This is a genomic window from Pseudoalteromonas ostreae (genome assembly GCF_018069805.1).
Taxonomy (GTDB): Bacteria; Pseudomonadota; Gammaproteobacteria; order Enterobacterales; family Alteromonadaceae; genus Pseudoalteromonas; species Pseudoalteromonas ostreae.
The window spans coordinates 57672-115342 of sequence record NZ_JAGPYN010000015.1; the positions used below are offsets into that span (position 1 = coordinate 57672).

General features: G+C 40.2%; 46 protein-coding genes (2 of these 46 cut by a window edge). 12 read left to right on the top strand and 34 right to left on the bottom strand.

All coding sequences use genetic code 11. The features are described from left to right. Window positions 1-480, top strand: partial view of a M28 family metallopeptidase gene (locus tag J7338_RS13365; protein WP_210797513.1) — the end only. It extends 1146 nt beyond the left edge of the window; the window shows 480 of its 1626 coding nt (coding positions 1147-1626); the start codon falls outside the window, past its left edge; the stop codon is at window positions 478-480. A 69-nt stretch (window positions 481-549) separates the two neighbouring features. After that, a complete protein-coding gene (locus J7338_RS13370) occupies window positions 550-1722 on the top strand; it encodes a putative manganese transporter (protein WP_210797514.1) in 1173 nt (390 codons plus the stop codon). A gap of 66 nt (window positions 1723-1788) precedes the next feature. Here J7338_RS13370 and J7338_RS13375 read toward each other — a convergent pair whose 3' ends face one another. The 6 genes from J7338_RS13375 to seqA all read right to left on the bottom strand — a co-directional run bounded on the left by J7338_RS13375 (window position 1789) and on the right by seqA (window position 9193). Beyond that, window positions 1789-3363 carry a dihydrolipoyllysine-residue acetyltransferase gene (locus J7338_RS13375; RefSeq protein WP_210797515.1) on the bottom strand — a complete coding sequence of 525 codons (1575 nt, stop codon included), beginning with the start codon at window positions 3361-3363 and terminating at the stop codon, window positions 1789-1791. 8 nt (window positions 3364-3371) lie between these two features. Further along, complete coding sequence (locus J7338_RS13380) at window positions 3372-4349, bottom strand: alpha-ketoacid dehydrogenase subunit beta (protein WP_210797516.1); 978 nt, start codon at window positions 4347-4349, stop codon at window positions 3372-3374. Next, entirely contained in the window at window positions 4349-5563 is a 1215-nt protein-coding gene (locus J7338_RS13385) for a thiamine pyrophosphate-dependent dehydrogenase E1 component subunit alpha (RefSeq protein ID WP_210797517.1), read from the bottom strand. Before J7338_RS13385 ends, J7338_RS13380 begins: the two co-directional genes overlap by 1 nt. 260 nt (window positions 5564-5823) lie before the next feature. Then, the gene (gene astE / locus J7338_RS13390; RefSeq protein WP_210797518.1) at window positions 5824-6876 is read right to left on the bottom strand and encodes a succinylglutamate desuccinylase; all 1053 of its coding nucleotides are present in this window, start codon (window positions 6874-6876) and stop codon (window positions 5824-5826) included. A gap of 84 nt (window positions 6877-6960) precedes the next feature. Continuing rightward, complete coding sequence (gene pgm, locus J7338_RS13395) at window positions 6961-8598, bottom strand: phosphoglucomutase (alpha-D-glucose-1,6-bisphosphate-dependent) (RefSeq protein ID WP_210797519.1); 1638 nt, start codon at window positions 8596-8598, stop codon at window positions 6961-6963. 10 nt (window positions 8599-8608) lie between these two features. Next, window positions 8609-9193, bottom strand: coding sequence for a replication initiation negative regulator SeqA (gene seqA, locus J7338_RS13400; protein WP_210797520.1), 585 nt, complete (start codon window positions 9191-9193; stop codon window positions 8609-8611). 140 nt (window positions 9194-9333) lie between these two features. Here seqA and J7338_RS13405 point away from each other — a divergent pair, with 140 nt between their 5' ends. From J7338_RS13405 to fur, 5 genes are all read left to right on the top strand, one after another. Next, window positions 9334-10098 carry an alpha/beta fold hydrolase gene (locus J7338_RS13405; protein WP_210797521.1) on the top strand — a complete coding sequence of 255 codons (765 nt, stop codon included), beginning with the start codon at window positions 9334-9336 and terminating at the stop codon, window positions 10096-10098. Between the two features lie 99 nt (window positions 10099-10197). Next, complete coding sequence (locus J7338_RS13410) at window positions 10198-10419, top strand: DUF2788 domain-containing protein (RefSeq protein WP_054204660.1); 222 nt, start codon at window positions 10198-10200, stop codon at window positions 10417-10419. Window positions 10420-10421: 2 nt separating this feature from the next. Next, a complete protein-coding gene (gene ybfE / locus J7338_RS13415; protein WP_016709654.1) occupies window positions 10422-10700 on the top strand; it encodes a LexA regulated protein in 279 nt (92 codons plus the stop codon). A gap of 14 nt (window positions 10701-10714) precedes the next feature. Beyond that, the gene (gene fldA / locus J7338_RS13420; protein ID WP_210797522.1) at window positions 10715-11242 is read left to right on the top strand and encodes a flavodoxin FldA; all 528 of its coding nucleotides are present in this window, start codon (window positions 10715-10717) and stop codon (window positions 11240-11242) included. A 186-nt stretch (window positions 11243-11428) separates the two neighbouring features. Further along, a complete protein-coding gene (fur, locus tag J7338_RS13425) occupies window positions 11429-11869 on the top strand; it encodes a ferric iron uptake transcriptional regulator (RefSeq protein WP_145233880.1) in 441 nt (146 codons plus the stop codon). 91 nt (window positions 11870-11960) lie between these two features. On the opposite strand, the gene glnS is transcribed toward fur, so the two are convergent. Further along, complete coding sequence (gene glnS, locus J7338_RS13430) at window positions 11961-13622, bottom strand: glutamine--tRNA ligase (RefSeq protein WP_210797523.1); 1662 nt, start codon at window positions 13620-13622, stop codon at window positions 11961-11963. Between the two features lie 414 nt (window positions 13623-14036). Between glnS and J7338_RS13435 the strand changes: the two genes are divergently transcribed. Further along, window positions 14037-15107, top strand: coding sequence for a DUF3083 family protein (locus J7338_RS13435; RefSeq protein ID WP_210797524.1), 1071 nt, complete (start codon window positions 14037-14039; stop codon window positions 15105-15107). A 42-nt stretch (window positions 15108-15149) separates the two neighbouring features. On the opposite strand, the gene J7338_RS13440 is transcribed toward J7338_RS13435, so the two are convergent. The 9 genes from J7338_RS13440 to sdhC all read right to left on the bottom strand — a co-directional run bounded on the left by J7338_RS13440 (window position 15150) and on the right by sdhC (window position 27073). After that, the gene (locus tag J7338_RS13440; RefSeq protein WP_210797525.1) at window positions 15150-16994 is read right to left on the bottom strand and encodes a GGDEF domain-containing protein; all 1845 of its coding nucleotides are present in this window, start codon (window positions 16992-16994) and stop codon (window positions 15150-15152) included. A gap of 214 nt (window positions 16995-17208) precedes the next feature. Next, window positions 17209-18081, bottom strand: a complete 873-nt coding sequence (gene sucD / locus J7338_RS13445; protein ID WP_145233870.1) for a succinate--CoA ligase subunit alpha — start codon at window positions 18079-18081, stop codon at window positions 17209-17211. Next, complete coding sequence (sucC, locus tag J7338_RS13450) at window positions 18081-19247, bottom strand: ADP-forming succinate--CoA ligase subunit beta (RefSeq protein WP_210797526.1); 1167 nt, start codon at window positions 19245-19247, stop codon at window positions 18081-18083. Before sucC ends, sucD begins: the two co-directional genes overlap by 1 nt. Before the next feature lie 177 nt (window positions 19248-19424). Beyond that, window positions 19425-20948 (bottom strand): 2-oxoglutarate dehydrogenase complex dihydrolipoyllysine-residue succinyltransferase, encoded by a 1524-nt coding sequence (gene odhB, locus J7338_RS13455; protein WP_210797527.1) that lies wholly within the window; start codon window positions 20946-20948, stop codon window positions 19425-19427. A 3-nt stretch (window positions 20949-20951) separates the two neighbouring features. Next, window positions 20952-23771: a 2-oxoglutarate dehydrogenase E1 component gene (locus J7338_RS13460; RefSeq protein ID WP_210797528.1), complete on the bottom strand. Its 2820-nt coding sequence runs from the start codon at window positions 23769-23771 to the stop codon at window positions 20952-20954. An 86-nt stretch (window positions 23772-23857) separates the two neighbouring features. Beyond that, the gene (locus J7338_RS13465; protein WP_210797529.1) at window positions 23858-24574 is read right to left on the bottom strand and encodes a succinate dehydrogenase iron-sulfur subunit; all 717 of its coding nucleotides are present in this window, start codon (window positions 24572-24574) and stop codon (window positions 23858-23860) included. 10 nt (window positions 24575-24584) lie between these two features. Further along, the gene (gene sdhA / locus J7338_RS13470) at window positions 24585-26357 is read right to left on the bottom strand and encodes a succinate dehydrogenase flavoprotein subunit (RefSeq protein ID WP_210797530.1); all 1773 of its coding nucleotides are present in this window, start codon (window positions 26355-26357) and stop codon (window positions 24585-24587) included. After that, window positions 26358-26705 carry a succinate dehydrogenase, hydrophobic membrane anchor protein gene (sdhD, locus tag J7338_RS13475; RefSeq protein WP_210797531.1) on the bottom strand — a complete coding sequence of 116 codons (348 nt, stop codon included), beginning with the start codon at window positions 26703-26705 and terminating at the stop codon, window positions 26358-26360. It abuts the gene before it with no gap. Further along, on the bottom strand, window positions 26696-27073 hold the full coding sequence (gene sdhC / locus J7338_RS13480) for a succinate dehydrogenase, cytochrome b556 subunit (RefSeq protein ID WP_210797532.1): 378 nt from the start codon (window positions 27071-27073) through the stop codon (window positions 26696-26698). The genes sdhD and sdhC overlap by 10 nt, the downstream gene beginning before the upstream one ends. A gap of 409 nt (window positions 27074-27482) precedes the next feature. Here sdhC and J7338_RS13485 point away from each other — a divergent pair, with 409 nt between their 5' ends. The 3 genes from J7338_RS13485 (at window position 27483) to J7338_RS13495 (ending at window position 30520) form a co-directional block, all read left to right on the top strand. After that, entirely contained in the window at window positions 27483-28769 is a 1287-nt protein-coding gene (locus tag J7338_RS13485; RefSeq protein ID WP_210797533.1) for a citrate synthase, read from the top strand. 109 nt (window positions 28770-28878) lie between these two features. Further along, window positions 28879-30093, top strand: a complete 1215-nt coding sequence (locus J7338_RS13490; protein ID WP_210797534.1) for an aminotransferase class V-fold PLP-dependent enzyme — start codon at window positions 28879-28881, stop codon at window positions 30091-30093. A gap of 13 nt (window positions 30094-30106) precedes the next feature. After that, on the top strand, window positions 30107-30520 hold the full coding sequence (locus J7338_RS13495; protein WP_210797535.1) for a SufE family protein: 414 nt from the start codon (window positions 30107-30109) through the stop codon (window positions 30518-30520). Here J7338_RS13495 and tcdA read toward each other — a convergent pair. The 7 genes from tcdA to J7338_RS13530 are packed head-to-tail and all read right to left on the bottom strand — an operon-like array spanning window position 30517 to window position 37990. Beyond that, complete coding sequence (gene tcdA / locus J7338_RS13500; RefSeq protein WP_210797536.1) at window positions 30517-31317, bottom strand: tRNA cyclic N6-threonylcarbamoyladenosine(37) synthase TcdA; 801 nt, start codon at window positions 31315-31317, stop codon at window positions 30517-30519. The two genes, J7338_RS13495 and tcdA, sit on opposite strands and share 4 nt — an antisense overlap. After that, window positions 31318-31989, bottom strand: a complete 672-nt coding sequence (locus tag J7338_RS13505) for a TIGR01621 family pseudouridine synthase (protein WP_210797537.1) — start codon at window positions 31987-31989, stop codon at window positions 31318-31320. It abuts the gene before it with no gap. Next, on the bottom strand, window positions 31982-32755 hold the full coding sequence (gene kdsB / locus J7338_RS13510; RefSeq protein WP_210797538.1) for a 3-deoxy-manno-octulosonate cytidylyltransferase: 774 nt from the start codon (window positions 32753-32755) through the stop codon (window positions 31982-31984). Before kdsB ends, J7338_RS13505 begins: the two co-directional genes overlap by 8 nt. Next, a complete protein-coding gene (locus J7338_RS13515) occupies window positions 32743-32940 on the bottom strand; it encodes a Trm112 family protein (protein WP_064666143.1) in 198 nt (65 codons plus the stop codon). The genes kdsB and J7338_RS13515 overlap by 13 nt, the downstream gene beginning before the upstream one ends. Further along, the gene (gene lpxK, locus J7338_RS13520) at window positions 32930-33910 is read right to left on the bottom strand and encodes a tetraacyldisaccharide 4'-kinase (RefSeq protein WP_210797539.1); all 981 of its coding nucleotides are present in this window, start codon (window positions 33908-33910) and stop codon (window positions 32930-32932) included. The genes J7338_RS13515 and lpxK overlap by 11 nt, the downstream gene beginning before the upstream one ends. Continuing rightward, the gene (msbA, locus tag J7338_RS13525; RefSeq protein ID WP_210797540.1) at window positions 33907-35652 is read right to left on the bottom strand and encodes a lipid A export permease/ATP-binding protein MsbA; all 1746 of its coding nucleotides are present in this window, start codon (window positions 35650-35652) and stop codon (window positions 33907-33909) included. The genes lpxK and msbA overlap by 4 nt, the downstream gene beginning before the upstream one ends. A gap of 58 nt (window positions 35653-35710) precedes the next feature. Continuing rightward, window positions 35711-37990 carry a DNA internalization-related competence protein ComEC/Rec2 gene (locus J7338_RS13530; RefSeq protein WP_210797541.1) on the bottom strand — a complete coding sequence of 760 codons (2280 nt, stop codon included), beginning with the start codon at window positions 37988-37990 and terminating at the stop codon, window positions 35711-35713. On the opposite strand from J7338_RS13530, the gene J7338_RS13535 reads away from it, so the two are divergent. Next, window positions 37970-38479 carry a DUF2062 domain-containing protein gene (locus J7338_RS13535; protein ID WP_210797542.1) on the top strand — a complete coding sequence of 170 codons (510 nt, stop codon included), beginning with the start codon at window positions 37970-37972 and terminating at the stop codon, window positions 38477-38479. The genes J7338_RS13530 and J7338_RS13535 overlap by 21 nt on opposite strands. A gap of 120 nt (window positions 38480-38599) precedes the next feature. On the opposite strand, the gene J7338_RS13540 is transcribed toward J7338_RS13535, so the two are convergent. From J7338_RS13540 to J7338_RS13590, 11 genes are all read right to left on the bottom strand, one after another. Further along, a complete protein-coding gene (locus tag J7338_RS13540; protein WP_210797543.1) occupies window positions 38600-40333 on the bottom strand; it encodes a DUF3466 family protein in 1734 nt (577 codons plus the stop codon). A gap of 11 nt (window positions 40334-40344) precedes the next feature. Further along, on the bottom strand, window positions 40345-42264 hold the full coding sequence (gene uup / locus J7338_RS13545) for an ATP-binding cassette ATPase Uup (RefSeq protein ID WP_210797544.1): 1920 nt from the start codon (window positions 42262-42264) through the stop codon (window positions 40345-40347). A 15-nt stretch (window positions 42265-42279) separates the two neighbouring features. Beyond that, the gene (locus tag J7338_RS13550; RefSeq protein ID WP_210797545.1) at window positions 42280-42516 is read right to left on the bottom strand and encodes a glutaredoxin family protein; all 237 of its coding nucleotides are present in this window, start codon (window positions 42514-42516) and stop codon (window positions 42280-42282) included. Beyond that, window positions 42509-44626, bottom strand: a complete 2118-nt coding sequence (gene rlmKL, locus J7338_RS13555; RefSeq protein WP_210797546.1) for a bifunctional 23S rRNA (guanine(2069)-N(7))-methyltransferase RlmK/23S rRNA (guanine(2445)-N(2))-methyltransferase RlmL — start codon at window positions 44624-44626, stop codon at window positions 42509-42511. The genes J7338_RS13550 and rlmKL overlap by 8 nt, the downstream gene beginning before the upstream one ends. Before the next feature lie 90 nt (window positions 44627-44716). Continuing rightward, complete coding sequence (locus tag J7338_RS13560) at window positions 44717-45247, bottom strand: cell division protein ZapC domain-containing protein (protein WP_210797547.1); 531 nt, start codon at window positions 45245-45247, stop codon at window positions 44717-44719. Between the two features lie 120 nt (window positions 45248-45367). Beyond that, window positions 45368-46378 carry a quinone-dependent dihydroorotate dehydrogenase gene (gene pyrD, locus J7338_RS13565; protein ID WP_210797548.1) on the bottom strand — a complete coding sequence of 337 codons (1011 nt, stop codon included), beginning with the start codon at window positions 46376-46378 and terminating at the stop codon, window positions 45368-45370. Between the two features lie 114 nt (window positions 46379-46492). Then, complete coding sequence (locus J7338_RS13570) at window positions 46493-51334, bottom strand: NAD-glutamate dehydrogenase (protein WP_210797549.1); 4842 nt, start codon at window positions 51332-51334, stop codon at window positions 46493-46495. 210 nt (window positions 51335-51544) lie between these two features. Then, entirely contained in the window at window positions 51545-53869 is a 2325-nt protein-coding gene (locus J7338_RS13575) for an efflux RND transporter permease subunit (protein WP_210797550.1), read from the bottom strand. Further along, complete coding sequence (locus J7338_RS13580) at window positions 53869-54870, bottom strand: YCF48-related protein (protein ID WP_210797551.1); 1002 nt, start codon at window positions 54868-54870, stop codon at window positions 53869-53871. The genes J7338_RS13575 and J7338_RS13580 overlap by 1 nt, the downstream gene beginning before the upstream one ends. A gap of 151 nt (window positions 54871-55021) precedes the next feature. Next, window positions 55022-56386 carry a DUF1329 domain-containing protein gene (locus J7338_RS13585; RefSeq protein WP_210797568.1) on the bottom strand — a complete coding sequence of 455 codons (1365 nt, stop codon included), beginning with the start codon at window positions 56384-56386 and terminating at the stop codon, window positions 55022-55024. A gap of 10 nt (window positions 56387-56396) precedes the next feature. Continuing rightward, window positions 56397-57671: the 3' portion of a DUF1302 domain-containing protein gene (locus J7338_RS13590; protein ID WP_210797552.1), read on the bottom strand. 822 nt of this gene lie beyond the right edge of the window; only the last 1275 of its 2097 coding nucleotides appear in the window; the start codon falls outside the window, past its right edge; its stop codon occupies window positions 56397-56399.

Sequence of the window (57671 nt, forward strand, 5' to 3'; positions counted from 1 at the left end):
TACTATGCTGCACACCCAGTGATAGCAGCAAATAAGACAGTCGCTAATATTAATATGGATAGCTTGAACTTGTTAGGCAAAGTAAAAGATATCAGTGTGGTTGGTATTGGTAAATCAGAAATGGACTCGCTATTAGCACAGGCAGCTAATGCACAAGGGCGCACGGTCTCCGGCGATCCTAAACCATCTTCAGGCGGGTACTATCGCTCTGATCATTTTGCTTTCGCCAACATGGGTATTCCAGCGATGTATGCGGGTGGTGGCAGTGAAGCACTTGACGAAGATACGGCTAATTATCGTAAACGCATGAGCTTAGTGCTACGTGGTTGTTACCATCAACCATGTGACAGATACCGTGATGAATGGGATCTATCGGGAGCTGTACAAGACTTACAACTGTTTTATCAAGTAGGTTTTGACATTTCTGAGCAACCACAATGGCCAAAATGGAATGCGAACTCAGAATTCCAAAGAAAATAATGTAAATGATATTGATTTTCATTTAATTTGAATCTAAAGTGCAACTTAGATAGTTTTTAGGTTGCACTTATGTTTTCACTTTCACTGCCCAAAATTAGTTTTCCAACGTCCACACATTTTATTACCAGTAATAAACGGCTGTTATTACCGCTATTGTTATTGTGTTGTTTAGCTTATGCTCCTTTGCGAGCAATGACATTAACGGCAATGAGTGACGCGTTTTTTCAAGTTAGTATATTTGTTGCCGCCACTTTATTTATCTATTACTACGCCATTGACCGGCTACCTCACTTAGAGCTTGGCTATTTAAGTCAAAAATCCCCCTTGTTAGAAATTAGTTTTGCTTCATTACTCGGTGCTTTGCCAGGTTGCGGAGGCGCTATTATTGTAGTGACACAATTTACCAAAGGGCAAGCAAGCTTTGGCTCTATCGTTGCAGTATTAACAGCGACCATGGGGGATGCTGCATTTTTACTATTAGCAACAAAGCCGTTTGAAGGCTTACTAATTATGATTATTGGCCTGAGCGTTGGTATTATCAGCGGCAGCTTAGTCAATGCTTTTCATAAGCACAATTATCTTCGCCCAGCAAAAAATGATTATGCTGATGAGTGCTTAAGTCAGCCTAGTAAGGCAGTTATAGTTAGTAAATCAATTTGGCAAATTATTATGATACCCAGCCTTATTGTGGCAATAATGATTGCTTTCAATACTGACTTTTCAGCCTTTGATGCTCTACTTGCTGAGTCAATTACCTTATTTGGCGCTATTATGGCGCTATTGGCTGTGACCACTTGGGCGCTATCGTCGAAGGGTCAAAGCTATCAACAAGTAACTTCAGAAGAAGAGACTATAACGCCCCCATCAAAGCTATATAAAGTTTTGCAAGACACCCATTTTGTTACGGCATGGGTAGTTGCCTCATTTATGCTATTTGAGTTATTGGTAACATTTGCCGGTGTGGATTTAAAAGCCTGGTTTACTCACTATGCATACTTAGCGCCTTTAATTGCCGTTTTGATTGGTTTTTTACCTGGCTGTGGACCACAAATAGTGGTAACTACATTGTATATTCAAGGCATCATTCCCTTTAGTGCCTTAGCTGCGAATGCAATATCAAATGACGGCGATGCCCTTTTCCCTGCAATCGCAATGGCACCACGTGCCGCATTTGTGGCAACAATATATTCGGCAATTCCCGCTTTACTCGTTGGCTATGGCTTATATTTCTTTGGGGTGTAAGTCACTGACATTAAAAAAGCTCAGCGACTGCTGAGCTTTGATAAAATGAATAATTAAGAGCTACGCTTAACTCATTGCCATCATCATTTTGGCTGGGTTTTCTAAATACGCTTTCCACAAGTTATTGAATCGCGCTATCGTGGCCCCATCAATCACGCGGTGATCGCCTGACCAACTAACTTGCATAATTGCAGCAGACACCACTTGCCCTTTGGCATCAAAACGCGGTAGATGTTGTAATTTACCCAATGCCACAATCGCCACTTCTGGCTTGTTGATTATTGGCGTCGCAATTGTGCCGCCAATTGCGCCAATATTAGAAATGCTAATTGTGCCGCCTTTGAGATCGTCAGGGCTAACACGTCCTTCACGGGCAGCATCCGTCAACCGCGTTACTTCATTGGCTACATCAACAATGCTCTTTGTTTGACATTGTTTGATATTTGGCACTAACAAACCAATTTTAGAGTCAACGGCCATACCGATATTGTGATCATCAAAATAACTAAGCTCAGTGCATTCATCATTTATTTTCGAGTTTAAAACCGGAAATTCTTTCATCGCCAGCGATAAGGCCTTGATGAAAAACGGCATCATGGTCAATTTAACGCCTTGTTGCTTATATTGCTCTTTTAAATCACTGCGCAGAGCAATCAAAGTTGTTAAATCAATCTCATCACAAAATGTAAAATGTGGGATCGTCGTTACCGAAGCAACCATTTGTTTAGCCATTGCTGCTTTGATGCCTTTAATTGGCTCAACGCGCGTGCCGCCAATATCGCTAGCTGTGGTTTTTGTAACGTTAGGCTTAGTTTGCAGCGGTGATGTATCAATACTATTTGGCACTTCCCCCTTCACAAACTGTTCAATATCCTCTTTGTAAATACGGCCATTCTTACCACTGCCAGGGACTGTAGTTAGATCAACATCTAGTTCACGAGCTTTACGTCTTACTGCTGGTGATGCGACCGCCTTTTTATTAATTACAGCTGCTGTCACTGACTTTTCAACTACTGCTGGTTTTGTTGGCTCTACCGCTTTGGTTTGTGCTTTCACTAATGCATCATTGATATCGACAACGTTCGCTTGAGTGCCTGCAATCGACATTTGAAAAAGTGGGCTGTGTACTTGTGCAATATCCCCTTTAGCATAATAAAGTTTTACCACAGTGCCTGTATATTTAGCAGGAATTTGCACCAGTGCTTTATCTGTCATTACATCACAAACGGCTTGATCTTCTTCTATCAAATCGCCTTCACTGACTAACCACTCAACAATTTCACACTCAACAATCCCTTCACCTATGTCAGGAAGGATAAAATCTTCTAATAGTTCGGTGTTGTTGCTGACAGTTGCTGACTCACTAGGTGTTGTTGGTTGTTCAAGCTCTGCACTCACCTCACCTGCAACGTGCATTGCAAACAGCGGCGCATGCACTAAGGCAATATCCCCTTTGGCATAATAGAGTTTGCTGATCACACCATCATGAACCGCAGGAATTTGCACCAATGCTTTGTCTGTCATTACATCACAAATAGGTTGATCTTCAGCTACAGTATCGCCTTCAGTTACTAACCATTCAACCACTTCACATTCAACGATGCCTTCACCGATATCCGGTAAAATAAAATCTTTTGCCATGATGACTCCTAAAATTCGACCGATTGCTTGATTGCGGCGAGCACTTTCAACGCATCAGGTACATATTCTTTTTCAAGCGCTAATGGATACGGAGTATCTAAGCCACAAACACGTAAAATAGGTGATTCTAAATGTAAGAAGCATGCTTGTTGAATTGTCGCTACGATTTCCGCACCAAAGCCGTTGGTAATGGGTGCTTCATGACTGACAACTAAGCGGCCTGTTTTGGTTACAGACTTGGCAATAGTCTCCATATCCCAGGGTAAAATACTGCGCAGGTCTATCACTTCGCAACTGATACCTTGCTCATTGGCACGTTTTGCAGCATCTTCGATGATTTCCATCTGAGCGCCCCACGCTAGTAATGTCACATCTGCACCTTCACTAACAACTTCAGCTTTACCCAGTTCAATACTGTAATCTTGTTCAGGTACTTCACCTGTGGAGGCACGATATAGACGTTTAGGCTCAAAGAAAATAACCGGATTATCATCTTTTATCGCAGCACGTAATAACCCTTTTGCTTGATACGGATTACGCGGAACAACAATTTTAAGTCCTGGTGTATGTGCAAAATACGCTTCTGGTGATTGCGAATGATATAAACCACCGGCAATACCGCCACCGTAAGGAGTACGTATAGTCAAATTACCAACATTAAACTCATTACCACTACGATAGCGAAACTTGGCTGATTCATTCACTATTTGATCAAACGCAGGGAAAATATAATCAGCAAATTGAATTTCAGCAAGTGCTGGGGCGCCAAACGCGGCTAAGCCATTAGCAAAACCCATTATTCCTTGTTCAGTTAATGGTGTATTAAATACTCGGTGCTGACCATATTTCTCTTGTAGCCCAGAGGTTGCGCGAAATACGCCGCCAAAATAGCCAACATCTTCGCCAAAAATACACGCTTGCGGATGTTCAGCCATGGTTATATCAAGGGCTGAATTAATCGCGTGCAACATATTCATTTTAGCCATTACTTAATTCTCCCTGCGGTCACTGGGTAAGCATCGGGGTGTTGCTTAATATGCGTTTTCAATTGCTCGTATTGACGTTGTAAAGAAGGGATCGGTGTATCATATACATCTGATACCAACTCTTCTAACGCCGGTTTTGCAATCACTTCAGCACGTTTAAGTGCGGCTAATATATCTTCACGAATTTGCTCTTTGGCTTTGTCGTCTTCTTCTTCATTAAGCCAGTTTTGCTTAATTAACCATTTGCGAAAACGTTCGATTGGACAAGACTGATAATTTGCTTCTTCGTCTTTTGAGCGGTAGCCACTAGGATCATCTGATGTCGAATGTGCGCCAAGTCGATATGCAATTGATTCAATTAAAATCGGCTCACCCGTTTTAGTGGCAAGTTCACGAGCTTTTTTGGTTGCAGCATAGACAGCCAGTGCATCAGCACCATCCACACGAATTGTTTTAATCCCGTAGCCAACACCACGAGAAGCAATACCATCGCCCTTAAATTGTTCATCAGCAGGGGTTGAAATCGCATAACCATTATTGCGAGCAAAAAAGATAACCGGTGACTTATGTACTGCGGCCATATTTAAACCAGCATGAAAGTCCCCCTCTGAGGCGGCCCCTTCGCCAAAGTAACAAATAGTGATGTTATCGATGGTTGAGCTTAGCTCACCAGATTTTGCATCTATGTGTTTAATTTTTTGACCGTACGCGTAACCTGTCGCTTGTGGTATTTGCGTACCAAGCGGAGAGGAAATTGTCATATAATTAAGTGCAGCGCTACCATAGTGAATTGGCATTTGTCGCCCTTTGCCTAAATCCAACTCATTTGAAAACATTTGATTCATAAATTGGTCAAGCGTGAAGCCACGGTAATGAAGTGCTGCCTGTTCGCGGTATTGCGCCATGATCATATCATCTTGATCAAGCGCCGCAGCTGATGCTGTCACAGCGGCCTCTTCACCTAAACATTGCATGTAAAAGCTTACCCTGCCTTGGCGTTGAGCAGCTTGCATACGCTCATCAAGCGCACGAATGAAACGCATTGTTTCATATAAGCGCAAAGCAGTACTCTCATCAATATCGGGGGCTGTTGCACCGTCGTGGATATCGCCATCCTCGTTTAAAATACTCAAGGTCGGAATATTTAAAGCATGACCATCAATAAATGCAAGATCATGACTAATATTCAGCGATACGTTATTTGGATTGCTCATAACCTACCTTCTTTTGTTGTCGTAAACAGTACAAGTCAGTTGTTATTATTGGCTGTTCTCTGCTGGATAAACTTTGCAGAAACTGTACTGTATTTAAATTAAAGCTGCTAACACTTTACGTTAACGTAAAGTGTTATTCAACTAATCATAGACGAAACAAAGTTAATTGGCGAGGGTGAGATTGGAAAGTTAACTATACAAGAGTATAACGTATATACATCATATAGTTAACAATTTGATCTAGTTTTCAAAGAGAAAAATTAAATAATATTATCAGTTAGTTGTAATGGTATTACCGTTAATAATGCTCGTTGTCCAAGAGCAACATCTGCATTAGGAAATATAATTGCTTCACCTTCAACATCTGCGTAATAACAGGTCTGACCATCCGTTGCGAGCAAATCACCTTTGCTAAAGCCGGTGAAATTCTCGGCATTATCGGAAAAAGGGAACGAAAAATCGTGTTCCGTGCGATTGATTGATCGGTGCACAGCAAATAACTCAAAGTCACTTGCATCAAATTCTTTATATATCACTTCTTTTTGGCTAATTAATGCGCTCAAGGTCGCCTTGGTTTTCGCAAAACGACTCATATCATTTTCACCAAACGGTTTTACTTGACCAAGCTCTACGGTAAATGAATCAGCATCATGAACAAAAGAAGAATAATAGCTAAAAGTGGTGGCTGGCGATTTCATCATTAGCACCGTATTCACTCCACAGCTTAATAAAAATTGTAGTTGCGATTTTTTCCACGGCTTGCCATGTAAAAATGGATAGACAGCAAATTTGTCATTTTTAGAGCCACGAATTGCGGTATGTAAATCGTAATGACAACGCTCTCGGTGTTGCCCGCCACGTTGATAAAAGTCACTAACATATTGCTCGAGCCTGGCTGCTCGTGTGCGTTCATTATTCATCTGCACACCTTCGATAGTGTGATGACCATTAAATAAACGATTTAGATTCTCTTCTACAAAACGCTTGCCAATATTAATTGATTGCGGATTACCAAAAATAAACAGTACACGTTGTGCCAGTTGTAAATCACCTAAGATAATGCGCTTAATTAATTCATCACAAATTTCAATAGGTGCTGTTTCATTACCATGGATCGCACTTGAAAGTACCACATCGATTGTGGTGTCGCATGTTGGTTGAAACTCAATAACGCCAGTGTCATGAATAGTTACAGCAGTGCCATTGCTTAAAGTAAAAACACTTGGTGCTAAGTGCCATTCATTATTACGGCTGAGAGTTAAAAAATCGCCATGTTGTTGTAATTCGTTTAAATACTTTGAGTTGGCTGTCATAATCCAAATGCCTTCATATTATTATGCAAATAAGATACAAAAACGGCTGAATAAATCAGCCGTTATCAAATAGTCTAAGCGTTATTAACTAATCACTGAATCAACCAACTTCTTGGCTTCTTTTTCTAATAGCGCTAAATGTTCTTCACCTTTGAATGATTCAAGGTAAATTTTATAAATATCTTCAGTGCCTGATGGACGCGCTGCAAACCAGCCATTTTCAGTAACTACTTTTAAACCACCAATAGCGGCATTATTACCAGGCGCATGAGTTAGCTTTTGTAAAATAGGCTCGCCCGCAAGTACATCTGCCGTCACATCTTTCGCACTTAGCCCTTTGAGTCGCTCTTTTTGGGCAGAACTTGCAGGCGCATCTATACGTTTGTATATAGGCGCACCAAATTCGAGCTCAAGCTCTTTATAAAGTGTTGATGGGGTTTTTCCTGTTACAGCTAAAATTTCCGCAGCTAATAATCCCATGATGAAACCGTCTTTGTCGGTATTCCATACTGTACCGTCCAAACGAAGGAATGATGCCCCGGCACTTTCTTCACCGCCAAACGCGAGTGTTCCAGTACTTAGCCCTTCGACAAACCATTTAAAACCAACAGGTACTTCTCGCACTTGACGATTATTACGGGCAACTACTCGGTCAATCATCGCACTTGAAACAAGTGTCTTACCAATTTCAACGTCTTTGGACCAATCACGATGATTTAATAAGTAATCAATAGCAACCGCTAAAAAGTGATTTGGGTTCATTAAACCATCCGGTGTAACTATACCGTGTCGGTCATAATCAGGGTCATTACCGATGCCAAGATCAAAGTCATCTTTAAGTGCAATGAGGTTTGCCATTGCATAAGGTGATGAGCAATCCATGCGAATTTTACCGTCTTTATCTAGTGGCATAAACGCAAAGCGTGGGTCAACTTGGTTATTTACGACCGTTAAGTCTAAATTGAATTTCGTTGCTATAACTGGCCAAAAGTTAATACCTGAGCCACCCAGTGGATCAATACCAATTTTAATATGTGCATTACTTATTGCGGCAACATCAACCACATTAATTAAGTCTTCAATATATGGCGTCATTAAATCTTGGTATTTAATAAACCCAGAACGGGCTGCTTTTGCAAATGGGAACAGCTCAACTTCAACTAAATCTTCTAGAAGTAGTTGATTTGCTCTGTCTTCTATCCACTTAGTAACATCAGTATCTGCCGGGCCGCCATTCGGTGGGTTATATTTAAAACCGCCGTCTTCTGGAGGATTATGTGAAGGTGTAACAACAATACCGTCAGCTAGTTCATGTGGATGTAATTTGTTATGACACACGACCGCGTGGCTAATCACAGGTGTCGGTGTAAAATCGCCGTTCTCTTGCGTGATCACTTGCACTTCGTTTGCAACTAATACTTCAATCGCTGAATTGTAAGCCGCCTCACTTAAGGCATGAGTATCTTTACCTAAATAAAGTGGGCCAAAAATATTATTTTGCTTACGATAGTCACAAATTGCTTGAGTAATGGCGAGAATATGTGATTCATTGAATTTCACATCATACGAACAACCTCGGTGCCCTGAAGTACCAAAAGCAACACAATGTTCAGGGTTTTGTTCTAAATCTGGCTCATTTAAGTAATAAGCAGACACTAATTTTGGTACATTTACTAAATCTGATTGTGTTGCAGGTTTCCCTGCGCCGGAATGAATCGCCATTACACTTCCTTTATAAGTAGTCTCGAATTTTTTCAGCTTGTTCAGCGCTATAACCTAAGCCAAGCGCCACTTCGTGCAACATCATTTTCTTACGAGTGGTATTAGAGTTGGTCATTACCCAGTACTCACTGTCGGTAATGTTTTTCGGGTTCATACTGCTGCCGCTATTTACTAACGCTTCTTTGCTGGTTGCGAAGTAAACGCGATCTCGTCCTTGCACATCTAATACCGCTGAAAAATCAGTTTTATGGGTTCGGTGTAAAGCAGATAGAATAAACAAAAAGCGCCCTACCACGCCTTTTTGCATTGCCAACTCTTCTTTATTTAGTATATTAAAAACACTGGCATGCGCTTGTGTCAATGGTGTGACAGCGGCTGACTTTTTATTCTCGGTCGATGAGGTGCTTTTAGTAGTATGAGTCGTCTTTGCAACCTCATGCGTGACGGGCTGTTCTGGTTTCTCTGACACGGCTAAATCATTTTCGCCGTGAATATTTAATAAACGACGTAAAATAGTTGAGGCGCTTTCGCCTATACTTTGCGTGTTACTTGCAATGTATTGATATAACTCGTCGTCTATGTCAATTTTTTTCATGTTATTCCTGTCGTTACGGGTCACATTTTTTCATCCATATTGATTATACCCAAACCTGATTCAATTCTCTATGTTTTGCAATTTGTTATTTCACTAGGCAAACTAGGCACTCTTTTTTGAGATTATTTTTGGAAACTGTGATGCTATTAAATTACAAACAAACTGGCCAAGGGCCGCATGTAATTTTGATCCATGGGTTGTTTGGTTCACTGGAAAATTTAAATGTTATTGCCAATGCTTTGGCCGAAAATTTTACCGTAACGAATCTTGATTTACGTAACCATGGCCGTTCACCCCACAGTGATATTATGGATTACCCAGCAATGGCTGACGACGTACTCGCCTTAATGGACCATTTAGGTATTGCTAAAGCCCATTTAGTCGGTCACTCTATGGGCGGCAAAGTTGCTATGCAAATAGCACATGTTAGTCCAAGCTCAGTAAATAAACTCGTAGTATTAGATATCGCCCCTGTTGCATATCAAAGTCGTCATGATGATATCATTGCGGCACTAAAACTGGTAAAAAGCCATGCAATTAATGACCGCAAAGAAGCGGATAAATTAATGGCGCAATTAATACCTGAATTAGGCGTTCGCCAGTTTTTGTTAAAAAGCTATGCGAAAAACGAACTCGGTGAACTGCAATGGCGTTTTAATTTAACCACCTTAAGTGAGAAATATCGTAATATTTTAGCAAATATTAAAGCAAATGATTCTTGTTTATGCGATACTTTATTTATTAAAGGGAACGATTCTGATTATATATTGCCAGAATATCGTGATGCCATCATGGCACAATTTTGCAACGCAAAAGCAAAAATCATTCATGGCGCAGGTCATTGGTTGCATGCCCAAAAACCAATGGCGGTTAATAAGTCTATCAATGATTTTTTCATGGCTTAATAAAGCAAAATTTAATCACGTATTTTTGACTTAGCGCACTAAATTATTACAATTTTATATGCTATAGTACGCGCCGTTTAATTTAAAGGTTATACGTTGATGGTCAGTCAGTTAATTAACGAATTTGATACCCTTGGGTTGTACTTTGGCTTAGCCGGTGTGTTCTTTTTTATCGGAATGGCTATCCAAGACGTACTAAAAAAAGGTAATGTGCCTAAGTTTGGCCGTTATGTAGTATGGCTTGTGCTATTTTTAGGGTGTTCTGGTTTTATCGCTAAAGGGCTTATTCAAGTGTTTTGGCAAGGTGCGGGTGTGGGTTAACCATGGCTAAGTCTGAAACAGATAGAACAACACTCGATTTATTTGAATACGAAAAACGCCCAGGCAGACCAAAAACGAATCCCCTACCAAGGGAGGTTCAGTTAAAGGTAAATAAACGTAATCAAATAAAAAGAGATAAAGCACGTGGTTTAAAGCGTGTCGAATTTAAAGTTTCATCGCAGTTATATCAAGCGTTAAGCGATATGGCCGATGCACAAAATATTAGCCGCAGTGCGCTGATTGAAACTATTTTACAAGAAAGATTGGCTATTGATAGATAAAAGGTTTTAAATCCATGGCAAGTGTAGGTATTTTTTTCGGAAGTGACACAGGTAACACAGAACACGTAGCTAAAATGATCCAAAAAGAATTGGGGAAAAAGTTAGTGGCTGTGCATGATATTGCTAAAAGTTCTAAAGAACAGATCGCAGAGTTTGATTTAATCTTATTTGGCATTCCTACTTGGTATTATGGTGAAGCACAATGTGATTGGGATGACTTTTTCCCTGAATTAGAAGAAGTTGATTTTGATGGCAAATTAGTTGCTATTTTCGGCTGTGGCGATCAAGAAGACTACGCTGAATACTTCCTTGATGCCATGGGTATGATCAATGACATAGTAACTGAGCGTGGTGCTATTGTTGTGGGTCATTGGCCAAGCCAAGGGTATGACTTTGAAGCATCTAAAGGCATGGCTGATGACAGCCACTTTGTTGGTTTAGGCATTGATGAAGACCGTCAACCAGAACTTACTGAACAACGTGTAAAAGCATGGTCAGCACAAGTTTATGAAGAAATGTGTTTAAGTGAACTTGCTGATTAAATGCACTTTATTGCTAGTAGTAGTATAAAATAGTGACGTTCGTTTTCCTATTTCACTTTTTATGAGTAATTCTAGCAATTGATCTTTGCACTTAATGACTAGGCGCGTTATTCTTATCGTTGCTAATGTGTCGTGTACATCTTTGTAAGGTGTCTAGTATAACCAAATATAATTGAGACAGATTTAATGACTGATCATAACTTGGAATTAAAAAAAGCCGGCTTAAAAGTAACGTTGCCGCGTATTAAAATTTTAGAGATTTTACAATCTCCAGATAACCAACACATCAGCGCTGAAGATGTTTACAAAATTCTTTTGGACCTAGGTGAAGAGATTGGCCTTGCTACTGTGTACCGCGTACTTAACCAATTTGATGATGCAGGCATTGTTAGCCGCCATCATTTTGAAGGCGGTAAATCAGTATTTGAATTATCAGGTAGCACACACCATGATCACCTTGTTTGTTTAAAATGCGGTAAAGTTGTTGAGTTTGAAGATGAGATGATTGAACGTCGTCAACTTGAAATTTCAGAAGAAAATGGTATCAAATTGACCAACCATTCACTTTACCTATATGGTGAGTGTACTGACACTGCAGCATGTAAAGCATTTGCTGATAGTCAATAACTTATTAGCTGAATAAAAAAAACCTGCAAATTGCAGGTTTTTTTATGCCTGTTACTTTTATCCCCTCGCCTTGCAGCTAAGGGATAAAAAACTATTGCTGTGTTTTAGTCCATGAATCGCGTAAACCGACAGTTTGGTTAAATACAACTTTTTCAGATTTAGTATCTCGGCTAAAGTAACCGGTACGCTCAAACTGGAAACCTTGCGCTGGCTCTGTATTGGCAAGTGATGGCTCAAGTTTTGCGTTTGCTAAAACCACTAATGAATCAGGGTTTAAAGTTGTTGCAAAGTCTTCAGCTGCTGCAGGATTTGGTACGCTGAATAAACGATCATATAAGCGAACTTCTGCGGTAATTGACTCACTGGATGACACCCAATGAATAACGCCCTTCACTTTACGTCCATCAGTTGGATTTTTACCCAACGTTTCTGGATCATAGCTACAGAAAATCGTGGTTATTTCGCCATTTTCGTCTTTTTCGACACGCTCAGCTTTAATAACATAAGCGCCACGTAAGCGAACTTCTTTATCAAGTACTAAGCGCTTGAATTTGTTATTTGCTTCTTCTTTAAAATCTTCACGCTCAATGTAAATTTCACGGGTAAACGGAACATCACGACGACCCATACTTTCATCATTTGGATGGTTTGCAATTGATAAGGTTTCAACGGTATCAACAGCATAATTTTCAATGATCACTTTAACAGGATCAAGCACAGCCATGGCACGTGGAGCATGTTCATTTAAGTCTTCACGGATACATGCTTCAAGCATGCCCATTTCAACCATGTTTTCTTGTTTAGTTACGCCAATACGTGAGCAAAATTCACGAATTGACGCTGGGGTATAACCGCGACGACGTAAACCAGCTATCGTTGGCATACGAGGATCATCCCAGCCTTCAACGTGCCCATTAACCACTAAGTCATTCAATTTACGCTTAGACATAATCGTGTATTCAAGGTTTAACCTTGAAAACTCAATTTGTTGTGGATGACATTCAAGACTGATGTTATCTAACACCCAATCGTATAAACGACGGTTATCTTGAAATTCAAGGGTACACAATGAATGAGTAATGCCTTCAAGTGCATCTGAGATACAATGTGTAAAGTCATACATTGGGTAGATACACCATTTATCACCGGTCTGATGATGCTGAGCAAATCGAACACGATAAATAATAGGATCACGCAGCACCATAAATGAGCTGGCCATATCTATTTTTGCACGTAGTACACATTCGCCTTCTTTAAATTCACCCGCACGCATTTTTTCAAATAGTGCTAAGTTTTCTGAAGGACTCGTATCACGGGTTGGACTGTTTTTACCAGGCTCTTTTAACGTGCCGCGATATTCACGCGCTTGATCTGGTGATAGGAAGCACACATATGCTAGCCCTTTATTGATCAGTTCAATAGCATAACCATATAACTGATCAAAATAATTAGACGAGTAATTAATTTCACCATCCCACTGAAAACCTAACCACTGTACATCTTCTTTAATTGAATTTACGTAGTTAATATCTTCTTTTTCAGGGTTTGTATCATCAAAACGTAAGTTACATTTACCGTGGTAATCTTGTGCTATACCAAAATTTAAACAAATTGATTTTGCATGTCCGATATGTAAAAAACCATTCGGCTCAGGTGGAAAACGAGTATGCGTAGACGCGTGTTTACCTGATGCTAAATCGTCATCAATTCGGGTTCTAATAAAGTTACTTGGGCGATTCTCAATTTCCGCCATAGGAGTACAATCCTCACAATAGTGCATGGTGACAAAACTACTGCATTATACCCAAACCACCCCAAGATGCGAGTTTCAGTTGGAATTAAAAGCGATTTAGGCAAGGCATTGATTGCAAGTAATAGCGGTTCTATTGGTAAAATCAATAACGCAGTATAAATCGCTTTTAAACCAACCCGTTGGGCGTTTCGCATATTGAGGTGGTTTGGGTATATTATAAAAACAAACCTTAACATACAGTAATAGATGCGGGTTTATTACATATTATATGCTTAGTGGAAAATACAAGCTGAAGAACCACACCTAGGTTGTTATTTAACCTTTTAATGGTGATAAATTGTTCTAGCGCAATAAAACAGTCATTCAATCAAGCTACAGTGGGGCCATTAAAGTAATTCTTTTAAGGAGAAAATAATGGCTTCACTTTCACAGCATCGCGTTTATATTCCAACTACTGCACGCGCAAACCAATATATTTTAGCTGAGTTTGTGCCCAGTGCCGATTTATACGCACGATTTAGCAATATACAACAATGTTATGAACGTTTAGCACGGCAGCTATTTTCTTCATGTGATGAGTATGAGCTATATAATGTACATTTGATAGCAAACGATAAGCTCCCAGTTGTTAGATTTCATGAAGAGTCATATTGTTTACAAACCGAAAAGCAAATTTTATTCTTTTATAACCCGCGTTACCATGAAGCGCATAAATGCATTTATGACAGCCGTAAACCAAGTAAAAAAATTCGTTTGCTTTTCCTTGCCACTGGTGAAGATTTACGTGCTAATGCAGCCATATTTCATACCCGTGTTAAAAAAGTACTCGAATACCTGCAAAGCACATTACTGCTCGATGAAACTGCAATCAAAGTGCGTGATCATCAGCATTTAACCTATGACTTATTCGCCAAAGCGAAAGGATGTAAAGAAAGCTACGGTTATAAACTCAGAGGCCTTTATAATCGTTACCAAAGCCGTCATTGTACTCTACCAGTAGAGCATAATGAGATGACCTATACCACTTTTTCGATTCCAGTTACACGCACCATTAAAACTCAGTTTCATCATTTGCTGAATAAACCAACATACACAGAGTTTTATCAGCATTTTTATGACGCATTTATTCAGCAATGTGCCGCAAAAAATTTACATTTAGCGGCAATGGTAGCTAATGGTACAATGCCAATCATAAGAAACTGTAAGACTGATAACAACGATGGCAATCTTGAATTGCAAAAGCTGAGCTTCTCAACCGACGCTAAAAATACTCAATACAGTCATTATTGGCGTGATGAAAAACTGGTGGATTCATTGCAATTTGTTATTGTTGCCAGTGAAAAAGACGAGCAAGGAGTTGGTCACGGTCGTTTTATGAATCAAGTTGAAAGTCTGATCCGTTCACTTATAGAACCATTATCGATCAATAAAGAGCGCCAAGATATTACAGTACGATTTTTTCAACATATTAATCATTATCTATAATAGCGAGCTTGTGAATAATACAACCCTTAAGCTAAGTTTAAATTAACTACAGACCTTATCCCTGCCAATATTTTTGGCACGGTAAAGGTTTGTGTCAGCAACTTTTAATAACGCATTAAGGGCGAGTCCTGGCTGCATTTGTGCTACACCGGCACTACTAGTTAAAGTGATTTTTTTGTCGGTCAAGCTTAACGATTTTAAACAAACACATAAGTTAGTGATAAAATCATGCCCTTGTACAAGTGTTAAGTTTGGCATTACCACAATAAATTCCTCACCACCAAAGCGAGCAAATTGATACTCAGTATTGGCTAAATGTTCAGTAAGTAACACGCTAAAAGCAATAAGGGCTTGATCACCGATATCATGGCCATATTGATCATTTACTTGTTTAAAATGATCAATATCTAAAATCGCAACTGAAAAATCTTGTTGCTTCCCGATAAGTTGCGCTGCAATAAAATCGAGGATATAGCGACGGTTATGTGCACCAGTGAGAGGATCAGTATTTGCTCTGCGTTGACTTCGTAAATAGGCTCTGCGTTGATTTAATGCGAAAATTGTAATGCTTAATATCGCTAAGATACCAATAACAGAATAAGCTGTTTGTAGCTGCCCTTCTTTAGCTAACTTATCTAAAGTGATTTGTTGGTATTTTAATTTCTCTTCAGCCAACTGCAATTTTATATCTTGTTGAGTAGATTCAAATTGTGAGCGTGCTTCCTGCTCAAGTTTCTGCTGCGTTGTTGCTTTTGCTTGCTCTGTAAGCTTAATCAATAATTTCAGTGCATTTGTCGCTTCTTCAAAATGACCTAATTGCTCGAGGCTTTGCGCCTTTAAGGTGAGTGTATTGCGGCTATAACGGTTATTAAGCGGCCTATCGTAATCAGCCAACAATAACTCTGATGCTTGAGTATATTCAAGTGCTTGCTCTGGTTGCTGCAATGCTAAAAAAATTTTAGCAAATCCATTATTTAACGCAATTATATGCGCTGGGTTTATAATCACTGTATTGATATAACTTTTAGCTAAGTATGACAGTTGTAACGCTTGCGAATAATTTTTTTGTTTCAAAGCAACACTTGCCTTACCTGCCGATGCAAAAAAAAGATAACGCGGTGCTTTTACCATGGCCGATACCATTATCATTTCTTCATAACAAGCCGCCGCTGGATCAAGTTTCTCAGCCCGTTCATATGTTATACATAGGAGATAGATAATAGGTAATCCATTGACAACATCACCATTTCTACTGGCAATATCGCGAGCCAAAACTGCATATTGCTCACCTTTCTCAAATAGCGACATGGTCGAATAATATGCAGCTAAACTATCATAAACATAAAGCATAGTAGTTGAGGACATATTTGAAGTTTTGGCTTCAATGTAGGCATTTTCTATAATTTCTATTGCTTTTGGATATTCCTCTTGCCAGAGCAACAAAGCACCTTCAATAGACTCAGCCTGTACCTGCATCTCTAAATCGTTTGCTCGTATAAATGCATTTTGTGCTAAGCGGATTTGTTTAATACTTTCAGGTAACTGCCCTTCTTCTAAAGAAAAAACACTCCGGTACATTAACCAATAACCTTGGATCCAATCATCGTCCTTAGGTAGTTGTTGTTGGGCAAGTTCAAAGTAGCTTTTTGAACGTACAATATCACCTTGAAATAAATACAGGCGCGCTAACAAAGTATTATTATAAGCGTGTTCAGCGGGAGAAATACGCTGCGCCAATTGTATAAGAGCTAATTCTTCGATCAACTGATTTGGTTCAGCTACTGCACGTTGTTCGGTTACTAAAAATTCGGTACGAAATGAAGTAGATGCGAATAAATTGAAAGAACAAAGGCATACAAGAACGACTGTAAAATTAATTATTCGCATTACTGCTAGATCTTCGAATGATAAAAAACAATCGCACATTATAACGGCAGTTTTGATTATTACTAGTGGACTTTATTAAAACAAGCTATTGATTTTTTATTAATTAAACAACTAGAGATTCTGAAACTTATCATTATCTAGACACAATACTTTATAAATAATGGCAATAAAAAAGGCTCACTAAGTGAGCCTTTTTTCAAAACATAGCGGGTTATTACCAGCCAGTTTTTTCTTTAAGTGCTTTACCGATATCAGCAAGTGAACGTACAGTTTTTACGCCAGCAGCTTCTAATGCAGCAAATTTCTCATCAGCAGTACCTTTACCGCCAGCGATGATTGCGCCAGCATGACCCATACGCTTACCTTCTGGTGCAGTAACACCAGCAATGTAAGAAACAACAGGCTTAGTAACGTTAGCTTTGATGTACTCTGCAGCTTCTTCTTCTGCAGTACCACCGATTTCACCAATCATTACGATTGCTTCAGTTTGTGGATCTTTTTCGAACATTTCTAAAACGTCGATAAAGTTAGTACCAGGAATTGGGTCGCCACCAATACCAACACAGGTAGACTGACCGAAACCTGCATCGGTAGTTTGTTTAACAGCTTCGTACGTTAAAGTACCAGAGCGAGAAACAATACCTACTTTACCAGGCTTATGAATGTGACCCGGCATGATACCAATCTTAGTCTCACCTGGAGTGATAACACCTGGACAGTTAGGACCGATCATACGAGTACCTGTTTGATCTAGTTTAACTTTAACGTCAACCATATCAAGTGTAGGGATACCTTCAGTGATACAAACGATTAGCTCGATGCCAGCATCGATTGCTTCTAAGATGGCATCTTTACAGAAAGGGGCTGGTACGTAGATAACTGATGCAGTTGCACCAGTTGCTTCTACAGCATCACGTACAGTGTTAAATACTGGAAGACCAAGGTGCGTTTGACCGCCTTTACCTGGGCTTACACCACCAACCATTTGTGTTCCGTACTCAAGCGCTTGCTCTGAGTGGAAAGTACCTTGGCCACCGGTGAAACCTTGACAGATAACTTTTGTATCTTTATTGATTAATACAGACATTATTTGCCCTCCGCAGCAGCAACAACTTTTTCAGCAGCATCTGTTAGTGATTCAGCAGCAATGATATCTAGACCTGAATTCTTAAGAACGTCACGACCTAGCTCAGCGTTAGTACCTTCTAAACGTACAACTACAGGTACGTTTACACCAACTTCTTTAACTGCACCAATAATGCCTTCTGCGATCATGTCACAACGTACGATACCACCAAAGATGTTAACTAAAACAGCTTTAACGTTATCATCTGAAAGAATGATTTTGAATGCTTCAGAAACACGTTCTTTAGTCGCACCGCCACCAACATCTAAGAAGTTAGCTGGCTTGCCGCCGTGTAGGTTTACGATGTCCATAGTACCCATTGCTAGGCCTGCACCGTTAACCATACAACCAACGTTACCGTCTAATGCAACGTAGTTAAGTTCAAAACTTGCTGCATGTGCTTCACGTGCATCTTCTTGTGATGGATCGTGGAAATCACGCATTTTAGGTTGACGGTAAAGTGCATTACCATCGATACCGATTTTGCCGTCAAGACAGTGAAGGTTACCTTCATCAGTGATAACAAGCGGGTTGATTTCAAGTAATGCGAAATCGAAATCAGTAAACATTTTACCAAGACCCATGAATATCTTAACAAACTGCTTCATTTGCGTTGGGTTAAGACCCAATTTAAAACCTAGTTCACGTGCTTGGTAAGCTTGAGGACCTACTAATGGGTCGATCTCTGCTTTGTGGATAAGCTCTGGTGTTTCTTCAGCAACAGTTTCAATTTCAACACCGCCTTCAGTAGACGCCATGAAAACAACTTTGCGAGATGCACGGTCAACAACTGCACCTAAGTACAATTCGTTGGCGATATCAGTACAGCTTTCTACTAAAATTTTAGCAACTGGCTGACCATTCTCGTCTGTTTGGTAAGTAACTAGGTTTTTACCTAACCAGTTAGCTGCAAACGCTTTAACTTCGTCGATAGTTTTAACTAGCTTTACACCGCCAGCTTTACCACGTCCACCTGCGTGAACCTGAGTTTTAACAACCCACATATCACCGCCGATTTTCTCAGCAGCTGCTGCAGCTTCTTCAGGTGTATCGCACGCGAAACCCTGAGAAACTGGTAAACCATATTCGGCAAAAAGTTGTTTTGCCTGATACTCATGCAAATTCATGATGCTTTATCCAATTTTTTATACTAAAAGAGCTGACTATTTTTACAAATAAACAGCTATCCCAAATTGCGCAACTAGTATAGATCCCAAGGCTTAACATGAAAACCCCAGTTAGACTAATAGACACAAAAAAAAAGCTGTGAATGCGACTCACAGCTTACATTTCATACAACTGAATTAAACATCCAGTAATAGGCGCGTTGGATCTTCGAGCAACTCTTTAATAGTCACTAGGAATCCAACTGATTCCTTACCATCTATTTGGCGATGATCATAAGATAATGCCAAATACATCATAGGCAGAATTTCAACTTTACCATTAACAGCCATTGGACGATCTTGGATTTTATGCATACCCAAAATAGACGACTGCGGTAAATTGATGATAGGTGTTGATAGTAACGAACCGAACACACCACCGTTAGTGATAGTGAAGTTACCACCCGTCATGTCGTCAAGTGTTAACTTGCCATCACGACCTTTAAGTGCTAATTCACGAATACCTTTTTCGATTTCAGCAACAGATAGCTTATCGCAATCTTTTAGTACTGGAGTCACTAGGCCTCGTGGCGTAGAAACTGCAATGCTGATATCAAAATAGTTGTGGTATACGATATCATCGCCATCAATTGATGCATTTACATCAGGGAAACGTTTTAGTGCTTCAGTGACCGCTTTCACGTAAAAAGACATGAAACCTAAACGGATACCGTGACGCTTTTCGAACACTTCTTGATACTGCTTACGAAGATCCATGATTGGTTTCATGTTAACTTCGTTAAATGTCGTTAACATTGCAGTAGAGTTTTTTGCTTCAAGAAGACGATTAGCAATGGTTTTACGTAAACGTGTCATAGGAACGCGTTTTTGTGTACGGTCACCCATAGGTGCCGCTGGCGCTGCTTCAGCTTTCGCCGCAGGTGCTGGTGACTTCAAGAATTGATCAACATCTTCTTTTGTTACACGACCATTTTTACCAGAGCCTTTAATTTTAGACGCGTCTAGGCCTTTCTCAGCAATTAAACGACGCACTGATGGTGTTAACACATCTGAACTATCAGTTGAACTTTCATCTTTAGCCGCTGCTGGTGCATCCGCTTTTGCGTCAGATTTAGCGGGTGCTGCACCAGCTTTAACTTTACCGATAACTTGGTCACCCAGAACTGTATCGCCTTCTGCGTGAATGATTTCACCCATTACGCCATCTTCTTGAGCAACAACTTCAAGAACAACTTTATCAGTTTCGATATCAACTAGGTTTTGGTCGCGTGTTACTGCGTCACCTGGTTGCACATGCCAAGTAGCTACTGTCGCGTCTGCGACTGATTCTGGAAGTACAGGTACTTTAATGTCCACTTCTTTACCTTCTGATGCTGGTGCTGATTGCGCCGCTGGCGCGTTTTCTTGTTTGTCTGAAGCTGGTGCAGCTTCTCTCTTTGCGTCTTCAGTTGGCGCAGCTGCATCAGCGTCACCAATGATACCGATCACTTGGTCGCCAAGTACGGTTGCACCTTCTTCTTGTGAAATTTCAGTGATCACACCGTCATGTGGTGCAACAACTTCTAAAACAACTTTGTCTGTTTCAATATCTACTAAGTTCTGATCACGGCTTACTTTGTCGCCAACACTTACATGCCATGTAGCAACGGAAGCATCAGCAACCGACTCAGGAAGAACAGGAACTTTAATTTCTGTGCTCATTGCTTATCCTTTATTTTCAATAGTAAGCGCGTCTGCGACTAGCGCTTGTTGTTCTTTAGTATGCACTGACATATAACCACACGCTGGAGAGGCAGAGGCTTTACGGCCTGCATATTTAAGCTTCGCACCTTGTGGAATTGCATCTACAAAGTGATGTTGTGAACAATACCAAGCACCTTGGTTTTGCGGCTCCTCTTGACACCAAACAAAATCTTTCACATGTTGATAACGCGCCATAATGGCATCCATTTCATCATGTGGGAACGGGTATAACTGTTCAACCCGCACAATAGCAATATTGTTAAGTTCAAGCTTACGACGCTCTTGTAATAGCTCGTAGTACACTTTACCACTACAGAAAACTACACGTTCAACGCTATCTGCATCAATATCATCGATTTCGTCGATCATATTGTGGAACACACCTTCTGATAGCTCTTCAAGTGAAGATGTCGCAAGTGGATGGCGTAATAACGATTTAGGTGTCATAACTATCAGTGGACGACGTAGTGGTCTAACTGATTGACGACGTAACATTGCATAGACTTGTGCAGGAGTAGATGGTACACACACTTGCATATTGTGATCAGCACACAGCTGTAAGAAACGCTCTAAACGTGCAGAACTGTGCTCAGGACCTTGCCCTTCATAACCATGTGGTAACAAAATTGTCAGACCACACAAACGGCCCCATTTTTGCTCACCGGAACTTAAGAATTGGTCAAAAACAACTTGTGCGCCGTTAGCAAAATCACCAAACTGTGCTTCCCATAGTACCAGTGATGTTGGCTCTGCTGTCGCGTAACCATATTCAAACGCCACAACCGCTTCTTCTGAAAGCACTGAGTCAAATACTTGGAAAGTACCTTGATCTTCGCTTAAGTGCTGTAAAGGCGTGTAAGTGGCCCCATCAGTTTGACTATGAACAACGGCATGACGGTGGAAGAAAGTACCACGCCCTGAATCTTGGCCTGTTAAACGAATATCAGTGCCTTCGGTTGCAATTGTTGCATAAGCAAGTGTTTCTGCCATACCCCAATCAAGCGGTTTTTCACCAGCGGCCATTAACTTACGATCATCGTAAATCTTTTTAACACGAGACTGTGCTTTATATTGTTCAGGGTAATTTGCAATTTTGTTACCCAGCTCTTTTAATTTTTCAACTGGCACACTTGCATCGTAATCAACACTCCATTCATGGCCTACATATTTAGCCCAATCAGAGGAGTGTGATGTTTCTGGTTGAATTTCTTCAACAACACAATTGCCTTCGTCTAAACCATTACGGTAGTCATCAGCCAGTGCTTTAATTTCATCTTCAGTAAACGAGCCTTCACCCATTAACTGATCTGCGTAGATCAAACGTGGCACCGGGTGTTTTTTGATTTTTTGGTACATGATCGGTTGAGTCGCATTTGGCTCATCCGCTTCATTATGGCCGTGACGACGATAACAAACTAAGTCAATAACCACATCACGTTTAAATTGATTTCTAAAATCAAGCGCGATTTGCGTGACAAATGCAACCGCTTCAGGATCATCAGAATTTACGTGGAAAATGGGTGATTGCACCATTTTTGCGATGTCAGTACAGTAATCTGTTGAACGAACATCGTGTTGTTTGCTTGTCGTAAAACCAACTTGGTTGTTCACTACAATGCGAATACTACCACCACAACTAAACGCATTTGTTTGCGATAAGTTAAAGGTTTCTTGAACAACACCTTGGCCTGCCACTGCCGAGTCACCATGAATGGTGATAGGTAGTGCTTTAATACCTGAACTGTCACCCAAACGGTCTAAACGTGCACGAACCGAGCCCATAACTACTGGGTTTACGATTTCAAGATGTGATGGGTTAAAGGCAAGCGCCATATGAACTTTGCCACCTGAAGTCGCAAAATCTGAAGAGTAACCCATGTGGTATTTAACATCACCTGAGCTTAATGTTTCTTTATGCTTACCAGCAAACTCATCAAATAGTTCTGATGGGTTTTTACCAAGCACATTAACAAGGACATTTAAGCGACCACGGTGAGCCATCCCAATAACCGCTTCTTGTTGGCCACTTTCGCCAGCACGGTGAATAAGCTCTTTCAGCATCGGTACTAACGCATCACCACCTTCGAGTGAGAAACGCTTAGCACCTGGGAACTTAGCCCCTAAATACTTTTCAAGACCATCGGCTGCGGTTAATCCTTTGAGGATACGCAACTTTTCTTCTTTACTGAATGTTGGTCGTGATTGCACTGATTCTAAACGTTGTTGTAACCAACGTTTTTCTTCAGTTGATGTGATGTGCATATACTCAGCGCCTACAGAACCACAGTACGTAGTCATTAGCGCCTGATATAACTCACCTAAAGGCATGGTATCGCGGCCTACGGCAAACGATCCCACGTTAAATTCACGGTCAAAATCAGCTTTAGATAATTCATGATATTCAAGCTCTAAGTCTCGAACACGTTCGCGTTGCCAAATGCCTAATGGATCTAGGTTAGCATTTTGGTGACCACGGAAACGGAAAGCATTTATAAGCTGGAGAACTTTGACTTGTTTAGGGTCACTGCTCCCACCTTCTGCTATCACTACTTCTCTATGCTTGTTTTTCGCAAGCGCCGCAAACTGTGCACGAACTTCGGAATGCTTAACCTCAACATCCACACCATCAACTTTTGGTAATTGTTCGAACACTTCTCGCCATTCTTCTGGCACAGAAGTCGCATTGTCTAAATACGCTTCATAAAGCTCTTCTATATAAGCAACGTTGCCGCCGTTTAAATGTGAAGATTCTAGCCATGCCTTCATCACACCTTCGTGCATTTATAAGCCCTTTTCTTTAGCGCAGAAATTAATTGTTATAACAAGATGGCTAATTCACATTAGCCATCTTACATTTATCAATATCATTAAACCGAACGGCTTATTAACATTGATTTGATTTGTCCGATTGCCTTAGTTGGATTAAGACCTTTAGGACAAACGCTAACACAGTTCATAATACTGTGACAACGGAACACGCTGAATGCATCGTCTAAGTCAGCTAAACGTTCTTCTGTTGCTGTATCTCGGCTATCAGCCAAGAAACGGTAAGCATGTAGAAGACCAGCTGGACCTATGAACTTGTCTGGATTCCACCAAAACGAAGGACACGATGTTGAACAACATGCACATAGAATACACTCATATAAGCCATCTAACTTGTCGCGTTCTTCGATAGATTGAAGACGTTCACCCGCCGCTGGCGTGTCATTAATTAAGTATGGTTTAACTTTTTCGTATTGAGTGTAGAACTGACTCATGTCAATAACAAGGTCACGCACCACAGGTAAACCGGGTAATGGACGAATTACGATTTTACCTTTGCCACCTTTTTGCAGCGTAGATAAAGGAGTAATACATGCTAAACCATTTTTACCATTCATGTTAACACCGTCAGAACCACATACACCTTCACGGCATGAGCGACGAAATGATAACGTTGGATCTTGCTCTTTTAATAATAAAAGTGCATCCAATACCATCATGTCGTGGCCTTCTTCCGTTTGCAAAGTATATTCTTGCATACGGGGGGCGTTATCAATATCTGGATTGTAACGATAAACAGAAAATTGTACTTGTGCCATCGTCTCGCTCCTAGTAGGTACGTGCTTTAGGTGGAAATGCTTCGCGCAGTTTAGGCGCATAGTTTACATCACGCTTGCTCATTTCATCCGTTTTCGGATTGAAAACTGAGTGACATAACCAGTTCTCGTCATCACGATCTGGGAAGTCAAAGCGAGAGTGTGCACCACGGCTTTCTGTTCGGAAGTTTGCAGCAACTGCTGTTGAGTATGCTGTTTCCATCATGTTATCTAACTCTAGACATTCGATACGTGCAGTATTGAAGTCTGATGATTTATCATCAAGACGCGCATGCTGTAGACGTTCACGAATTTCTTTAAGCTCTTTAAGACCTGCAGCCATAGACTCACCTTCACGGAATACCGAGAAGTTAAGTTGCATACATTGCTGTAGATCTTTCTTGATTTGGACTGGATCTTCGCCTTGACCAATTGTTGAGTTTTCCCAACGATTAAAACGAGTAAGTGACGCTTCTAAATCTGACTCAGAGGCATCTTTAGATACTTCAACGTCATTCAAATAAGTTCCAAGGAAATTACCTGCAGCACGACCAAAGACCACTAAATCAAGCAATGAGTTACCACCTAAGCGGTTTGCACCGTGTACAGATACACAGGCAATCTCACCAACTGCAAATAAGCCTTCAACTACTTTCTCATTGCCTAGGGCATCGATTTGTAGTGCTTGACCATTTACGTTAGTCGGAACGCCACCCATCATATAATGACAAGTAGGAATTACTGGAATTGGCTCTTTAGCAGGGTCAACGTGTGCAAATGTTTTAGCAAGGTCACATACACCAGGAAGACGTAGGTTAAGCGTTTCTTCACCTAAGTGATCAAGCTTAAGCTTAATATGTGGACCCCAAGGACCATCACAACCACGACCTTCACGAATTTCTGTCATCATTGAACGGGCAACAACATCGCGTGATGCTAAATCTTTCGCATTAGGTGCATAACGTTCCATGAAGCGTTCGCCATCTTTATTTAAAAGATAACCACCTTCACCACGACAACCTTCTGTTACTAACGTACCTGCACCAGCAATACCTGTTGGGTGGAACTGCCACATTTCCATGTCTTGCATAGAAATACCTGCGCGGGTTGCCATACCAACACCATCACCAGTGTTAATGTGTGCATTAGTGGTTGAAGCGAAGATACGACCCGCACCACCGGTTGCTAGAACCACTGCTTTTGATTTGAAATAAACAACTTCGCCAGTTTCAATATCGATAGCAGTACACCCTACTACATTACCATCATCGTTTTTAACTAAATCTAATGCATACCACTCAGAGAATACATTGGTTTTGTTTTTAACGTTTTGCTGATAAAGAAGATGTAATAACGCATGACCTGTACGGTCAGCCGCAGCCGCTGTACGTGCAGCTTGCTCACCACCAAAATTCTTCGATTGACCACCGAAAGGACGTTGGTAAACACGGCCATTTTCAAAACGAGAAAATGGTAGACCCATGTTTTCTAATTCAGTAATTGCTTCTGGGCCTGTTTTACACATATATTCGATAGCGTCTTGGTCACCGATAAAATCGGAACCTTTAACAGTATCGTACATGTGCCATTCCCAGTTATCTTCATGTGAATTACCCAGCGCAACCGTAATACCACCTTGTGCAGATACAGTGTGTGAACGGGTTGGGAAAACTTTAGAGATAAGTGCACAGGTTTTACCTGATTCAGTGATTGCAAGTGCCGCGCGCATACCCGCACCACCTGCGCCAATCACGACGGCATCAAATTCACGAACAGAATATTTCACTTAAACACCCCATAGAACGATTAGACCAATTGCTACGTATGCAGCGGCCATTAGGTTTAAAACAAAACCTAAAACAGCACGCAATTTTGCGCATTTAACGTAGTCAGTCAGTACTTGCCAAAGGCCAATACGGGTATGAACCATAATACAAACCAGGGTAATTAAGGTAAACCCCTTCATTGCAAGGTTTGAAAACAGGCCGTGCCATGCTTCAAAAGTGACTTCTGGCGTACATAAAAAGTAGCCAATAATAAAAATCGCATACGCGGTAATTACTAATGCCGTGGTACGTAATGAGACATAATCTTGTACACCATCACGCTTTAGAGTTGCTTGATTTAAAACCATATCCACACCCCTGCTAGAATAGAAGACACAACGCCAAGTGCCATAGCAATCTTAGCGCTGAGATTACCTGATTCAAGTTCTTCCCAATGTCCCATATCCATAATGATATGGCGAATACCACCAATAAGGTGATATGCCAATACTGAAATGGCGCCCCAAGCAATAAATTTGGCAATGAATCCGTTAAACAGACCCTTGACGAATTCAAAACCTTCAGCAGAAGAAAGAGATTCAGACGAAGCCCAAATGACAAACGTTAAAGCAAAAAATAATGCAACACCGGTGACGCGGTGAAATATTGATGCTTTAGCCGTTGCCGGCATACATATAGTTGTTAGATCTAGATTTACAGGTCTTTGCTTTTTCACAGTTACTTGCCCATCTTGCTCACTAGGAGCTCATCTACTTGTTTTTCTTAACCCATCAAAAACGATTTTTCTGATGGAACTACCTAAGCAAAGCTCTTTTTAGCAACAAAGTTCACATTTATGCAAAAATTAGCTGCAAAAATTACATTTACCTACAGACAATACGGTATAAAACCTCCAATAGTATATATAGCCAAAGGTCTTTTTACAATTCTTGTTTAGTTAGAGACGTTTGCGTATTAGCCAATGGTATAGTATTTAATCCCATCAGAATATTTATTATACATTTGTGCATAATGTTTATAAAAATTGACTTTAACCCCCTCTTTCACGTTAAAATGAAAAGAATGTGCTTAAACAGATTCAGAACATAACAATCAGAGTTGTTATCTTAATAGGAGATAAATAGATGGTGGATAAAAAAGCCACAGTCCATATTGATGGTCTAGATCCAATCGAACTTCCAATTTACCAAGGTACTGCCGGTCAGGATGTAATCGATGTACGTACGTTAGGTGCTCACGGTCACTTCACCTATGACCCAGGCTTTATGTCGACTGGTTCTTGTGAATCTTCAATCACATATATTGATGGTGGTAAAGGTATTTTACTGCATCGCGGTTACCCGATTGAGCAGTTAGCAGAAGACTCAGATTATGTTGAACTATGCTATTTACTACTAAATGGTGAATTACCAACTAAAGAGCAATATGCTGATTTTGCATCACAAATCACACATAGCACCATGCTTGATGAGAAAATTGCAAATTTCTTCCAAGGTTTCCGTTTTGACGCTCATCCAATGGCAATGCTGTGTGGTGTAGTAGGTGCATTATCGTCTTTTTATCATGAAGACCTTGATGTTACCGATGCAACACAACGTAAAACCAGTGCAATTAAATTAATTGCAAAGTTACCAACTATCGCAGCGATGGCGTATAAATATAACGTAGGTCAACCGTTTGTTTACCCACGTAATGATTTAAGCTATGCAGAAAACTTCTTACATATGATGTTCTCTGTACCAGCCGAAGAATATAAAGTTAATCCAGTGACTGCAAAAGCAATGGATAAAATCTTTATGCTTCACGCTGATCACGAGCAAAATGCATCAACGTCTACAGTACGTCTTGCTGGTTCTTCTGGTGCTAACCCCTATGCATGTATTGCAGCAGGTATCGCATCACTTTGGGGCCCTGCACACGGCGGCGCAAACGAAGCATGTTTAAATATGCTAGAAGAAATTGGTTCAGTTGATCGTATTGATGAATACGTTGCTAAAGCAAAAGATAAAGCGGATCCGTTCCGTCTTATGGGCTTTGGTCACCGTGTTTATAAAAACTTCGACCCACGTGCAACAGTAATGCGTCAAACGTGTCACGAAGTGTTAGCTGAGCTTAACATTCAAGATCCATTGCTTGATATCGCAATGAAGCTTGAGCAAATTGCTCTTGAAGACCCATACTTTGTTGAGAAGAAACTATACCCAAATGTAGATTTCTACTCAGGTATCATCTTAAAAGCAATCGGTATTCCTACTAGCATGTTCACTGTGATCTTCGCAATGGCGCGCACTGTAGGTTGGATCACTCACTGGGATGAGATGCTTTCTCAATCTGGTCATAAGATCAGCCGTCCACGTCAGCTTTATACAGGCCATACACACCGCGACTACGTAGCAACTGACAAGCGTTAAGCATTAAATAATGCTAAAAAGGCCGCATTTGCGGCCTTTTTTGTGTGCACCCCTTGAGAAAAATCATAAAGTGATTACAATTCTCGTTCACTTTTAAATTTGGCTTGTTATGTTAGATGTAGAAAAAATCCGTGCAGAATTCCCAGCTCTGTCGCAACTTATCAACGAGCAACCTCTGGTTTACCTTGATTCAGCAGCAACTACACAAAAACCATTAGCAGTGATCACTGCTACTGAGCAATTTTATGCACGCAATAATGCCAATGTACATCGCGGCCGTCATACACTTAGTGAGCAAGCTACCCTCGCCTATGAACAGGCTAGAGCGATTGTCGCTGGCTTTTTTAATATTGCTGTGAGTGAGTTAGTGTGGACTAAAGGAGCAACCGAAGCGATTAACCTTGTTGCTAATGGCCTGACTGAACAACTCAATATACACTCTACCATTGTGATTTCTGCGTTAGAACATCACGCTAATATCGTGCCATGGCAGCAGCTTGCAAGACGTACAGGAGCGACACTGCTGGCCTTGCCCTTGCAGCCAAATGGCCGTTTTAATACAGGGCAATGTGTTGAGTTTATTGAACAACACAAGCCAACTGTGCTTGCAATCACTCACGCATCAAACGCACTGGGTAACATCACCCCGCTGGAAGCAATTTTGCACGCTGCAAAACAACAAAATACCATTACTCTTGTTGATGGTGCACAGGCAGCTTTACATTTACAACCTGATTTACAGCAACTAGATTGCGATTTTTATGTTTTTTCAGCGCATAAAATGCTCGGCCCTACGGGGCTTGGTGGTTTATATGGACGCTATGATCGGTTAAATAGTCTCAGTGTGTATCAAACCGGAGGGGAAATGATTGAATCCGTTACATTAGCAAAAACAGTTTTTCGCCAAGCACCCGCTAAATTTGAATCTGGAACACCTAATATTGCGGCTGTAATCGCTTTTGCCCACGCAATTAAATATTTAAAGGCGTTAGATACTGCTAATGTTTATGTACATGAACAAGCTATTTTTAATTATGCCGCAAAAAAACTGCAAGCCATCGATGGTATTACCATTTATAGCGACCTAAAAAGCAATATTGGAACCTTAAGTTTTAATTACAAAGATGAACATCCTTACGATATAGCCACATTATTGGATGGCTATGGCGTTGCAGTTCGCAGTGGCCATCATTGTGCCCAACCCCTGATGCAGCATTTAGGTATTAAGGGCAGTGTTCGTGCCAGTTTTGCATTCTATAATAACCGTCAAGACATTGATTTATTCATCGCAGCGTTGCAAGAGTGCATCGCATTATTAGACTAAGTTCGGATAAAACATGATTAAAACGTTTAAAGAAATTGCGTTGTCCTTAGAAAGTGCGCCACCATGGCAACAAAAGTACCGAGAAATAATGCTGTTAGGCAAGCAACTACCGCCTATGTCGGAAATATTAAAAACGGATGATGCCCTCGTTCCTGGTTGTGAAAGTAAAGTGTGGATGTATTTAGATTTTGACCTAGAAGAAAATACCCTAGTCATTGTTGGCGACTCTGATACCCGTATAGTAAAAGGCTTACTGGCCATTGTGTTAGCCTTGTATAATGGCTTAACCCCAGAGCAAGTGATGCACACCAATGCCTTTGCTGAATTTGAACGATTGGGGCTAATACAACATTTAAGCCCATCTCGCGGGAATGGTATCAAGGCCATGGTCGAGCGAATTCAAACCATGGCACAACAAAAAAGTTAGTCTTTATTATTTCGAGCGCAGCGGTCTAAATATTTACGCACCGCTTTAGCGGCTACAAAAAAACCAAAACTGCCTGTGATCATTGTCACAGAGCCAAAACCATTATTGCAATCCATATTCATTGAGCCATCAGCATTTTGTTTTGCATGACACACACTGCCATCAGTACTGGGGTAAACTAATTGCTCAGTTGAGTAGACACAATCTATATTAAACTTACGTTTAGGGTTGCTACTAAAGTTGTACTGTTTACGCAGAATATAGCGCACTTTAGCAAGCAAAGGATCTTGGGTCGATTTTGCCACATCGCCAAATGTAATTTGGCTTGGATCAGTTTGCCCACCGGCACCACCAGTGGTGATCACCGGTATTTTATTGCGCTTACAATGAGCGATAAGTGCCGCTTTCTCTTTTACTGCATCGATACAATCAATCACGAAATCAAAACCTTGGATAAGCTCGCGAATATTATCCAAAGTAATGAAATCATCAATGATTTCAATTTCGCACTCAGGATTAATCAGCTGGCAGCGGGTTTTCATTGCCTCTACTTTTGCTTCACCAACAGTACCTGTTAAGGCATGTATTTGGCGATTTACGTTAGTTGCACAAATATCATCAAGATCAATAAGTGTAAGCTTACCTACCCCAGTTCTTGCTAATGCTTCGGCGGCCCAAGAGCCAACACCACCAATGCCAATGACACAAAAATGTGCGTTTTGCAACCATGCAAATTGTTGTTGTCCATATAAGCGTTTTATCCCGCCAAAACGAATATCGGTTACCGAGTCTGTCATTTACCAATCCAATTGCCAAGGCTGTTGCCATGGGTGAAAATTTTCGTGTTCAGTTAATTGTCCAAACAGTGTTGTACATTCAGGTTTACACACAAAGTGGTACTGTTTATTTTGCCAATTAAAACTAAGTGCGTAAGCATGTAAATAAGTACGCTCAGCTGGAGTTCCACCATAAAGTGAATCACCTAAAATAGGCGCCGCTAAACTTTTTAAAGCAACCCTTAATTGATGGGTTTTCCCTGAATACGGCTTTAAAATAAAGCCACGTAAGTTAGCCGTAATACTGAGCGAATAAAAACGAGTAATTGCCGGGTTATCTATACTTTTTAACAGCTTGAAGCTACTACGGCGAGATTTAGCCATATCGCCTTTCACCCAGCCTTGCTTTTTCTTCGGTTTGCTATCCGATAACGCCAAATAAAATTTATCAATTTTATGCGCGGTAAATAAGCGGGTAAACTCAGCTGCTGAGGCACTGCTGCGGGCTAAGATAATCAAACCTGATGTCACTTTATCTAAACGATGTACCGCATAGAGCTTTTCATTTAGCTGTTGCTCAGCAAGTACCACAAAACCAGGGCCTTCTTCGCTGTGAAAGTTAAGGCCTGCAGGCTTTTCGAGGACATAAAAATCTTCATGCTGAGCATGCACAGTTAACGTGGGCTTATTCACTCGCAGCTTTACTTTCTAAGTAGCTCACGACACGCGCTAAATCTTCAGGTGTATCAACACCTGCATGAGGCGCTATTTGCGCTTGCTCAATTTTTATTTGGTGACCGTGGTAAAGCACGCGTAATTGCTCTAATGATTCTAATTGCTCAAGAGGCGAAGGTGTCAGCTTAATGTATTGTTTGATAAACCCAGCTCTATACGCGTAAATACCCACATGGCGTTGATAGTTTGCACAATTGAGCTGATGATTATTGGCAGCGTCCATCATGTTGGTACGATCAAAAGGGATACTGGCGCGGGAAAAATACAAAGCATTTTTATTAATATCACTGACCACTTTGACAGCATTAGGGTTAAGTACTTCTGCAATGTCATCAATGGCAACACTTAAAGTCGCCATTGGCGCAGACGAATCTGCAAGCAATGCAGCAACTTGCGCTACATTTTCACAGGCAAGCAGTGGTTCATCACCTTGTACATTAACAACAATTGTATCGTCAGCCAATCCGAGTAAATCCATCACTTGGGCAAGGCGTTCAGTGCCCGATTGATGATCCTCACTGGTCATTAATACATCTTTTGTAAATAAGCTAACCGCATCAAAAACTTTTTGATGATCGGTGGCAATAACCACTTTGCTTGCACCTGCTGCCATTGCTTTTTCATAAACGTGTTGGATCATCGGTTTGCCACAAATATCCGCCAAAGGCTTACCCGGTAACCGACTAGACGCGTAACGCGCCGGAATAACAACTACGAATTCCACGTTTCAATCTCTTGTTGTGATAATTCACGGGCTTCATTTTCAAGCAATACCGGAATATCATCACGAATTGGATAAGCCAACTTTGCTGCTGTGCTGATCAGTTCATTGTTTTCTTTGTCTAAACGTAATTTGCCTTTACATACTGGACAGGCAATTATTTCAAGTAACTTTGTATCAAAGGCCATCGAGGATCCCTTTTTCTTTTAGTAATAAATTTAGTTTAGTAACCACCGCAGGGGATGGCTCTGCATTAACAGGTAGAAAATACCACGTAGGTTTTGCAAATGGTTGACATTTTACCGCATCTTTTTCTGTCATAAACACTATTTCATCATTAAATTTTATGAAATTTTGTGCTGTATAACCATAATGATCTCGAAAATGATGGCAACTTAGCAATGTAATGCCTTGTTGACGTAAACTATACTCAAAACGTTGTGGATTACCAATGGCGCTCACAGCGTGACCGATTAAAAGCGGTACTTCAGTGGCTATATTAGTGGCAACATTTACTAAATCTGCACTTTTTAGCTGGTAATTAAACCTAGCATCGCCACCATTCTCAATCACTAAATCAACAGATTTTAAACGCGCTTGAGTTTCTCTAAGTGGCCCTGCTGGCATAATAAAACCATTACCAAAGCGGCGCTGACTATCAACAATGCAGCATTCTATGTCTCTGGCCATTTTATAGTGTTGCATACCATCATCAGAAACGATGACATCAAGTTGGTGCTCAGCAAGTAATAGCTTAATATTCGCTTCTCTGTTTGGACCAACGACTACAGGACACCCTAGTCTACGTTGTATTAGCACAGGTTCATCGCCTGCACTTGCTGGACTGGTAGTTGCTGTAACGTTCAGCGGGTAACATTCACTGTTACCACCATAACCGCGGCTGATCACCCCAACCTTTAAATTACGCTGTTGTAAGTAGCTAACCAGCCAGATCACAAAGGGCGTTTTACCATTGCCGCCAACACTGATGTTACCAACCACTATTATGGGAACTGGACTTATGTAGGCTTTACATAACCCTATTTTATACACCGCACGACGAAAAGTACTTATCAACCAAAACAGTAAACTCAGAGGCAACAGTACTACAGTAATTAAACTGATACTTTGATACCAGCTTTGCTCTATTTTACTCACCCGTGCTCACCAAATTGCATTTTACACAAAGCAGAATACGTGCCCTCTTTTTCGAGTAATGATTTATGGTCTCCGTTTTCAATCACTTGGCCATTATCAATAACATAGATGCGGTCGCTTTGTTCGATTGTTGATAATCTGTGAGCAATCACAATCGAGGTTTTATTTTTCATTAATGCTTCTAAAGCTTGCTGGATCAGTTTTTCAGACTCAGTATCCAATGCAGAGGTTGCTTCGTCTAAAATCAAGATTGGTGCATCTTTGAGTATTGCCCGTGCGATGGCAATACGCTGACGCTGCCCGCCTGATAACATTACGCCATTTTCACCGACCATGGTATCTAAACCATCGGGTAAATCTTTAACAAACTCCCAAACATGCGCTTGTTTAGCTACGTTGAGTAATTCGTCTTCGCTTAATTCACGACTAATACCATAACTTATATTGTTAGCTATAGTGTCATTAAAAAGTACAACCTGCTGCGATACCAAGGCAAACTGTTTACGTAAATCAGCCAATTTGTAATCACTGAGCGCAATGCCATCTAATAAAATTTCACTCGGTGGTTGTAAATCATAATAGCGCGGTAATAAGTTAGAGATGGTTGATTTACCAGAACCAGAACGTCCCACTAAGGCAATGCTCTCACCCGCTTTAATGGTTAGAGATAAATCCTTTAATACCGGTTCATCTTTGGTAGGATAGCTAAACGTAACATGTTTAATCTCAATATGCCCTTGCACTTTATCGATACTAACAGCACCAATATCTTTTTCAACGTCTTCATCAAGTACTAAAAATATACTTTGCGCAGCTGAAATACCGCGCTGCAAATCGCTATTTACATTCGCTAATTGTTTTAAAGGGCGTAATAACATCATCATTGAAGAAATCAACACCACAAAGTCACCTGAACTGACGGTATCAATCATTGAGGGCATTGAGACAACAAATAAAATGACCGCCATAGCACTGGCAGCTAAAATTTGGATAACCGAGACACTTAGTGCTTTAGTGGCATCCATTTTTATCCGCTGTTGGCGATTATGGTTATTAATTTTTGCAAACTGAGTGATTTCTTGTTGTTGTCCACCAAAGCCATGAATGACTTTGTGACCACTGAGCATTTGCTCTGAGCTGCGAGTCACTTGACCCATTGCTGATTGAATATTTTTAGAAATATGGCGAAAACGCTTTGAAACTAAACTGACTATAATAGCAACAAGCGGAATAATAACTAGAAATATCAGCGATAGCTTCCAGCTGGTATAAAACATCACAGCCAGCAAAAACACCACAAATGCGCCTTCTCTGACCACAATGAGCATCGCTTTGGTGATCGCTTGCTGCACTTGCTCTGTATCGAACGTTATTTTTGAAATCAAATCACCCGTTGAGTTTTTATCATGGAATGAAACAGGTAAATGCAGAATATGCTCAAATAATTGTTGGCGTAATGCACGGACAACTTGAGAGCCCACATAACTTAAACAATACGATGACATATAATTAAAGACCCCACGGCCGAACACTAAGGCAACAACAACAAATGGCGCATATTTTAAGACATTGTTATTACGCTCATTTAAACCTTGGTCTATAAAAGGCTTCATTAACTGAATAAATAAAGCATCCATCGCTGAGTAGCCTATCATGCCGACTACAGCTAATATTGCGATGCTTTTATAATCACCCACATACGTCAATAAACGCTTATAAATTTGTGATGTAGTTTGATCCATAATACTCTCTAATACATAATCTTTGGCTATTGTAGCCTCCAGCCGTACAAAACTAAACTCAATCTTTTAGAAACCAATAACTTTCATCTTCACGAGCTAGATTTACTGTGTAGTGATGTTGATAAAATTCAATTTTAACCTGGCCTTTTTCTGCTGTTGTATATTGTAGAGCATGCTGTGTAGCATAACGCGCTAAAACTTCTGTACGTGGAAATTGCCACTGTCCTTTATATGCCGTTGAATGAATAACTACCTCAGGGGCAACCGCACGAATAAAGGTATCAGTCGATGAAGTATTACTGCCATGATGAGGACTAAGTAATACGGTACTTTTAAGCACACTTTGCTGCTTTATTAATTGCTCTTCTCGTTTTGTTGAAATATCACCCGGAAGTAAAACACTGAACCTGCCATCGCTAATACGTACGACACAAGAGTTGTCGTTATCTGTTATTAAATGCTGTGCCGGCTCGCTCACAATAATAGTTAAGTCATAAAAACGATATTCGCCCGCTCTACAAACTTGCTCTGGCCCATTTGGTTGCAGCAACCTAAAAGTATGCTGGTAACCTTGCTCTAACCAATGGATAAGCCCTCCTGCATGGTCTTTATCCATGTGGCTGATAAGCGCAACCTCTGCCTCAATGCCGTTTCTTTTTAAATAAGGTATTAATGTACTATTAACTCGCGTAAATGTATTAAAATAAATTGGGCCAAGATCATAGATAAAACCTTTATCTCGATTACTTACTAACACCATGGTGCCATGACCTACATCGAATACATTTAGCTGCCAGCGCGGTTTGGTCAGTAAATAGTGATCGAGTACAACCAGTAATAATGGTATGCATGTCAATAAACGCCATGGTAAAAAACACACGACCATTGCTGTCATGTAGCTACTAACAAGCCATTGCTGGCTAAAATTTGTAGTATCAAACCAACGAAAATCAACCGGGATCAACAATAAGAGCTGATAAATATGCTGTAATAATGAATCAAACACACTTATCAATCCGCTAATATCAAAAAATACACTGATCACAGAAAACAATACTAAGCAGGGCATGATAATAAAACCAAGTAATGGGATAGCCACTAAGTTAACAGCTAAGCCAATTACACTGACCCCATTAAAATAATACAGCGATAAAGGTAGTAAACCAATAAACAATGCACACTGCAGAATAATAAGTGTTTTAATGATGGCTAAAAAGTCGGAGCTGGTTACGGTTATAACACTAAACACCCAAAAGATAATTGCCACCGCCGTAAATGAAAAATACAGCCCCGGATTAAGTAAACTAAATGGATCAATGAGTAATACACATACCAATGCAAACAAGATAAATCGCCAGCGTAGTGCCTGCTTAGCGATATAATAAATAACTAAATAACACCCTAACATGATCAGAGCGCGAGTTGCCGAGACGATAAAGCCACTTAAGTACACATAACTAAAAGCAAGCGCAAAGCCACCTAAACTATAAATAAGTGACAAATTGATCTGCTGTGTAGTTGGTTTAACCACAAAAATAAAAAGGCTTGTTAAATAACGGGTTATAAAAAAACCGATACTAAACATCAAGCCAATATGTAATCCCGAAATAGCCAATAAATGGCTAATACCAAATTGCTGTAATTCTTGCTTTTGTGAAAAACTCATAACACTGCGATCGCCAGTCATTAGCGAATAATACAGCCAATTTAGTGAGTTATGCTGGTAGGTGTGTTTAATAAAATTACGATAGTTAGTAATTAGGTCAAATTCATGATTTTTAGCTATTTCAATAATGTGACCAACTTGTTTGCCTTTAAAAAATAGCCGCTCACTAAATGCGTAACGCTCTTTATCAAACACATCATAATTTTTTTGGCTGCGATATTTTTCTAATTCAAGCCACGCAGTAACATGATCACCCACTTTAAGTAACTGCTCATTTTTTAAAGTGAGCAATGCAAAAGGGGGCTTAATATTTGATAGAGGATGATTGCCTATCTCATTAAGCTGGACTTTTAAATAATAATGATCGCGCTTTGAAATAATTTCTACAATCGTAATATTGCTTAGATATGGTTTATTTTCATCCAAAGGCAAGCTGGAAATTGCGTAGAAGTTGCTAAAATGTCCCCATACACATAAAATTCCACAAATAAAACCTAACAATACACTGTAAAACGGCTTAAAATAGGCACTCGCAATTAATAGAGATAACGCGAAAACTGTAAATACAAGGGTCTGATAATAAAAAACGGTTATAATACAACCAACGACAAACCCAACGCTTAACCAAACAGATGTAAATGGTTGCTTTAAATGGCTAAAAAAACGATCCAACGGTTTTTACCTGATCACAATAAAGTTAAACATCATAAATATTTAAAAATTTTTGGTCGTTTACTCCACGATGCTAATCTATGGCATTTAAATCGACGCTCAGCTCGAGGGGCATTTTCAGTCGGTTTATTCTTCGCTTTCATCCCGGTTCCTTTTCAGATGGTGCTTGCTGCTGCGTTGGCTATTCCATTACGAGTAAATTTACCTATTTCTGTCGCCGTAGTTTGGATCACCAATCCGCTAACCATGCCGCCTATTTTTTATTGTTCGTATTTAATTGGCACATTAGCGTTAGGCCAGCCGGAACAACATTTTGCATTTGAACCAAGTTGGCAATGGTTTATGGAAAGCTTAACCACCATTGGTCCTGCTTTTTTGGTAGGTTCGTTTATCAGTGCCTGTGTTGCTTCAATAATAGGCTATTTCGGCGTTGATTTACTATGGCGCCGTGCAGTACGCAAAGCATGGTTAAATCGGCATAAAAAATAACTGTTTCTAATTTAATTTTATAAAGTATAGACAAAAAAACCCCTGCTTAGCAAAGCAGGGGTTTTTATTTTAATACTAAGTGACCGTTAATGCTGGATCACCTACCAATAATTTCAATACTTAACGTAATATACGGCGCAGGCCAACTAACGGTAGTAACAATAACGTATACCATGGGAAACTAGCTGATTGGCGCTTATAAGTATCTGTTTCAGGAGCTGAGCAACTGTCAATACTACCGCTGATCGGAGATAACTTCACTGGTACTACAATACTTTCGTATTCTATTTCACCATTGATGTCACGTACGACACCGCCTAATGAATCCATTTTTTCGACCGTTTTAGTAGCAACACCAAAGATTTCATTTTTATTGTTAATTACTTTAGCCTCTGAAACAACATAACCATAACGTGTTTCACCATCGGCTTCGTAGCAAGGCAGTAAATCATTTATATTTGTAATCGCATCGTCACCAATCTTATACAAAAAGCCTTCGCGACGACGTACACCACTATTTAATAAGTCAGTCTCACCTTCACCAACAATATAACCATTGTCATTAATATCATTGGCAACTGAGCTGGAAGTACTAAAGTAATCCTTTGGGGAAACAGTACTATTGCTGGCAATATCATGATAGAAGAACTTTTGACGTTCTGTGCTATCGATTCTCTTTATTCCATAACCAACAATCGTATTATTATTATTAATTGCTACTGCCTGACCACCTGTCCAATCATCTTCTTGATTGAGTATTTCAACAACGTTACCGTCATTGTAATAAACAGGCAATGATCTAATTGTTGACGAGCTGTTATTATCACGAACATCAGAATAACCAGCAACTAGGCCATTACTATTAACAGCAAGCGCATTACTTATAAATGCAAATCCATCATCTTCTTCTGGTGTAAGACCCAAACCAAGCGGTTCAGTTTTAGTAATATTTAAGTTTGTATCAAGTGTCCACTTAACAGCACGGGTATCAAACAATCGTGATGATCTATCTCGATTTATCTTCTCAATACAAACACTGACAGGTTCATCTTCACCATCACAGTTATCATCAATATTTTCTTGTCTATCAACCGGGATACCTGTTGATACTTGCCCAATTACAATATAACCGGTGTTTGTTTTAACTATATCGTTGGCTGAACTTAAGCCACCAAATTCAGCATACTCAGGCACTAACGGCACAGTTAAACCCGATGGCGATACAACAATGCCACGAAAAATAAAATCACGCACAAACTGTGTTTTTTCTTCACTTTCCCCCTCAGGAAGAAAGCTGGTTTTCTCATAAGGCGCACTGCCCCAACCCACAGTAACACCGTCTTCTGCTACTGCATTATAGTTATTGCTAACGGAGCGTGTAAGGCCATCATAATCAACTGATGCAACATCAAAAAGAACTTGCTCTTGAGCTTCACCATTCAAAACATTGTAACCAACAAAATTTGCCAGTTTTTGATATTCTGGGTTGTTAGCTTGTGCTGATAAAAATGAAAGCATAAAACTGTGTGCATCTGGGTTAGTTGCCGCCGCATTATTGTTTTCAATATCATCAAGCGTAAAAGTAATCTCTTTATCAATGTTCTTAAAATACTTTTCTCGCTCACGGTAAGCACTTTCAATTACATTATCACCAAAATCGATATAACTAACATCAATAGGTAAATTGTAGATGCCGTTAGCAACGCCGATTATATTGCCGCTTTCGCTGACATCTTTAACATAGTTTTTCTTAGCGCCATCCAACGTGCTCAGCTCGGTTAACTGGTACGTTGCACTAAGTGCCGATGTACTCATAGTAGCTAAAATACTAGCGGCGAGTAATTTATATTTCATTTTTGTCCTTACTACTGATTCTTTAAATCTTCAAGTTCTTCCCAGCGCTCCAAAGCAGCTTCAAGGTCAGACTCAAGTTGTGCTAAATGGTTCAATTCTTTGCTGGTTACACTGGCATCTTGTTTAAAGAAATCAGCATCATTAACTACAACTTGTTGCGCTTCTAGCGCTTGTTCAAGTTGCTCCAGCTTACTGGGTAATTGTTCTAATTCAAGCTTTAATTTATAAGAGAGTTTATTACTTTTGTTGTCTGCTTTAACCACAGGAGCTGGTGCAACGACTGCTTCTTTTTTAGCAGGTGTAGTTAGCTGTTTTTTTTGTTCCTGTGCTAAATAATTAGTATAGGCTTCATAATCACTGTAACCACCAACAATATCGGTGATAACCCCGTTACCTTCAAACGCCCAAACACTGGTACAGGTATTATCAATAAACTCACGGTCATGGCTTACAATTAACACAGTTCCCTGATACTGATTAATAATATCCTCTAACAGTTCGAGGGTTTCTATATCTAAATCATTGGTTGGCTCATCGAGCACTAGAATATTTGATGGTTTTAAAAATAGTTTAGCTAATAATAAGCGATTTTTCTCACCGCCAGAGAGTGCTTTAACCGGTGTACGTGCACGCGCAGGTGGGAATAAAAAGTCTTGTAAATAACCGAGCACATGACGTGAACGACCATTCATCATCACTTCTTGCTTACCTTCTGCTACGTTATCTTGTACAGTGGCTTCTTCATCAAGCTTTTGCCGGTATTGATCAAAGTAAGCAAACTCTAAGTTCACCCCTTGTTTAACAATCCCTTCATCAGCTTCAATATCCCCAAATAGCAGTTTTAATAAAGTCGTTTTACCAATCCCATTAGGGCCCACTAAGCCAATACGATCGCCACGCATTACTAAAGTAGAGAAGTCATTAGCAATTACTTTGTCTTTATTAAATGCATGATTTAGATGTTTAGCTTCAAATACTAATTTACCTGAACGGTCTGCAGTTTCAATATTGAAGTCAGTTTTACCCACTTGATCAACACGCTGTTTGCGTTCATTACGTAGTTGTTTAAGCTCGCGGACACGGCCTTCATTACGCGTTCGACGTGCTTTTACACCTTGACGGATCCATGCTTCCTCTTCCGCTAAGCGTTTATCAAATAATGCGTTTTGCGTTTCTTCGACTTTCAAATCATGGGCTTTTTGCTCTAAATAAGTAGCATAATCGCCAGGGTATGAAATCAGCTTACCGCGATCTAAGTCTAAGATCCGCGTAGCAACGGCACGAATAAAAGCACGGTCGTGAGAAATAAAGACAATACCGCCTTTAAACTCTTTTAAAAATTGCTCAAGCCACATCACACTTTCCATATCTAAATGGTTAGTAGGCTCATCAAGCAATAATAAATCAGGTTCACTAACCAGTGCGCGAGCAAGGGCAACTTTGCGTAACCAGCCACCTGAAAGTGATTCAAGTTTGGCTTCTGGTGATAATTCTAACTGTGTTAATACAAGTTGAATTCTACTATCAAAGCGCCAACCATCTGCGGCTTCGAGTTGATTTGATAAACGTTCAAGTTTATTAAGTAGTTTATCTGTGCAGTCAGTTTGTAACTCAGTGCTGACGTGATGAAAATCAATTAATAAATTTGCAATCTCAGGCATACCTTGAGCAACATAATCAAACACCGAGCCACTAGCTCCTTTTGGTGGATCTTGCTCTAGACGAGATATTTTAATACTACCTAACTGATTTATTTCACCATCATCTAAAATAACTTGGCCATCAAGGACTTTTAGTAACGTTGATTTACCTGCACCATTACGGCCAACCACACACACACGCTCGCCAGTTTCGATGACGGCATCAGCGTTGTCTAACAGTGGATGCGTACCATACGCGAGTTGAGCTTTAGAAATTCTAATTAAATCCATACTATCTGTTTACTCTTATTCTGTTTGCGTAAATAACTGACGCACATCTTGCGCAGTGAAAGGCCAAAATAATTGCGGGCCTTGATCGCTTTTTAAAACGGGTATACTGGTCTGATATTCTGTAATAAGTTCTTCATCACTCATAATATCAACAAGCTGTAAGAGATCATCACCTAACAACGGCGTGATCAAGCCCTGCGCTTGCTCGCATAAATGACAGCCATCGGTATGATACAAAATCCACTTAGCCATGGGTTATCAACCAGCTATTATGTATTTTTTTATTGCGTTTAAAGTCAGGAGAAATTGTCTGCTCTGAAATATTAACAGCTTTTAATCCTAAGCCAATCAAGCCCACTTCATCCATGGTGAAGCCACGCATATTATTCGAGAAAATCAACGTGCCAGATGGACTGAGGATTTTTTTAACCCATGTCAGTAATTTAATATGATCATTTTGTACATCAAAAGCATCTTTCATGCGCTTTGAATTTGAAAACGTTGGCGGATCTAAAAAGATCAAATCGTATTGGCTAGTTGCGTGCTCAAGCCACTTCAAACAATCAGCTTGTTCAAAACGATAACGAGTATTGCTGATATTGTTCAGCTCAAAGTTATCTTGGCCCCATTTTAAATAGGTTTTCGATAGATCAACGGTGGTTATCGCTTTAGCGCCACCTAGAGCTGCATGTACAGAGGCTGTCCCTGTGTAGGCAAACAAATTCAAGAAGCGTTTATCTTTGGCATTTTCTTGGATATAACGACGAGCAAGACGATGATCTAAAAACAAGCCAGTATCTAAGTAATCAAATAAATTGACTTTAAACTTCGCGCCAAACTCCTCAACTACTTGAGTACGATTTTGCTTAGCCATCGGTGTGTATTGCTCTTCACCTTTTTGCTTTTTACGTACTTTTACAGCAATATTTCCAGGTGCGATATTGAGTTGTTGTGAGGTTAACGAAATCACGTCTTGTAGACGTTTGTGCGCTGTTACATCGTCAATTTCTTTCGGCGCAGCGTACTCAAATATTACCGCTGAATCACCATAAATATCAACAGCTACATTGTATTCAGGAATATCAGCATCGTAGACACGATAGGCCTGCACATCATTTTGTTTGAGCCAATTTTTCAAACCTTGCTTATTCTTTTTAACCCGATTAGCAAACGACATCGAACCTTCAAAGTTCAATGCTGGTTTATCTTCAGTTGTTTGGCTGACTTGTTTGTCATCAAGTTGATATAAATTAAGTACCACATCAAGTGGACCATTTTTAAATTTATAACGCTTGAGCTTCACCAGCTTTAATAATTTAAATAAACTCTCATCCATGCCTAGTAGAGCAAGTTTCCAGTTGTTAAAATGTTTTTTAAAGCCTGTACCTAAAGCACTGTGTAAACTCACCAACTCAGCCATCGAACCAATACGTTCACCATACGGTAAATTTGAAATAACCACACCTGGTAATTTTGCCACTGAGGTAAGCTTAGTTGCATCGCTTTGTTTAAACTTGATCACATCACCTAGATCAGCTCTACGAGCATTATCTACTGCTTTGCTCAGTACATTAGCGTCATTGTCATGACCAATAAGCCATAACTTAGGGTCGGTAATTTGTGCTGTAAGCTGCTCTTTTAATTCTTTGTATTTAGCAATACGGAAACTTGGTAAGCGCTCAAATGCAAATCCCTCACGGAATAAACCTGGCGCTTCATTACGCGCCATGCCAGCAGCTTCAATCAAAATAGTGCCAGCACCACAGCAGGGATCAAATAGCGGCTGTTGAACATTGTCAAGCCAACCACTGCGTTTGATCAGTGCTGCCGCTAAATGCTCTTTAATAGGTGCCTTACCTTGACCTTCTCGGTAACCACGTTCAGATAAACGCGGCCCTGAATAATCGATATACAGAGCCACACCTTGACGCGATAAACGCGCAACAACACGCACATTGGCATCTTGTTTATCAACATTTGGTCGCTGTTCAAATAAATCATTAAAATAATCAACAATGGCATCTTTGATCACTAAACCTGAAAACTGGGTATTTTTCAGTGAGTCGTTGGTGCCATTAAAGTCGACAGCAAAAGTTTGCGTTGGACCAAACCATTCTTGCCAAGGTTGTGAGCGAGCAAAATTGTATAGGCTTTCTTTATTATTTACGCCCTCTTTCTCTTCAATCAACATAAGTACACGAGTTGCAAAGCGGCTCATTAAGCACACTTTTTGTGCCAATGTAGTGTCACCTTCAAAGCGTACAGAACCCACCGTTTGTTTGGTCACCATAGCGCCAATGTCAGTAAGTTCATCAACCAATAAATTTTCGATTCCGATAGAAGTAAGTGCGATAAAATGCAAAGTAATAACCCTTAATAGCTAATTGCGCGGGATTATAACATAGGTTGGGCGACAAACACGCGATAAACAAAGGAACTATTAAAAATATGCTTAGGCTGTTTTACTGTTTTGTGCGTGGTTATAAATTGGATGGACACGATTGTTAAGTATACGAATAGCTTCAAATTGATTAAGGCTTAAGTTTTCATCTAGCTTAAAATGCTCAGATAGACAAATGCATAAAGAGGCTTCTCTACAGTGGTCAACAATCAAAAACTCACCACTTTGCTCGCTCGTTTGCAATTTTATAACTGCTTCTATACTGGGCTCATTGCCTTTGTAAGGTTCGAAAAACCAACTTTTTGCCAGCATTGGCTTTAAATAAAATTTAGCCGCTGTGGCATTGAGCGCGATTTGACATAGCTGTGCGCTATTCCATAGATTAAATCCAGCAAGATATTGATAAACCTGCTGATAAAAGGCAGCATCCTCTAAACTAAAGTTAGCTTGGGTTAAAATAGCATCGGTGAGTTGGCGTAGTTTATAAGGCGTGCACAGCTGCATATCTTGATCTAAATCGATCAATAAACGATTTCTTACTGGACAAGCAATCCATTTCCACTGCTTTGATGCTTGTAACATGCGTTCCCTACGCCCCTACTAATTAATCTTATTAATAGTGTAGTATAGCGGCTTTTGACCAATTAATATATATTTCTTTAGAACATTTATTGAACGATCAAAAGCTTAAATAACGGATCCTTATAAGCCTTGCAGGATCGTTTTTACCAATTGCGGTCCTTTATATATAAATCCAGTGTATACCTGTACAAGATCTGCACCTGCTGATAATTTTTCTTTCGCACTGGCTGCATCATCAATTCCGCCCACTCCAATGATTGGCAGTTTTCCTGCGGTTAAACGTTTTAATTCTTGCACTACATGAGTGGATCGCTCACGTACTGGCTGACCTGACAGGCCTCCGGCTTCATCAGCATATTGTTGTCCATGCACCGCAGCGCGCTCTAAGGTAGTGTTAGTCGCTATTACACCATCGATGTTGTTATTTAATAATGATTCACTAACTTGAGCTATTTGCACAGCATCAAGATCTGGGGCAATTTTTACTAGCATTGGCACTTGTTTATTATGTTTGGCGATCAAATCAAGCTGCTCATTTTTAAGGCTTTGCAATAGATCATCTAGTGCAGCACCATATTGCAAATCGCGAAGTCCAGGCGTATTTGGTGATGAGATATTGACAGTAATATATGAGGCATATTCAAACACTTTGCGCATACAGTGGATGTAATCGTCTTTACCTTGTTCATTTGGGGTATCTTTATTCTTACCAATATTGATACCTAGAATGCCGTCGTATTTAGCAGCCTTAACGTTATTAATTAGGTTATCAACACCTTTATTATTAAAGCCCATACGATTGATAATTGCATTTGACTCCGGCAGACGGAAAATACGCGGCTTGTCATTACCGACTTGTGGACGAGGTGTCACAGTACCTACCTCAATAAAGCCAAAACCCATCTTTGCAAACGCATCAATACATTCTGCATTTTTATCAAGGCCGGCTGCTAATCCTACTGGGTTTTTAAACTGTAAACCTAAAAATTCGACTGGACGATCTGCCACTGATTGCGACCATGCAGCACTGAACGGGGTATTGTTAAAACGGCGCAAGTTATGAAGTGCAAATTCATGGGCCCATTCCGCATCACGGGTGAACATAAAACGGCGAGCAAGATCGTAAAACATGAAATAATCCTCTTAATAAAAAAATACCCCAGACTAGGCTGGGGTATTGTATAACAATTTTAACGATTAACTCATTATTTTCATGTGGGAAAATAATCAGACAGTGTTAATTGCTTATTTTGCAGATGTATCACAGTTATGACTAAGTAGCATAAGTTCACGTAATGCAACTGAGAACTTAGCAAAATCATGACTTTGTGAAGTCTTAAATTCAGCTAACATTTGCTTCCAACGTTGTAGTAATAAATCTTGGCTGTCCATCCAGTGATCAATTTGACCGTCAACATCTTTGTTATCACCCGCAAAGTTATTTAAAACAACTTCAGATAGTGTACGTTGTTGCCAATCAAGCTCTTCACGGTATGAAGCGCGGGCCAATGCTTGCCAATGATTCGCCACCGGCTGATGAGTAATTTGCTCAAGGAACCAATGCAGTCCCATGCGTGCACCTAGTTTGAAGTAAGTATTAGATACCATATCAATACTACGCCCTGAATTTGCAGCAACTTCAGCTAAGTCCATTACTGAGAACAAGCTAGAGAGCGATACAATACGTGTTGCAAGCTCAGCTGGCACTGCACTTTCAATAAGCTTGTCTGCAGCAGCTGCTAAACGTTCACTTTCTTTTTCAACCATGTAGATGGTTAAGTTCGCACTTAAATCAGCGAAGGTCGGTGAAAAGAAGGCAATAGTTTGCTCAATATTTTGCGACTTATTGCGATGACGTAAGAACCAACGAGTTGCACGGCGTACAGTACGACGTAACTGATACAACATTTCAGTTTGCACTGCCGCAGGGATCTTATTATCAAGATCAACAATTGCAGACCAAGTATCACGCATTTGGAATACTTCACTGGCAACAGAGTAACATAACGCAATTTCAGCTTCATTTGCGCCAGTTTCTTCATGCATACGTACCATAAAGTTCAGACCCATATCGTTAACGATATTATTAGCTAATTTAGTAGCAATGATCTCTTTACGCAGTGGATGATTATCCATCGCAGTATTGAACTTTTCACGTAGCGGTAAAGGGAAAGACTTCACTAACAGCTGACGATAATATGGATTTTCTGTAATGTCATCAGTTACGAGTGACTCTTTAAGTACCATTTTAGCGTACGAAACAAGTACCGATAACTCTGGCCGAGTGAGATCTTTACCTGCTGCAGCGCGTTCAGCTAACTCTTCATCGCTTGGAATAAATTCAATTGCACGATTTAACTTGCCATCTTTTTCAAGGGCATGAATAAAGCGTACTTTTTCTTTAAGCGTTGATGAGCCTTTTGATTGCGTAATTGACAGTGTATGTGTTTGACGATAACAATCTTTCAACACCAATTCTGACACTTCATCAGTCATTGAATACAGCAGTTCATCACGTTGTTTACGGGTTAAATCACCTGACGTTACCAACCCGTTCAGAAGGATTTTAATGTTCACTTCATTATCTGAACATGCAACCCCACCAACATTATCGATAAAGTCAGTATTAACACGACCACCTTTAGCACCAAACTCAATACGACCTAATTGTGTAGCACCTAAATTACCACCTTCACCAAGTACTTTCGCACCAAGCTGAGCACCGTTTATGCGCAATGCATCGTTAGCGCGGTCGCCAACATCAGCATCACTTTCTTTACTGCTCTTAATGTAAGTGCCTATGCCACCATTCCACAGTAGATCAAACTCCATCATCAAGACTGCTTTGATCAATTCATTTGGTGTCATGCTGGCTTTTTTAGTGCCCAACATTTTTTTCATCTCTGGGCTTAATGTGATTGATTTCGCTGCACGAGAGAAAACACCACCACCGGAAGAAATTAACTCTTTGTTATAGTCTTCCCACGATGAACGCGGTAGGTTAAACAAGCGCTCACGTTCAGGGTATGACGTTGCAGAATCTGGCGTTGGATCAATAAAGATATGTAAGTGGTTAAATGCCACTTGTAATCGAATATGTTTAGATAACAACATCCCATTACCAAATACATCACCCGCCATATCTCCTATTGCCACTACAGTGAAATCAGTTGTTTGGCAGTCAATATCCATTTCACGGAAATGACGTTTAACAGATTCCCAACCACCTTTTGCAGTAATACCCATTTTCTTATGGTCATAACCTACTGAGCCACCTGATGCAAACGCATCACCTAACCAAAAGTTATATTCATTAGCTATGCCATTAGCGATATCTGAGAAGGTCGCAGTACCTTTATCAGCTGCGACAACCAAATACGCATCATCTTCATCATGGCGAGTTACATCAACCGGCGGTACAATCTCACCTTTAATAATGTTATCAGTGATATCCAATAAGCCACGAATAAAGATTTTGTAACACTCTTGACCTTCTTTGAAGAATGCATCTCGGTCAGTTGGCAGTTGTTTACAGACAAAACCGCCTTTTGAACCAACAGGCACAATAACCGTATTCTTTACTTGTTGTGCTTTTACTAAGCCTAAAACCTCGGTACGGAAATCTTCACGGCGATCTGACCAACGCAGGCCACCACGAGCAACCTTACCCCCACGTAAATGCACACCTTCAACACGTGGAGAATAAACAAATATTTCAAACGCCGGTAGTGGCAACGGCACATCTGGAATTAAGCTTGGATTTACCTTGAAAGATACATACGATTTGAACTGGCCTGTGCCATCTTTTTGGAAGTAGTTAGTACGAAGCGTAGCAATGATCATATCGACGTATAAGCGAATAATACGGTCATCATCTAAGTTAGCGACGTTTTCAAGTTCTACATAGATTTGTGAAATTAGCTTATCAAGCGTCTTAACACTGGCAGGGCTTTTAACCGAGAACTTTTTAGCAAATAAATTAACAATTTGCGAACCAATGTGCGGGTAATTAGCTAATGTACTCTCGATATAACTTTGCGAAAAAGTAACTCCAACTTGGCGCATGTATTTTGCATATGCGCGTAAAATTGACGCTTCGCGACCAGTTAAGCCACCCATTAACACTAAACGGTTAAAGCCGTCATTTTCTAAACGGTTACTCCACACGCTAGTAAGTGCGGCACGAAAACGTGCTGATACTTTATCGAAATCTGCAATGCCTTTGCTATCAAGTAGCATTGAGAAATCCATGATCCAGTTTATACGACCATCACTGGTTTTCACTGAATAAGGCGTTTCACCAATGACGCGCAAGCCAAAGTTTTCAAGCATTGGCATAACGTCTGATAAGTGGATTGGCTCATCTTTGTGGAATAAGCTCAAACGTACAATGTTGCTATTCGCTTCTTCTTGCGGACGATAAAACAACATTTCAAGCTTGTTATCATCATTCAATAGTTCAAGCTTTTCAATATCAACAACAGCGGCACTTGGCAGTACTTCATCTTTGTATGAACGAGCAAACGCAGTACAATATTTGCGGTTTAATTCGTTACCACGTGCTTCACCCGCAGACTCTAACAATGCTGATTGTAATTTATCTTCCCAAGTACGAGCGGCTTCTACTAAATTATTTTCGATGTCTTTCACGTTATATTCTATATTGTTGTCAGTCACACGCACGGTATAATGAGTTCGCGCCAGTGTAGACTCAGAGAAAAAGGTAGTAAATTCGACTTTGTCGTCTGAATTAAATGCGCTGCCTAAAATAGCTTGTGTTTCACGACGCAGCGCTGTGTTATAACGCTCACGTGGCACATACACCATGCAAGAGAAAAAACGTCCATAGGCATCTTTACGCACAAATAGACGACACATATCGCGCTCTTGCACCTGTAAAACTCCCATTGCGACTTCAAGTAATTCGCTTTCACGGGCCTGAACGAGTTCATCTCGTGGATAGGTTTCAAGAATATTTAACACCGCTTTGTAAGCATGAGTGCCTTTAGCAAAATCACACATTTCCATAATGCGATTTATTTTACTTTTTAAAACTGGCACATCAGTGGCGCTGTTGTTATAAAAACTTGATGAAAACAACCCGATAAAGCGATCTTCACCAATCACATTACCTTCATTATCAAAACGCTTAATCCCTACGTAGTCTATGTAAGCAGGGCGATGCACGCGTGATAGCGAGTTAGTTTTTGTAAGGATCAATAAATTAGTGCTACGGGCTTCTTGACGTGCAACTTCTGGTAATTCAGATAACAGACGAGAATGCTCTTCGGTTGAATTTTTCATTAAACCTAAGCTGCCCTCGATTTTACCTTTGAGCTGATAATCGCCTTGTACTGGCGACAAATCGTATTGACGATAGCCCATTAAGGTAAAGTTATCTTTGACTAACCAATCTAAGAATTCAACAGTCTCTGCAACTTCACTTGCATTATTGTTATGGTGACGTTTTGGTAATTCTTTGCTTACCGCAATTAACTTTTTGCGGATTGGTTGCCAATCTTCTACCGCAGTAGACACATCGTTCAACACTGACTCAAGCTCTTTTTTGAACGAGTCAATCACTGAAGAATCTGTTTGGCGATCAATTTCGATAAAAAACACTGTTTTTGTAGAGCTAGACTCTTGTTCGGCTTTTAAATTTGATAAAGCTGAAATTTTAGCGTTTTTATCGCGTTGAATTTTAAGTGGGCTGTGTAATAGCAAGTGAGATGCGATATTTTCTCGAGTCATCGCCATACGAACAGAATCAACTAAAAACGGCATATCTTTAGCGATAATTTCGACGATTGTGTGCGATGATTGCCAGCCATCTTTTGCTACTTCAGGATTGAAGACGCGGATCACCGCATCATCAGAGGTGTTTTTTTCCAGCGAGTTCCATAGGCTAAGTGCAGCGCCATATAAGTCACTATCATTGCGATGTGCCAAATCTTCTTTAGACATATTGCTGTACAAGGATTTGGCGAATTTCTCAACGAGTAACACATTATCAGCGTGAACTTTTTTCTGGATCAGCTTACAGACATTATCTAAGATAACCGAGGCTTGCCCTTCATTTCGTGTCATTACATGTTCCTTAAATCTATACCACCTACTTAGATGGAAAATTTGTACAGCAATTTATTGTGTGGAGTCAGGCAAATTCTAACCCTTTTAAAATTAATAAACAGCCCTTTCGATGAAAACATTTTAAGCATTTCAGCTATTTGGTCATCTATTCACAAATTATAGATATAAATGGCCTTTACAGGCCATTTAGGAGCAAAATTATTCACATTATTTTTTCTGGTCAGTCCAGATAAGGCTACCGATTGCTGGTAAAAGTAATACTGCACCAATCATATTGACTAAAAACATGAAAGTTAACAATATTCCCATGTCCACTTGAAACTTCAGATCAGAGAAAATCCAGGTGCTCACACCAATCGCTAACGTGATCCCGGTAAATAACACGGCACTGCCGCGTTCAACCAGTGCATTACGATACGCAACAGGTAAGGGAATACCTTGTTTTAATTGCCCCATCATTGATGACAAAATATAAATCCCATAATCAACCCCAATACCAACACCTAGTGCAATTACTGGCAGGGTTGAAACTGTCAGACCGATTTCAAGTTGTACCATTAAGGCTTGCGCGAGAGTCGATACGATATACAAGGGTAAGACCACCGCGATGGTCGCTTTTACACTCTTAAAACTAATCAAACATAAAATAATAACCGCACCATACACATATAACATCATAGGTAGTTGTGCTGCAGCAACTGATTCATTCGTCGCAGCCATAACACCTACAGGGCCTGAAGCCAATTTGAACTGCAGCTGTTCGGTTTGCTCTTCAATGGCAAATTGCTTTACACTGGCGATGATATGTTCAATAGTCTGCGCTTTATGATCATCTAAAAAGATAATTACAGGCATAACTGAACAATAACCATTGAGTAAACCTGTACTGGTTTCGACTCGTGATGTAGATTGCACCAAACTTGCCGTATTACGAGGCAAACTTTGCCATTTTAAATTGCCTTCGTTATATCCTGAATTAACCGACTGCGCGACTGAGCTTAGAGATACTGCCGATTGAACACCCGCTAAGTTTTCAACTTTGTATTGAAATCGACTAATACGCTCCATTACATCATGTTCTGTACACGCTGCAGGATACGCTTCAACAATCACTTTCAGGATATCGGATGAAATTGTATATTTATCTGAGATTAAAAAAGTATCTTGGTTATAGCGTGCATCTTGGTGCAAGGACGGTGCGCCAGCATGTAAATCTCCAATATGCATTTTACCTGCTTGCCAGTAACCTAAAGCAAACAATACTAAGGTGCAGCCAATAATGATTTTCGCGTATTTTGGATCTGTGGCTTTGACTAACAGATCGCGAGTTGAATCAAGTAAGTTTGGTTTATCGTTATTGCCTGATTGTATATGAATTGTGTTTTCAAAACGCATGTAAGATGCCCACACTGGCAATAAAATCAAATTAGTAAAAATAATAACAGCCACACCTAAGCTTGCTGTGATTGCCAGTTCACGAATTATGCCTATATCAATGGTCAACAACGTCAAAAAGCCGACTGTGTCCGACAGCAATGCGATACCACCGGGTATTAATAACGATCTAAAACTAGACTGACAGCAAATACGCGTATTACAGTGCCCCTCGGCGACTTTTTTACCAATTGCATTGATCATCTGTACACCATGACTTACGCCAATGGCGAACACCAAAAAGGGTACTAAGATAGACATTGGATCAAGACCAAAGCCTAAGCTCGACAATATCCCTAACTGCCAAACCACAGCAATAATTGAACAGGCTATGGGTAAAATAGTGAGCTTTATGCTGCCACAAAATAACCACACCATAATGAAAGTAAACGCAATAGCAATGGCAAAAAATAACACAACACCTTTAGCACCTTCAGCAATATCACCCGCCATCTTAGCGAAACCAATGATATGAATGCTTACTTTATCAGTGCTTAATGGCTCACGAATTTCGCTTTCTAGCTTTTGTGCAAACGCTAACGTATCCAATTTTTCTTGCGTTTGCGGATCAGTTTCCATCAACTGCGCTGTCACCATCGCACACGAATAGTCAGAGGCAATCATCCTGCCTACGACTTTAGCTTTTTCGATATTCTCTTTAACAACGGCTAAACCTCGTTGATCGGCAGTAAAATTAGCGGGAATAATTGGCCCCCCCGCAAAGCCGTCCTCAACAACTTCAACAAAACGTGCACTGGGAGAAAAAATTGAATTCACTAACGGGCGATTCACCCCAGGAATAAAATACAGCTGATCATGAACGGCTTTTAATTGGGTAAAAAACTCAGGATTAAAAATATCACCGCGATCATCACACACAGAGATCAAAATACTATTTGCACCACCAAATTGCTTTTCATGTTTTAAATACACTTTCATGTAATCATGATTGAGCGGAATATTTTTATTAAATGAAGCATCTAGTTGGATTTGTGTGGCTTTAAAACCTAAAAAACATGTTATTAAAATAAAACTTATCACCATCAGTAATCGATGACGAAAAACTACTTTCTCTAAAAAATTGACGATTGTGTGCATTATGGAGCCATCCCCTTCACTTTAATGCCATTCTCTGACGCCATAATCAATTGATTTTCAAAAATAACGGCATCAAGAATTGCTTTACCATCCGCTAACTGCTCAATAGTAAGTTGATTATTTTTATAGTGGAAAATTACACCGCTGTTGGCAAGTAACAACCATTGATTATCACCGCTGGCAATAATACTATTGATTGTGGCTGTTTTATTATTACTTATTGGTTGCCATTGCTCACCTACCTGACGGCTAAAAATATTGCCTCTTAAGCCCGCAACTATTTCTTGCCCTTGCTCATCACTGGCATAAGCAAAAAAAGAACCTTGGTAGATTTCTTCATTGCGTTGCCAAGTTTTTCCGTTGTCTATACTGTGCGCTAACAAACCCATTTCGCCCACTAACATAAGTTTATCATTTGTTGTCACAATACGATTAAAGTGCGGCAATATTGATGCAGTTTCGGCTTCATAGCCTTGTGGATCTGATTCTTTTAAATCATTTAAGTAATCTTTATCATCAGCAAATAATAAAGAATCTAGAAAACGTTTTTGCCAATGTTTGCCACCATCATTGGTTTCATAAAACATACCATATGCACCCACTGCAAAGCCGTGAAGTTTACTGGTAAATAAAATATCTAAGCAGGGTTTATCTAATTGCGTGTTCACCTGTTGCAACTGCCAGGTTGCGCCACCATTATTGGTATGAATAATCGTCGCATCATGCCCACAAGCCCAACCCAGTTCAGCTCCACTAAAAGTAACTGCTGTTAATAACACTTGCGTTGGCACGCTCGCTTGTTGCCAATTTTTTGCATTACTGCTTGTAATGATAGTGCCATGTTTCCCTACAGCAACCAGTTGCTTTCCTGTGTATTCAATATCAGTCAACAGGGTTTTATCTGCTTTAGGTGCGACAATTGCAGCAAGTGGTTCAGCAGCAATAGAAGGAGTTAAAAGGCTCGCCACAACGGCAAGACCTGCATAAAGCATGTACTTCATATATTAAAATCGCCTTGAAAAGAATGTGTTTGTCGGTATATAACGGCAGTCGGGGAACTCGTAAATGCCATGACCCAATGCGTTTAGAGTGACAAACGCGATGTGAAACAATAATAAAAGCACCTAGATAATTCCAGGTGCTTAGAGAGTATTAACGACCTTCGCGGCGCAGTGCACTTGAGGTAAATTCATTATCATTAAACGATTGTGAAAAATCATACATTTTTTCTTGGTTATCTAAACCAATCGCTAAGTAACGGCGAGAATTCAAATCGTAGTAAACGTCTAACGTACTCCAGTTAGTAAGTGCATCGTAATAGTTAATTGTATGAGCCATTGCTACACGGTACATTTGGTCACGGTTATCATAAATATCCGTCACTTGAACTTGCCAGCTATCTTCATCAATATAAAATACGCGTTTCTTATAAATATGACGTGTATCGCCCTTTAGGTTCGCTTCCACCACCCAAACACGGTGCTTTTCATAGCGCACATGTTCTGGGTTAATATGACCAGCCATCAAAATATCATCATACTGTAGCTTATCACTGTGTAGCTTATAATTATTGTATGGTACATAAAGCTCTTGCTTACCTTTGAGCGTCCATGTGTAGCGGTTTGGCGAACCATTAAACATATCGAAATCATCGGTTGTACGTAAGCTATCAGCTGCGGTTCCGGGTGCATCATAAGCAACATTTGGTGCACGACGAACACGACGTTGGCCTGAATTGTAAGTCCACGCTTGCCGAGGAGTTAAAATCTGGTCCATGGTTTCATGAACTAATAGTGCTGTACCTGCTAAACGTGCAGGTTCGGTGACTTTTTGTTTAAACTTAAACAAAATATTTGATTCTTGTAACTCTGCTGGTGTCGCTTTTGGATCTGAATACTTAACTAAAAGTTGCTCATCAAAACCAACCATATTATACGAACCCGACGCAGTAGGGGCTGCTTGACCGCCAAAACGCTCAATTGACAGACCACGATAGCGCAATAAATGGTTCCAGATTGCCTCTAAGCCAGTTTTTGGAATAGGAAAAGGAATACCAATTGCAGTATTTTTTATCCCATTACCTTCTTCTATCAACTCTGCAGTTGGTGCGTATTGTTTTGTCGCATCATAGACAAACTGAGGGTTTGACGCACTGCGATGAGTAGTATAGATATTCATTTTAAAGGTATCTGGATACGCTTCAAAAAGAGCTACTTGACCAGGACTTAAGTTCGCTTTGTATTTACCAACATTTGATTTATCAATGGTGAAAAGTACTTTGTCGTCAGCATACGGATCAGGATGATACATCCCCGGTGTATAACCTGCTGGTGCTTTAGTGATTCCGCCTGTCCACGCAGGAATAGAGCCGTCAGCGTTGGCTGCTTTTTCACCACCTAATGGGGTTAGATCTGCCCCTAAGCGCGCAACTTCTTCACTGGTCATTTTGGCAACGACCGCTGTTGTAGAAAATAAACTACAAAGCGTTACTGCAATGAGGGTAGGTTTTTTTATCATCATGATACCCCTAAATTGAATATTTAATATTAAAAGAAACGAAATCGCGGTCTGAGAAAGTATTGATATCTCCGCCACCCCAGAATGAGTTATAGCTAACGTCAAATGACCACGCATTTTGATAAGTAAAGCTGCCAGTAATACCTAGTGATTTACGATCTTCAATGAACAAGAACATTGGATCAGGTGTACTACCGTTGACATCGTGAGAGAATACAAAACGTGGTGAAAAGTTAATGCCATTATAAAAGTTAAAATAATCACCTTTGGCAATTAGCCTATAGCCCCATGATGTGCCGGTAGCGAACTCCTTTTGCTCAGGTCCATTTGATAAAGCCATGTGTAGCGCAGAGTAATCATCCGCATTAGGGCCTGTCATAGTACCACTTCGGCCAGTTCCAGAGATGTTTAAGCGTACTTCATCGTATTCTGGCATACCATTAATATGTACGCCCCCCACTTCTCCGACAACAGCCCAGCTATCTGCACCTAATGATGGACCAAATAAATGCGTCGCCGTAAACTGGAGTTGTGATGTGTTACGCTCAATGTAACCTTTTGCTAATTCGCCTGCCCCTACAACGCTAATCGCGTCACCTGGACTCATTTGTGAAATACCTGCAAACTCAGGGCGAAGACCTGCTAATGCTAATTGCTCAGGCATAGCGGCATAAAGTAGTTCTACATCATCGATTTGTAATGGCTCGTTTTCACGGAAAGTGAACTCACCTGCAAACGCTGTTTCACCTAATGATGTGTTAAAGCTTAATCCATAGAGTTTAATATCTTCTGGATACTCATTGGTAGCTTTAGCAAATGCTTTTAAATCAGAAACATTATCTGATGTAATTTTAGTCGTTGAAAGCATCGCTAAATCTTGAGCCAATGATGCTTGTGCAAAATTCGATACCCGCCCAGAGATAAGCGGGCGACGACTATGGTAATTCACATGATAAAGTGCAACCTCAGTGTCATTAAACTCAGGTAGAAACATCCCTAAACGTAAGCCATATTGACCACCATCATCAGGTTCAGTTTTACCATCATCCCCTTTGCCTTTAAGCGCTACTTTGGTAGGGTATGCAAGATACGTATTTACCAATAATTTTTGCCCCTCAGGACTTGCAGGATCAATCCCTTTAGCAGCAGCGGCTTGACCAAAAGTGGTCATTAGATTATTTAAGCTATCCGTTAAAAACGCTAAATCGATATCAGGATTGGAGGTAAAACCAAGCTGTACATTTTGCTGATAACCATTTTCAGCGGCAAAGTCATTGGTTGAAAA

Excerpts from the sequence above, each read along its gene's own strand:
- J7338_RS13560 (WP_210797547.1), bottom strand. The coding sequence starts at position 45,247 with ATGTTACAAGCATCAAAGCAGTGGAAATGGATTGCTTGTCCAGTAAGA.
- pyrD (WP_210797548.1), bottom strand. The coding sequence starts at position 46,378 with ATGTTTTACGATCTTGCTCGCCGTTTTATGTTCACCCGTGATGCGGAA.
- J7338_RS13375 (WP_210797515.1), bottom strand. The coding sequence starts at position 3,363 with ATGGCAAAAGATTTTATTTTACCGGATATCGGTGAAGGCATCGTTGAA.
- J7338_RS13385 (WP_210797517.1), bottom strand. The coding sequence starts at position 5,563 with ATGAGCAATCCAAATAACGTATCGCTGAATATTAGTCATGATCTTGCA.
- msbA (WP_210797540.1), bottom strand. The coding sequence starts at position 35,652 with ATGGATCAAACTACATCACAAATTTATAAGCGTTTATTGACGTATGTG.
- J7338_RS13410 (WP_054204660.1), top strand. The coding sequence starts at position 10,198 with ATGGTCAGTCAGTTAATTAACGAATTTGATACCCTTGGGTTGTACTTT.
- seqA (WP_210797520.1), bottom strand. The coding sequence starts at position 9,193 with ATGAAAAAAATTGACATAGACGACGAGTTATATCAATACATTGCAAGT.
- uup (WP_210797544.1), bottom strand. The coding sequence starts at position 42,264 with ATGGATTTAATTAGAATTTCTAAAGCTCAACTCGCGTATGGTACGCAT.
- J7338_RS13490 (WP_210797534.1), top strand. The coding sequence starts at position 28,879 with ATGTTAGATGTAGAAAAAATCCGTGCAGAATTCCCAGCTCTGTCGCAA.
- fldA (WP_210797522.1), top strand. The coding sequence starts at position 10,715 with ATGGCAAGTGTAGGTATTTTTTTCGGAAGTGACACAGGTAACACAGAA.
- J7338_RS13585 (WP_210797568.1), bottom strand. The coding sequence starts at position 56,386 with ATGATAAAAAAACCTACCCTCATTGCAGTAACGCTTTGTAGTTTATTT.
- J7338_RS13575 (WP_210797550.1), bottom strand. The coding sequence starts at position 53,869 with ATGCACACAATCGTCAATTTTTTAGAGAAAGTAGTTTTTCGTCATCGA.
- J7338_RS13535 (WP_210797542.1), top strand. The coding sequence starts at position 37,970 with ATGGCTAAAAAAACGATCCAACGGTTTTTACCTGATCACAATAAAGTT.
- sdhD (WP_210797531.1), bottom strand. The coding sequence starts at position 26,705 with ATGGTTTTAAATCAAGCAACTCTAAAGCGTGATGGTGTACAAGATTAT.
- ybfE (WP_016709654.1), top strand. The coding sequence starts at position 10,422 with ATGGCTAAGTCTGAAACAGATAGAACAACACTCGATTTATTTGAATAC.
- J7338_RS13570 (WP_210797549.1), bottom strand. The coding sequence starts at position 51,334 with ATGACACGAAATGAAGGGCAAGCCTCGGTTATCTTAGATAATGTCTGT.
- J7338_RS13460 (WP_210797528.1), bottom strand. The coding sequence starts at position 23,771 with ATGCACGAAGGTGTGATGAAGGCATGGCTAGAATCTTCACATTTAAAC.
- sucD (WP_145233870.1), bottom strand. The coding sequence starts at position 18,081 with ATGTCTGTATTAATCAATAAAGATACAAAAGTTATCTGTCAAGGTTTC.
- J7338_RS13440 (WP_210797525.1), bottom strand. The coding sequence starts at position 16,994 with ATGCGAATAATTAATTTTACAGTCGTTCTTGTATGCCTTTGTTCTTTC.
- J7338_RS13550 (WP_210797545.1), bottom strand. The coding sequence starts at position 42,516 with ATGGCTAAGTGGATTTTGTATCATACCGATGGCTGTCATTTATGCGAG.
- J7338_RS13515 (WP_064666143.1), bottom strand. The coding sequence starts at position 32,940 with ATGGCCTTTGATACAAAGTTACTTGAAATAATTGCCTGTCCAGTATGT.
- J7338_RS13580 (WP_210797551.1), bottom strand. The coding sequence starts at position 54,870 with ATGAAGTACATGCTTTATGCAGGTCTTGCCGTTGTGGCGAGCCTTTTA.
- odhB (WP_210797527.1), bottom strand. The coding sequence starts at position 20,948 with ATGAGCACAGAAATTAAAGTTCCTGTTCTTCCTGAGTCGGTTGCTGAT.
- tcdA (WP_210797536.1), bottom strand. The coding sequence starts at position 31,317 with ATGACAGACTCGGTAACCGATATTCGTTTTGGCGGGATAAAACGCTTA.
- J7338_RS13380 (WP_210797516.1), bottom strand. The coding sequence starts at position 4,349 with ATGGCTAAAATGAATATGTTGCACGCGATTAATTCAGCCCTTGATATA.
- J7338_RS13435 (WP_210797524.1), top strand. The coding sequence starts at position 14,037 with ATGGCTTCACTTTCACAGCATCGCGTTTATATTCCAACTACTGCACGC.
- J7338_RS13485 (WP_210797533.1), top strand. The coding sequence starts at position 27,483 with ATGGTGGATAAAAAAGCCACAGTCCATATTGATGGTCTAGATCCAATC.
- J7338_RS13405 (WP_210797521.1), top strand. The coding sequence starts at position 9,334 with ATGCTATTAAATTACAAACAAACTGGCCAAGGGCCGCATGTAATTTTG.
- J7338_RS13540 (WP_210797543.1), bottom strand. The coding sequence starts at position 40,333 with ATGAAATATAAATTACTCGCCGCTAGTATTTTAGCTACTATGAGTACA.
- J7338_RS13495 (WP_210797535.1), top strand. The coding sequence starts at position 30,107 with ATGATTAAAACGTTTAAAGAAATTGCGTTGTCCTTAGAAAGTGCGCCA.
- J7338_RS13465 (WP_210797529.1), bottom strand. The coding sequence starts at position 24,574 with ATGGCACAAGTACAATTTTCTGTTTATCGTTACAATCCAGATATTGAT.
- sucC (WP_210797526.1), bottom strand. The coding sequence starts at position 19,247 with ATGAATTTGCATGAGTATCAGGCAAAACAACTTTTTGCCGAATATGGT.
- J7338_RS13370 (WP_210797514.1), top strand. The coding sequence starts at position 550 with ATGTTTTCACTTTCACTGCCCAAAATTAGTTTTCCAACGTCCACACAT.
- fur (WP_145233880.1), top strand. The coding sequence starts at position 11,429 with ATGACTGATCATAACTTGGAATTAAAAAAAGCCGGCTTAAAAGTAACG.
- pgm (WP_210797519.1), bottom strand. The coding sequence starts at position 8,598 with ATGGCGATTCATTCCGGCGCAGGGAAACCTGCAACACAATCAGATTTA.
- glnS (WP_210797523.1), bottom strand. The coding sequence starts at position 13,622 with ATGGCGGAAATTGAGAATCGCCCAAGTAACTTTATTAGAACCCGAATT.
- astE (WP_210797518.1), bottom strand. The coding sequence starts at position 6,876 with ATGACAGCCAACTCAAAGTATTTAAACGAATTACAACAACATGGCGAT.